A 43,947-nucleotide genomic window follows, 5' to 3' on the forward strand; every position below is an offset into this window, starting at 1 on the left:
GATACCCGACGAGGACCCGAGCCTGGAGCCGACCGTTCACATCCACAGCCACGACGAGCACGTCATCCCCTACGAGATCATGCGCTGGTTCATGGAGCAGATAGCCGAGCAGGTTGAACGCTGCCGCCTCGCGTTCGAGCAGGGAGCACCTGAAGCAGTGGAATGATCACGCAGTGACTGGTGTGATCACGGCGTCGGAGCCTTCCTGGATAGCCCCGTTCAGCGGACTGAGTCCGCGTCAGTTCGGCAAGCTGATCACCGCGTTACGACGCGACGGCGCAGACCCCGTTCGCAAGGGACGGCCATGGAGCCTGCCACTGGATGACCGGGTCCTGCTGGTCGCCGCGTACTGGCGGACGAACCTGACATTGCGGCAGCTCGCCCCGCTCTTCGGCATCTCGAAGTCAGCAGCGGATCGCATCATCGACCACCTCGGGCCCTTGCTGGCTCTGCAACAGCGCAAGCGGTTCCGCAAGGACACGGTGCTGATCGTGGACGGCACCCTGGTCCCCACCCGCGACCATCAGGTCGCCGAGCAGTCGAAGAACTATCGGTACTCGACCAATCACCAGGTCGTCATCGACGCCGACACCCGGCTGGTCGTCGCCGTCGGCCGGCCGCTGCCCGGCAACCGCAACGACTGCAAGGCATGGGAGCTGTCCGGAGCGAAGGCCGCCGTCGGCCGCACAACGGTGATCGCCGACGGCGGCTACCGCGGCACCGGCCTGGTCATCCCGCACCGCCGCGAACGCGGCCAGACCGAACTGCCGGCCCGGAAAGAGGAACACAACGCCTCCCACCGCAAGGTCCGCGCACGCGTCGAGCACACCTTCGCCCGCATGAAGACCTGGAAGATCCTCCGCGACTGCCGCCTCAAAGGCGACGGCGTCCACCACGCCATGCTCGGCATCGCCCGCCTGCACAACCTCACCCTCACCGGGTGACGGAGAAGCAAGCATGTCATCCGGCATGTCAAAGATCATTTACGGGACAGCGCTTAGGCAAGCCCGTTGTCGGGATTGGAGCTGTCGGCTTCCTTCCAGTGTCCTTTGATCATGGAATGCCGGGGACATCGTCTCGATTGCAACAGGGTGGCAGCGGGTTACTCAGGCGCTCCGCGCGTGCACGGCCGCAGCCAGCTGGCGGACGCTCGCGGTGCGGGGGTGGCGTTCGGCAAGCTCGGTGACGATGGCGCGCATGCTGGGGCGGTCCCGGACCTCTGCGGGCGCTTCTCGGTGAGCAGCGAGCAAGGAGACCGCGGTCTCCTCCGGCTTACCCCACTGCCACCAGGCCCGCGCCATGTTGTGGCTATGGTTTGGAGCTGACCGTTGACTGCTGGCAGTGCCAGATGCGACTACCGGCTCTGGGCAGCATCGATGAGGATCTGCGCGATCTCTCGAAGGGGGTCCCAGCGCTCGTCCAGTGGCACGTGTCCAGCTTCCGCGGCGTCAAGCAGAGCATCGATCCTCTCTTCGACGTAGCGCTTGTTCTGCAGCTCTCCCTGCCACGTGTTCACCGATTTGTTCAGCGATGTCCACTGGATGGGGACGGGATTTCGGTCAGGGCCGATGAGGCAGTCCAGGCCGAAGTAGAACTCGACGGAGCAAGCTCGGCCGTTGACGTCGTCCTGACTTGGGCCCGAAGATCCGTGGGTTGGATAGGCGCGCGCGTAGTCCAGATCGGGCAGATTGCGAGCGATGTAGTTCTTGGGAAGAGCCGGGTTGGCCAAGGTCTTCAGTGCAGCCAGTCCAGCCGCGTCGTTGTCGACGAGGGCGATGACACGGTTCATCACACCTGCGGCTGCGAAGCTCCTGAGGTTGGCGACCACCCGGTCCGTCCCGCCGGCTGCCTTGGTTTCCTCGAGGTCCCAGAAGGTGAAGTAGCCAGCGATGTCGGGCCTGACGATACGTAGTGCCCGGCCTAGGACACGGGAGTCGTACTTCCCCTCGGTGATGACGATGATGGGTCCACTGCTCGCCATCTCATCTCGCAGCTGCTGGAGGGCCTCGGTCGAGACCGCCTCGCTTCTCTCAAAGTAGCCAGCCATAAGCAGCTCGCTCATGTCGAGCTGTAGGACCTCTTTAGGATCTTGAGAGCTAAGGATCAGGACAAGGAAAAGCCTCGGATCGACTGCAAGATCATCAAAGAAGAAGTCCAGCTGCGAAACGCAAATTTCTTCCAGCTCGGCCAGCTTTGGGCGATCGTCCCCCTTTTTCCAGTTCCCGAAGGCCTCCGCTCGCTTGAGGTAGGCCGTGATCCCCGTGTCGAGGACCTCGGCGGCAGAGACTCGATGGCAGATCTCCTGCTTGCGCTCTCGCGTGGGACGGCTCAACACCAGAAGCCCGTCCTCGATGTCATCCTCGTTGACGCCTTCGAGATCCTTGATCATCTCTTGGCTGCATCGATCGGGATCGAAGCCCATCAGCTTGAGGCGAGTCAAGATCGTCTGGACTGTGGTCCGGTAACCGAAGAGCTCACGATGGTTGAAGCCCTCGAACTCATCGAGCTCGTCCCACGCTGCCTCACCACGCGCGTTGACCTCGTCGACGCGCCGAGCCCATTCGAGGTGCTGGTACTTGTCTTCCTCACGGAAGACCGTCATGAGCTTGGCGGGCGTCTCGTTCTTCCCGATCCTGATCTGCCTGTCGCCCAACAGGAGGGTCCAGTTGTCCCCCATGCGCCTCTCCGATCGGTGTACTGCGAGATCATTTGGTGCTCATAGTTTCAAACGTTGACCTTTCAAGGTCGTGGTTGCCGAGCTGGGCCGATATGGGTGACCTTGGCAGACGCTTCCAGTGCTCTTGTCGAAGCTGTGCGTTCTCAGAAGCCAGGCAAAAGGGAGTGACCTTTGCCCCAGCCTGCCTGAGCTGCTCGGCCAAGCGAGCATTCTGCGCCTGAAGGTCGGCGTTCCGCAGCGCGAGAAGCTGTATCTGGTTGGCGTACGTAGCGACAGTGTCCTTCAACTCGCGGACTTCAGAGGCGTGTTCTCGGCGAAGCTCACGCTCCGCCTTCTTCAGCCGGGATAACTCTGCCCGCAGTGCCTCCGGTTCCGTGCGGCGGGTCTGCGGCGCTTCCAGGATCTCCTTCACCGCCTGCGCCACCGGCGAGCGGTAGCAGGAGGCGCAGGAGACACCGGCCTCGGTGCACAGATTGACAATCGTGATCTTGCCGTCGGTGAGTTCGGGCAGCCCGTGCATCAGCCGCTCGAACGCATCCCTCAGCCCGCGGTCGATGTCGGTGAGTACTCGGCCGTCCGCCGAAAGCCGGTCGAAGGTGTGCCGGATACGCAGCCGTGTCTCGTCGTTCACGCCGACTCCACACCTTCCTCGGTGTCGTCCGTGGTGATGCTCTGGATGAGTTCGTCGAGTTCGGTGGCGTAGTCGGTCAGGGTGATCACCTGCAGCCGGGGCAGGGCCTGGCGTTGCCTCTTGGGCAGGTCCAGCATCGTCAGGGCCTGGTCCCGTGCGGTGGTGAGCCGGGGCAAGTGCACCGCCGACCGGCGGGTATTGGGACAGTGCAGACACACGTTGTGCAGCGGCAGGGGACGGCCGAGGGCCTTGGCGCGCTTGCCCCCGCATGACGTAGAGGAAGGCCCTGCCCTTGACGCAAAGGATGGAGGCGCTCGGCTCCTTCGTATCCATGACCAGACCCGTCGTCAGGGCGTGCTCGTGAGAGGCCGTCAGGGGTCTGGTTGGAGGCCGATGCGTGTCCCGGCTGGCGCATTGACGGGTCTCATCGGAGTCTTGCTCGGGGCTTCGGCGATCAGCGTCCTTTTCGCGTCCGGCCGGTGGCAGCAAAACGTCTCCTCGGGGACACCACCGGAACCCGCGGATGCCCATGACGAGACGCCGACGTGAACGGGGAACAGGCCGTTGCACGAACACCCGGCCTGTTCCGGTGTCGACCCCGCACCCGGGTCGGCTATGGGCCCAGGGCGGTGGCGGCCTGGTAGAAGCAGTCGTTCAGCACCCCGGGGTGCAGCGTCTTGGTCAGATGCTGCAGCATCGTCCGCAGCCGGGCGGACGACGAGACCACGCCGGGCAGCTCCCCCCATGCACGCCGTAGTCCTTGAAGCGCTGTCCCGGTAGAGGTCTTCGAGGTAGTCCAGCCGGGCGGCCGCTTCGTTGCTGGCCACGTCGGCGGCGAATCCGGACTCCCGATGTCCCTAATGGTGCAGTCGGACATGGTGTCCACAGGGTTTCGTGCTGCCTGGGTGGTGCGGCAATCAGCTCTGCTGGTTGCAGTCCTTGGCCATCAAGGTCTTCGCCTGGTCGCTGTCGGCGGGAATGAGCTGGACCTGGTCGATCGAGTAGGCGAAGGTGTACCCGAGCGTGATCATGCTGTTCGACATCGAGATCGAGCCGGATCCTGGGTCAGTGCCTGTCTGGTCGGAGCCGTTGACGTCGTCCCAGAGCACGCTGGTCCGGCTGTCGTTGATCGTGCCGGTCGAAAGGACCTGGTACTGGCCCTTGTCGGTCTTGCCGCCCTTGACGATCGAGCGGTGCTTGATGTCGTCGAGAGCCTTCGTGGTCAGCTGGCACTGCTGGTCGCCCGCGGTGACGTTGATGTACGTGATCTTGTGGCCGTCGATGGCGGCGATGCCGCCGCGCGCCCCGTCGGTGATGGAGATGTAGTCACCGTCGAAGCTGGAGGCCAGGCTGCTGCTGGGGCTCTGCGAGGAAGCAGCATCGCTGCTCCCGCTGCAGGCGGTGAGCATGAGAGCACCCGCGGCCAGGGCCGCGGCGGACACGGTGATCCTCGTCCGCGTCGCACGTGCGGTCCTGGTGAAGTTCATGGTGTTCTTCCTTCATTCGTTCTGGACAGTCGGTTTGGTTCAGCTCTGCGGAGGTTGGGCTGGCGGCATCGGCGGAATCGTAGGCGTCTGACGCGGCGGCAGCAGGATGAGGATGGCCGCAGCCAGCATCACGACCGACAGCAGAGACAGAAGTACCAGCCCGCCCCCGACGGACACGCCGTCGGTGCCGCTGACGGAGCCCATGGTCCCGAAGCCGTCGATCATGCCGATCAGGCCGGCGACGATGCCCACGACTCCGGCGGTGATGCGGGACCAGTTCGCCTTGCGGATGACTGCCACGACAGAGGCAGCGATGGCCACGAGCATGATGAAGAGCAGGAAGCCGCCCTCGCCGCCGGCCTCGTCGCTGAAGTAGTTGACCGAGAAGCCCATGGCTGAAGCGACCGGCATGAACAGCGAGATGATCGCCAGGAACGCCGCGGCGGGAAGGATGAAGGTGGCCAGCCCCCTCAGCTTGGCCAGTCCCGGACGCGAGGTGCTCCGCTGCATCGAGCGCGCGGCGCTCTGCGCGGCGGGGGCAATGCAGTTTCTGAGGAACTCCTTGGCTCCAGAGTTCTCGACGGCCGGCGCGATCTTGGTGTTGAAGAAGTCCCGGGCACCGTTGACGACCTGCTTGGCTCCGTCGGCCATCTGCTGCATCGACGGATCACGAGGCCTGCGCTCGGGAGTGATCAGTCCGGCATGAACGGCGGCCTGGTACTCGGACATCGTCGGCTCGCGGTGATGCGTCTGCTGGAACCCGGCGGCCCACTGCTCGGCCGTGGCAACGGGCGGAACCTGCGGTCGCGGCGGCACGGCCTGCGATGCTGTTGTATGGCCCTGTGTCGGCTGCTCGGGTAACTGAGGCTGATCCTCAGTCATGATCGCCCCCGCTTTCTCTCGTTCAGTCCTGCGTGTCCAGGTGGTGCCCTCTTCACAGGGACCAGCGTCTCGGCTCCACAGTTCCACACTGCATCCCTGAGACCCGGATCTCGACCACCCCCGGGAGCCGAAGCCGGCCCCTCGAGGACCACCTGACCGACGTCCGAGCTTCCTTCTCGTACATCAGCACTTGTGAAGGCATTCGCAATGCGCATCATCAGTATTGCAGATTGATGTACCAGATGTACCACGTGACGACAGAAAGCCAGTCAAAGCCGCCTATGGATAGGTGACTTTGACTGGCCCGGACTCAGCCCGTCAGGCGTCTTCTCGGAGATTGTCGAGTCGATGCTCAGTCAACGCCAGCGCAACTTCGGACTGGTTGAGCGCGTGCTCGCCGTCCTGGATGCGCCACTGCAGACGCTGCACCGGCGGGGCGTCAGCTTCCTGGACTGCCAGGTCACCAAGCTCGCGCAGCTCCGCATACGCGCCCTGCAGCTGTTCCTCGTGATGTGCCGACCGGACCCTGAGGCGACCGGCCCGCTCTTCCCACCAGCTCACCCGCGACTTGCGGTCGAGCGTGGTCTTCCCCTCGATCCAGGCCCGGAGCTCGGTCTGGTCGACGTCGCTCGGGAGACCTGTGGCAAGGGGTCCTTCGGGTTCCGGCATATCGATGGGAATGTGCGACAGCAGCACCGCGGGGGTCGTGTCGAGCGCGTAGGCGATCGCGACGAGGTCGTCGACGGTCACGGGGCGAGCGCATCGCTCCATCTCCGCAAGGACATCGGCTGAGATCGGGTGATCGAGCATCCGGAGCACATAGGCCAGCTCGTCGACGGTCAGCTCGCGCAGCTGGCGGTAGTGGGTGATGGCGTCGGACACAGCAAGGGACGTGGGAAGGGACGACGGCATGCATCGATCATAGGCGCGCTCGGCGCGGCCCCCAGGTGGGTTGTCACATAGCTCTCGGCCGTCGCCACACAGACCCGCGACGGGTCCCGAGAGAGGTATCACCCGCGCTGACCGGGCTGGGGGCGGGCGCCAGAAGAGGCGCACCTTGGGGAAGAAGTTCAGGTCAGCCTTGTCGTCGCAGCCAGTACTGCGCACGCCCCGTGCAGTGGTGCTCATCGAGTAGGAGCCAACTACCTATTGAGTGGCATTCCGACTCATGTTTCAATAGAGCATCAATAGGCATTCGGTTCACTCTATACAAGGCGGGCAACATGTTCGGGCACGACTCTTCCGCTGATTGCGGCGTGGCGCTCCAGAAGGTGACCTGATGGCGTTGACCGCTGCGGAGATCGCCGACATTCGGCGCTACGCCCAGAAACTGGCCGACCAGGCGCCCCCACTCACCCCCGAGCAGCGGGACCGGCTGAAAGCCCTGCTCCGGCGCAAGCCGACCGAGTCGAAGCCAATCGCCGCCTAGAAGCGGCCCCACCAGGCCGGTGTTCCAGCAGCAGACCGACAGGGGCCAGTCCATCCAGCACATGCCGAAGGCCCGGCTCCTCGCTCGCCAGCGACCGGGCCCTCAACAAAAAAACGGACATCTGCTCTGACGCCGGCGGATGGGGCGGACGCAGATTCCCCACTGCCGAAGCTGGCCTGTCGGCAACCGTGGAATACGCCGCCTGCCTCGACGCCCGTAAGCCCAAGGGCATTTACGCGCAGGTCACCACTCTGCGCGAGTAGCCCGAAAAAGGGCGTGGAGGCGAAGACCTGGCCCACTGTCTCACCCACCTGTGGGCAGACGGCGACTTCGGCACCATCGGTCACAAGCCCGGTCTCGACGACCTCCCCGCGCCGCCCGACGCTGAGGCCGTCGCCAAGGTCGTGACCGAATCTCCGATGCCCGAACCGAGCGGCTGGACCAACTCCGGAGGCGGCTACAATCCCCTGTGGCTGCTCGCGAGGCGCACATCATCGGTGACGACGAAGACCGCGCCCACGTCAAGGAGCTCACCAGCGGCGTACAGGCCATCCTCGCCGCGCATGCCTACCAGTGCTGCTGGTCATGGGACAGCGAAGTCGGAAACCTCGATCGGCTCATGAAGCTGCCTGGCACGGTCAATCGCAAGGAATGCCTTGAGCGGCCCACCAGTATCGGCCCCGGCGACGGCGCTGTGTACGACATCCGCGACCTGGCCGCGCTCGTCGCCCCCCATTACCCGCAACACGCGAGATCCTCGCCCAGGCGACACAGGAGAAGCAAGACCGGAAGAAGAAGCGGCTCGGCCTGACCACGCCCGCGCCCCGTCGAACATGGCCCGCCATGCGGCATCAGCCAGCGGGTGACGGCCCCCTCGACGTCCTTGCCGCCAACCTCCAGTTCGCCGACATCCTCGAACCCCACGGCTTCACCTTCGTCGGCACCAACAGCGAAGGCCGCCAGATGTGGAAAGGCCGACCGCAGGCGGCGACTCCTCAAGCAGCGCCTGCAGCCTGCTCTGTGACGACCACGTGGCCGTGAACTGGTCTGAACGCTCCGATCTTCCCGTCGGTGCCCAGCCGTCCGGGCGGAACCTGACCATCGGCAACCTGTGGGCCCCTGCGAATCAGGGGTCACACAGGGGCGAGCGGTGTCCGCCGTAAGGGTGCGCGTTGAACACGCACCCTTTGCGCGGGCTGCTCCGCCCGCGGGGTCAGCCCATCCCCTGGAGCGGCTCGATCCGTACCGAACGCGGATCGAACGGCGCCCTGCCCGGCCGGCCGGGCAGAAGCGTTACCGTGGCCAGCGTCTCGACCACCGCGCACTGCCGGTCCAGCGTCAGATCCTTCCAGGCCTTGGCGGGATCTTCGGCGGTCACGATGTCAACCAGGATGCGCGCCCGCTGCAGGTGCGCCATCTGCGCCTCGACATTAGCCAGCCGGGCCTTGATCCTGCGGGTAGCGGCCTTGAATTCGGCGGCGTCCGCATCGTCGTCATCCGCGAACTCGTCGGTCAGGGACCTGATTCGGGACCGCAAGGCAACGGCCTTCGCCCGCAGCTCCTCCGTCCTCGGTGCGGTCTCGTCGACGAGGAGATCGACGGCGTCGGGGCGCGACAGGCGCCGGATCACGTACTCCTCGACGGTGAAATCGATCGGTTCCGTACCGCGCGCCAGGTGCTTCGTCTTCCGGCACCGGTACAGCGGCGTCGTGAGCCCCCGCGTGCCTTTTGGGCCGCCCCGCGACCCGGACGTCACGGTCGTCCCGTCGTCGCAGACACCGCACCGGGCGATCCCCGACAGCAGCCACCGCCGGCCCGGTCCCCGGCTCGTCGCCCGCCATGTGGCCTCGTCCACGATGACCGGCCACTTACCCGGGTGCAGCTCGCCACGGTACTGACGCAGCCCTGCGTAGCGCTCGTTCAGGAGTACACCGCGGATGGTGTTGTGTGACCAGGGTTTGCCGTTGCGGTCGAGGATGCCCCGCCCGTTGAGGTCGGCAGCCATGCCGGAGAGGGTCGCTCCGGCGAGCAGCGCGTGAAAGCAGTCCTTGACCTCGGCGGCCTCGCCTTCGACGAGCTCCGCGCCGTCTGCGGTGTAACCGAAGCAGCGCGGCCCGGTCGGCGGCAGGCCGGGAGCGGAGCTGCGCGCCGGACCGGGTGCACCGGGTGACGGTGGCCGAGCGGCTGTCGGCGAGCGTGACGCGCCAACGCGCGCAACCGGGGAGACCTGCAGTGAACCAAGGCGCCACCGAGGCCGACGTCACATTGTCGGCGGAGTGCACCGTGGCGGAGTTCGGGCCCGAGTCCGCCGACCTGCACGCCTACTGTCGCCAGACCAAGGACGCGCCGTTGATCCACGGCGGCCGCATCCTGCTCGTGCGCCGGTGCAGATGCGCGTGTCACCAAGGCAAATAGTCCCCCGCACAGCACTGAGCCGCCGTTACGCGACGGGGGCTCAGCTGCGTTGAGCGGGCATCTCCCGGCCAGGGGACGAGCGGGCCGGTGCGTTGGGCCAACAGCCCGGGACAGGCCGGAAGGCGGCCGCTCAGCGGCTCGACGGGGTCACCTCGCGGCCGTCGGCGTCCACCCACGTGAGCCGGTCCGTGACGTCCTGCGAGGCGCTGGCGGACACCTGCTTGACCCGCACCTGCCCGAGCACGTCAGGCGCCAGCAGCATGCGGGCAATGGAGCGCTGCGCCTCCACGGGCGTGGCATCCCAGCGCTTCTCCACGTCGGGCCCGTAGTCGAACAGGGCGGCCAGCGGCGACGGGCCGGGCGTCAGCTCCGTCTCGCGCTTCTCCAGCTCACGGAGCTCGCCGGTCAGCCTCTCGATCTTGCGACCGATGAGCCGCGCCTCGGCCGGGGTCTCCGGGTCCTCGTCCTCGAACGCCTCCAACTGGCTCCGCTTCAGGATCAGTTCAGCCTGCACGGTAACCAGCTCCGCGCCGCCGTCCTGCGGCGTGACGACTGCGTACACGTCGGGTCGGGCGAGGTACGCGAGCACCACCGTGCGGAGCAGGCAGTCCGTCTTCTCCTTGTTGATGCGGGTGCAGCCCCGGCCATGGCACTGGTAGGCCGGGGGCTGGGGAGTACCGGCCGCCTTGCGGTAGGTGACGGTCATGGGGGCGTCACAGACGTCGCACACCAGCGTGCGGCTGAAGGCGTGCCGGGCGCCGCCGGAGAAGTTGGTGCGCCGGTCGCCGTTCTTCAGGATGTTCTGCACCTCGTGGAACACCTTGACGAACTCCGCGACGCTGACCGGCTTGCCGTCGTAGCTGGCGCCAGGGAAGTCTGCGACGACCGGCCACGACGCGGGCAGTTCCTTGCCCTTGTGGGTGCGCTTGCCGATGTAGGCGACGCGCTGCGCCATGCCGCGCATGGTCCGCGCGCTCAGCGGCTTGCCCTGGCGGCCGACGAGGCCCCGCGCCTTGAAGTCCCGCTCGATGGCGGCCATGGAGTACCCGGCGCGGATGCGGAAGAACAGCTCGATGACGGCCTGCGCCTCGTTGGGCTCGGGCCTCTGCTCGGTGGGGCGCATGACCCGGCGGCCGTTGGCGTCCCGGACGCGCTCGTAGCCACGCTCGTAGCCGAAGGGGCATACGCCGTGCCCCCTGGCTCCGCCGGGGTGGTTGAGGTTGGTCTTCACGCCGCGTGTCACCCTTTTGTGGGTCTTGTAGGACTCGTACTCGGAGTCGACCGCGTCCAGCAGCAGCGTCCGCCGGTCGTTGCCGTTGCGGGGGTCCAGGATGCGCTCGTGGGTCTGCACGTAGAAGCGCACGCCCTTCTCCTCGCACAGGTCGAGCAGCGTCACCCACTCGCCGGTCTTCCGGCTGCCGCGCGAGGACTCCCAAAGCCACAGCAGGTCGGCGCCGAACCGGTCGTTGCGCAGGTCGGCGAGCAGCCGCTCGAAGTCGTCGCGGGCCTTCTTGGCGTAGCGGCTGGCGGAGCCGATGTCCTTGTAGGGCTTGCCGAGGGTGATGCCGAGTTCGGCAGCCGTCTCCGCGTGCTCGGAGTGTTGCTGCTCGGGGCTGCGCTCGGTACCCGACTTGTCGACGCTGACGCGCAGGTACTCGCGGGCGGTGAGCGTCGCTGTGGCTGTGGTCATCGGTCCTCCCCGGGGTCACTTCCTGACCCCTTCCAGAGTAGCGCTAAGAACGGGGTTTTAGCGTGTACGGGGCGATGTGGGCGGCGGCGCTGGTGTCCGCCGCGTTCACCGCGCCGACCGTGCGGGCCGCCCTCAACACCGCGCTGACGGTAATCCCGGCAAGCAGCCGCCTGGCGCGCACCGTACGCCGAGTGCAGTCGCTCCACGAGTCCGGCCTGACGTGGGAGGACACGCTCACCACCATCGCGGAGGAGACGGCCGCGCTCGGCTGGATCCACGTCATCCCGAACGCCGCAGTGCTCACGGCCGGACTCCTTTACGGCGACGGGGACTTCACCCGCACCATCGCCCTGACTGTGCGCGGCGGCCTCGACACCGACTCGAACGGCGCGACCGCGGGCTCCGTCGCGGGCGTGCTGGGCGGAGGCGCCGCGATCCCGCCGCAGTGGAAGGACCCGCTGGAGGACACCGTGCGCAGCGCGGTGTTCGGCTTCGACGGCGTACGGATCAGCGAACTGGCCGAGCGGACGCTGCGGTTGGCGCGGACACAGATGTGAACACCTGGGAGCTCGGCCCGCCCCACCGCGCGCGGCAGCGGGCGGTGGGGCGGCCTCGCTAGGCTTCCTCAATGACCATTCCTGACTACGCCACGTACATCGCCGGTCTCCCCCGCGTCCTCGCCGGTGCCGCCGCGCTGTTCCGTGATGCCGAGGGCCACGTGCTGCTGGTCGAGCCCAACTACCGCGAGGGGTGGGCGCTGCCCGGCGGAACCGTCGAGTCCGACGCCGGGGAGACTCCGCGGCAGGGCGCCCGCCGGGAGACCGCTGAGGAGATCGGCCTGGACCTGGAGGTCGGTCGGCTGCTGGCGGTGGACTGGGTCCCGGGTTCGGCGCGCCCGCCGATCGTGGCGTATCTGTACGACGGCGGCGTCCTGGAGGAGGACCAGTTCAAGTCGATCCGCCTCCAGGAGGAGGAACTGCTGTCCTGGCGCCTCGTCCCTCGCCACGACCTCGCCGAGTACCTGCCGGGCGCGCTGGGGCGGCGCGTACTGGCCGCACTGGATGTCCTGGCGGACGGCTCGGGGACGGCGGAGCTGGAGAACGGCCACCGGGTCGGCTGACACGAACCCGCGTAGCCTCTCCCCGAGCACGCAGGGCTTCAGGACCGGCGCCGCGCGCGTCGCCACTTCAGACGTCGGACGCCCAGGGCGGCCAGGATGGCCGTCATGGCGGCGAGTCCCCAGGACAGCAGAGGGGGCCACTGCCTGAAGTTCGCGATGTCGGGGGCGATGGACGCGCCCCACATGCCGGGCGACGGAAAGCTGACGGTGGCGGTGGCGGTCTCCCGGACCCTGCCGCTGGCCAGAGTCAGCTTCGCTTTCCAGGGGCCGTTGGGCAGTTTGTCATCCAGCGCGACGCTCACAGACCCCGTATCGCCGGGGGCCAGAGTGGTGCCCCGTGCCACGAGGTAGGGACCGGCACTCAGACCCGCCGGCCCCTTGGAGAGCCAGAGCTTGCCGGACATCTCCAATGCGCGTTCACCGGTGTTGCGGACCTGGGCGGTGAGCTGCGGTTTGCCCTCGGGGGAGCGTGCGGGGGTGAGCTTCTCGATCCGGAAGGCCGAGGGCGGTTCCCCACCAGGGCCGACATCCAGATAGAGCCGGGTCCCGACCCGGTTGACCAGCTTGATGTTGCCCTTGCCGGAGCTGGCGGCCTCGGCCCAGATGACCGCGTACCGCTCGCCCCGCGAGGCCCATCGCGGCACCTGGATTCTGAACCGCGCGGTCTCTCTGCTCTCCGGGGGAAGGGTGAGCACGGGGCGGTCGAGCGATGTCCATTCCGACAGTTCGTTCTTGGAGCGGCCGGCGGCGAAGGTGAATTTGCCGTTCTTGATGGAAGCGGCAGCGGCGTAGAGGCTGACGCGCAGGGGATTCGGTGACTTGTTCGCGACTTCCACGCGCCGTTCGATGGTGGCGCCCGGATTGAGGTGATCGACGACGGAGGTGTACGCGCGGGGATCGTCGCGCCGGACGACCGGCGCGTCGAGCAGCCGTAGGCCGAACGTCCCCTTCGGCTCTCCGGGGCCCCCGCTTCCTCCCGGGGCATCCCCCGTCGCGTTGGCATCACTGCTGACCGCGCCCTGGACGAGCGCGGTCAGCAGGAGCAGCAGAAGCAGCGGGGCGGCTCGCCTAGGCACCGGCGACGGAGTGGGTCACGGTCCCGGAGTAGTCGCCGGCCACAACGTTGCCGGGGACATTCACGATGAGATGGGGATCCCATGATGCGGTGTTGATGCCGGCGCCGCCGGTGAGGCCGCAGGCGGTTCGGCTCGTGCTGAGATCCACTGCCGCCCCCGCATTGGCCTGTCCGCCCGTCCACACCGGTGTGGCACCGCCTCCGTCGCCGCCGGTGCCGGTGCACGTACCCGACCAGTAGTCCACGTTGCTGTTCGCGATGGTGCGAGAGGCACCACCACCCGGGGTGGTGAAGGCGGTGGCCGTCACCGTCGCGGTCCATACGGCGGGCTGCACGGCCCGGCCGTCCGTCACTGTGACGGTTCCGATCCCGGCCACAGGAGCGATGTCGGTGCCCGGCGCCCCACTGCCCAGGGGCGCATTGGCCGGGGCCGTGATCCCCAAGACATCCCCGGTCACGGTGAATGTCGTGCCGGTGTCCGCCGCGGACGCCGGAGCGGCGGTCACCACACCGAGGGCCGCCACGGCGACGACCGAGAGCCCGACACGGGACGTGACTCTTCCCAACTGCTTGAACCGTGAATCCATTGCTACTCCCAGAGCTGATCGCCAGTTGAACCCCGCTGATCAACAGGTCCCTTCCACCGTCACCTGACGAGCCATTCCGATTAGCTGACTTTTCACCCGCGCGGAATCCGCCAGTAGTCATCGGCAGTCGCCGGCACACGGCTGGAGTGCCCAGCCGATTCATCCATCACGGTGAACCGACCGCGCCGCATCGGCGAGCCCGGCCAGCGGTCCGCGGGCAGCCGCTTTCACTGGCCGGGAGTCCAGACCGAGCGAAGCCGGGATCCCACGGACGAGGAGCATGGGTGCGATCGCGATCCCTTTCACGGCCCCGACTCTCTTTGCGGATCGGGACCGGAGTAATGCTGTGTGCCGGCTGTCTGACGCTGCCTCCGATGGAATCGGGACGGGCCGCGCGGGCCATGGCGGCCACCGCGACCTTCGTGGTTCCCCGCGCCGTGATGGCCGCCCCCGCGATCACCGCTCCAGGTTCGGCCAACCTCGGGTCTGCGGCGCGCGGACAATCTACGACCGTGCAGCTGGGGCAGGTGAGGGTGACCAGCAGCGGCAACCGGAACTGGTCCGCCACTGTGTCGGCGACCGCTTTCACCACCGGGGGCGGCACCGCCTTCGAGACGATTTCGTCGAGCCGTCTGGCGTACGCATCGGGTCCGCTCGTCTCCAAAACGGGCCCCGGGAACTTTGTTCCCGGGCAGCCGAACACAAATCAGAAACAGCCTCTGGACACCCCTCGCGTGGCGTTCTCCTACAACACGCTTGTGACGACTGCCAGTTCCGTGATCTGGCAGCCGACGTTGACCATGTCGGTGCCTGCCACCGCGGTGGCAGGCACCTATACCGGCACGATGACCCATTCGGTCGCCTAGCCGCCGGACGGCAGGCCCGAGGGTCCTCCGGTCTTATGGGGTCGTCGTGTTGAGCAGGACCGACACGGTGTTCGGCTGGTAATTGCAGGTCACCACATCAGGGCGCGTGTCCTCGTCGAAATCGCCCACCGCCACCGAGAACGGCGTGCTGTCGACGCCGAAATCGGCCCTGGTGCCGAAGGTGCCGTCACCATTGCCCGGCAGCACCGACACATTGTTCCCTGCGGAGTTCGGCGTGATGAGATCGAGAGCCGAATCACCGTCGAGATCCGCTGCCGCGAGCGAGATCGGCGCCACGTCCGTTGCGTAGTCCACCTTGGTGTCAAGGGTGCCGTCACCATTGCCCAAGAGCACCGACACCGTGCTGTCCTCGAGATTGGCGACCGCCAGGTCGACGTTGGCGTCCGTGTCGAAGTCCGCCAGAACTACCCAACTGGGCTGAAGACCCGTTCCGTAGTCGACCTTGGCATCGAACGTGCCGTCACCATTGCCCAACAGCAGCGACACCGTGGCATCGCCGACGTTGGAGACGGCCAGGTCGAGGTTGCCGTCCTCGTCGAAGTCGGACGTGGCGACTCCGTAGGGCCAGGTTCCCGTTCCGTAGTCGACCTTGGGGTCGAACGTGCCGTCACCATTGCCGTCCAGAATCGACACCGTGGCGTCGTCGATGTTGCTGACGGCCAGGTCGACGTTGCCGTCCTCGTCATAGTCGGCAATCGCCACCTTGTACGGAGACGTGCCCGTTGTGTAGTCGACCTTGGGGTCGAACGTGCCGTCACCATTGCCGATCAGGATCGACACCGTGGAGTCACCGGTGTTGGCCGAGACCAGGTCGACGTTGCCGTCCTCGTCGAAGTCACCGACTTCGATTCCGTCCGGGATGTCGCCCACGCCGTAGTCGACCTTGGTGTCGAAAGTGCCGTCGCCGTTGCCGAGCGCGACCGACACGGTGTCGTCGTCGAAGTTGGCCGCGGCAACGTCTTGGTTGCCGTCCTCGTCGAAGTCGGCCACCCGCACGGCGACAGGAGAGTTCCCTACCCCGTACTCGACATGGGTCGCGAACGTCGGTGCGTCCGCCCACGCGATTCCCTGTGTCATGAACAGCGCCATGGCCGCCGCCACGACAGTCACCACATATCTGCGGCTTCTCCGGGCTCTGGCGGTCTGTTGTTTCTGCGACATATTTCCTCCTCGGCGCCTGTATACCGCTTTTCCGCGCGACTACTTGAGGCTTGTCGAGACGGTGGAGTCGACGACTCGGCAGGTCTCAGGTCAGTGCGAGGTTTTCAGCGGCGACCACTGGCGACGTCTTCTGCCTGAATTTCAGGGGCCGTTGAAGGAAAAAGATGCCGCAACCGCAGGGCGGCTCGACAGCCGCGTAGGCATCCCTTGACGGGTCACTGGAAAAACCAGAGGCCGCGTTGAAACCACCCATACGGTCCCGCGCCCTTGACAAACCTTCAATAGGAAAAGGGTGCGGAGGAGGCTGAATTGATGCACAACGATACTTCGCGATGGTAGTGAAATTTCGCTCAGCGCACGCCGGAGCCGACCGCTGGGCCTTCAGAAGAGGGCAGATCCCATTTCGAAGTCCAGTAGCCGTTGCTTGCGGTCCAGGCCGCCGCCGTAGCCGGTGAGGCTGCCGTCGGCGCCCACCACGCGGTGGCAGGGCACGATGATCCCGACCGGGTTCTTGCCGTTGGCGAGGCCCACCGCACGGGATGCCTTGGGGCTGCCGAGGGCGTCGGCGAGTGCGCCGTACGTGCGGGTCTCGCCGTACGGGATCTTCCGGAGCTGTTCCCACACGGAGCGCTGGAACGGCGTTCCGTCCAGCCGCAGGGGAACGGTGAACTCCTTCAACTCGCCCGCGAAATAGGCCCGTAGCTCGTCCATCACCTCACCGAAAGGCGTGTCGTCGGGTTCCCCGAAGGTCTCCTCCGGCGGGCGGTGGCGCTGGTCGGTCATGTAGAGGCCGGACAGGGTGCCGTCCGTGGCGACAAGGGTGAGTGGTCCGTACGGGCTGTCGATGACGTGGTGCTGCTTCAACGGGGCTCCCCGGGAAGGAAGTTGATCGGGTGGTTGTCGGTCGCCCACAGGTACTGGACGGCGTACGCCCGCCAGGGGCGCCAGGCCGCGGCGTGGGCCGTGAGCGCGACGGGCGTGGACGCCAGTCCCAACTCCTGTGCGGCGCGCCGGACACCGAGGTCGGTGGGCAGAAAGGCGTCGGGGTCGCCGAGGGCGCGCATCGCGATGACGTCGACGGTCCACGGCCCGAACCCGGGCAGCGCCAACAGTCGGGCGCGGGTCTCCTCCCAGTCGCTCTCGACGCCCAAGTGGAGGGTCAGGTCGGCGAGTTGGCGTACGAGGGTGGTGAGGGTGGCCCGGCGGGTGGCCGGCATCGCGAGCGCCTCGGGGTCGAGCGCGGCCAGCGCCTCGGTGGAGGGAAAGAGGTGGGTGAGGCCGCCTTCGGGATCGTCGACGGCTTCACCGTGAGCCGTGACCAGGCGTGCCGCGTGGGTACGGGCGGCCGCCGTGGACACCTGCTGACCGAGCACCGCGCGTACGGCGAACTCGGCCTCGTCGACGGTGCGCGGCACCCGGCGGCCCGGTGCCTTGTCGACGAGGGGCGCGAGCAGTGGATCCGTACGCAGCTGGTCGTCGACCGCCACCGGATCCGCGTCCAGGTCGAGCATGCGGCGGCAGCGGCTGATGGCGACGGGCAGATCACGCATGTCGCTGAGGGTGAGCCGGCAGCCGATGTGGTCGGGCTGCGGGGTGAGCGCGACGACGCCGTGGCCGTAGGGCAGGCGCAGGGTGCGCCGGTACGCGCCGTCGTGCCACTCCTCGACGCCGGGTACGGCGGTGGCGACGAGGTGACCGAAGAGGTTGTCGGGGTTGAGCGGGGCCCGGAAGGGCAGACGAAGCGTCAACACCCCAGGCGTATTGGGCGAGTTGGTGCGGTTCTTGGGTACCCGGGCGCGCAGCTCGCTCGGTGAGAGGGCGAAGACCTCGCGGACCGTGTCGTTGAAGGTGCGGATGGAGGAGAAGCCCGCCGCGAAGGCGATCTCGGCCATCGGGACCGGGGTCGTCTCGATGAGGAGGCGCGCGGTCTGGGCGCGCTGGGCACGGGCGAGGGCGAGCGGTCCGGCGCCCAGCTCGGCGAGGAGCTGGCGCTCGATCTGCCGGGTGCTGTAGCCGAGCCGCGTCGCGAGGCCGGGAACGCCCTCGCGGTCCACCACTCCGTCGCCGATCAGCCGCATCGCGCGGGCGACCACGTCGGCGCGCTGGTTCCACTCGGGCGAGCCGGGGCTGGTGTCCGGGCGGCAGCGCTTGCAGGCCCGGAATCCGGCCTGCTGACAGGCGGCCGCGCTCGGGTAGAAGGTCATGTTCTCCGGCTTCGGCGGCACGACGGGGCAGCTGGGCCGGCAGTAGATCCGCGTGGTCAGCACCGCCGTGAAGAACCATCCGTCGAAGCGGGCGTCCTTCGACTGGACGGCGCGTACGCAGCGCTCGGTGTCGGTGTGCATCCCGTTCAGCATGCCCTCCAGCATCAGCCACGGTCATGGCCGTGGCTGGCGAGAATCCGACATGTACCTGGGGCCCTGCCCACTCGGCCTCGTCCCGGACGTGCTCATCCAGGACGTGCTCATCCAGGACGTACTCATCAAGGACTACGCGCGGGCGGCACGTACTGCGTTCTCAGTAGGCGGGATTGTCGGCAGGCGCACGACGACGCCTGGGGCCGTCCTCGGAGAGCCTGGGGAGGTCCCCGAGATCAGATGTGGAGACCTCCTGCCTCATGGCTGTCGGCCGTTCTCCGGACGCGGGGCCGTTCCCGGCCGCGGCGTCGTCCATCATGGTCCCAGCCTCTGACCGGAGTACCTGATGACTCTCAGCCTGGAGCGATACACGGATCGTCATCCCCGTGCCGCCGACTCGGCGGCGGCCTTCGTGCTGTTCATCTTCGCCGTCCTCGGCGCCTCGCTGACCATCCCGGACGTCGAAAGGCCGCATCAGCTGCTGCCCGCCGTGCTGCTCGCGGCGGTCTCCTGCATCGCGCTGCTGAGGCATCGCGACTATCCGCGCACCACCGTCATCATCACCACGGTCTGTGCCATGGCCGCCAGTGGGATGGGCTACATGCTCAACCCCCTCCTGCTGGCACCGGTCATGGCGGCGCTCTACTGGCTGGCCGCTCTCACCGACCGCAGGACCGCACGCGCGTACCTCCTGGTCACCGTCTTCCTGCTGGTGTCCAACGCGGTGATCACCGATCGGCTCGCCTATCCGCTGGTCCTCAAGACGCTCGCCCCCACCATCTGGGTACTGCTGCCGGTCGTGGCCGGCAGCGCGGCCCGACTGCGGATCTCCTACATGGAGGCCGTGCAGGCCCGCGCCGACCACGCCGAACGCACCCGCGAGGAGGAGGCACGCCTGCGGGTCGCCGAGGAGCGCATGCGCATCGCCCGCGAGCTGCACGATGTCGTCGCCCACCACCTGGCTCTGGCCAACGCCCAGGCCGGCACCGCCGCACACCTCTCGCGCACCCACCCCGACCGGGTCCCGCAGATCCTCGACGACCTGTCCGGTACGACGTCCTCGGCGCTGCGCGAGCTCAAGGCCACCGTCGGCCTGATGCGCCAGGCGAACGACCCCGACGCCCCGCTGGAACCGGCCCCCGGACTCGCGCGGCTCCCCGAGCTGACGGACGCGTGCCGGACCGCCGGTCTCGAGGTCACCGTCACCACGGAAGGCATACCGCGGCCCCTGTCGCCAGGAGTGGATCTCACCGCGTTCCGTATCGTGCAGGAGGCCCTCACCAACGTCACCAAGCACGCCGCCGCGAAGGCAGCGAACGTACGGCTCGCCTACTCCCACGACCGCCTGACCGTCACGGTCTGTGACGACGGAACCACCACAGTGCCCGCCACCCCGTCGCCGGGCCGCGGCTTCGGCCTCATCGGCATGCGCGAGCGGGCCCACTCCGTCGGCGGTGACCTCCAGGCCGGCCACCGTCCCCAGGGCGGCTTCGAGGTGACCACGCAGCTGCCGCTGCACACTCACCCCAAGGAACCGGAAGAACAGATCACATGGCCATCCGCATCCTGCTCGCCGACGACCAAGCCCTCCTCAGAGCCACCTTCCGGATCCTCATAGACTCCTCCGACGACATGGAGGTGGTCGCCGAGGCCACCGACGGCAGCGAGGCGGTCGACCTCACCCGGGTCCACCACCCCGACGTCGTCCTCATGGACATCCGTATGCCCGGCACCGACGGCCTGGCCGCGACCGCCACCCTGTGCGCCGACCCGGACCTGTCCGCCACCCGCGTTCTCATCCTGACCACGTTCGAGACCGACAAGTACGTCGCCCAGGCCCTCCGTGCCGGCGCGAGCGGCTTCCTCGGCAAGGACGTCACCGCCGATGCGCTCCTCGACGGCATCCGCACCGTGGCCGCCGGCGAGTCCCTCCTCTCGCCCGTCGCCACGCGGACCCTCATCGGCCGCTTCCTCGCCACCCCGGAAGCCGGCAACCATCTGGCGCCGCCCGAACGTCTCGCCGCTCTCACCGCCCGTGAACGCGAGGTGATGGCCCTGGCCGCCGAGGGGAAGTCGAACAGCGAGATCGCCGACGACCTCGTGCTCAGCCCGCTGACCGTACGGACCCACGTCCAGCGCGCCATGACCAAGCTCGACGTACGCGACCGCGCCCAACTGGTCGTCATCGCCTACCAGTCGGGCCTGGTACGACCGACACCGCCGCCCGCGCAGTGACGGAGCCCGCCGCGATGCGCTACCCGGAGAACTCCCCTGCCGTGGGCCGGCGTGAGGCCGCCATCGCCCGGTCGACGTCGGTCAGGGGTCGCAGCCGGTAGGTGTAGGAGTAGTCGCGGTTGGCGAAGAGCTTGTACTCGTCGTGCGTGTGCGCGCCCCAGCTGTTGTCGCCGCCCACGCCCATCTGCCGGTGGTTCAGCCGCAGGACGACCGCGTCCCGCGGAGTGAGCTGGAAGTCGTGGCGCGTCCCGACCGACAGGTCCTCCGGGGTGAAGTGCGAGGCGTTGACCTCGAGGAGCGGCTCGCCGGAAACAAGCAGCCCCTCGCCGCTCCGGTCGGTCAGGGCGACCCAGCGGACGTCGGTCTTGTTGCCGTTCTCCTGCGGGCGGATGTAGGAGGTCCACTGCCCGGCGACGGTCCCGGAGTAAAGGCCCACATCGGTGCCGTCGTTGCGGTCCCAGTGGTTCTCCTCGGGGCCCCGCCCGTAGTAGTGCAGGCGGTCCAGGCGGCGCGGCAGGAAGAGCAGCGTGCCGACCTCCGGGATGTACGGCAGGCTCGCCGCGCCCGGATGCAGGGTGTTGTCGACCTTGATCTCGCCGTTGCCGAAGACCGTGTACGTGGTGGTGTACGTGGACTCGACGGTGGTCGGCAGCGTGCCGCTGACCTTGATCTCGACGGCTTTGTCGCGCAGCGCGCGCACGCTCACGTCGGTCACCTTGCGGCGGGCGCCGGCGTCGCGCCAGGTCTGGTTGCGGGTGTGCTGGCCGTTGCCGTAGTCGTTGTCGGTCGGCGCCCGCCAGAAGTTCGGCGCGGGTCCGGAGCTGATCAGCCGGGTGCCGCCCGCCTCGTACGAGGTGATGACCCCGCTCGACTTGTCGACGGTGACGGAGAAGCCCTTGCCGGAGAAGCCCTTGCCCGTGACGGTGACCGACGCGTCGCCGTCCTTGTGGCGCAGTGCGGGTACGCGCTCCAGCGGCACGGGCTTGACCACCGGGCTGTCGGCGGCGACGGCGAGTTGCCGCTTCGCCACCTCGAAGCCGGCCTTCGCCCACTTCGTGGGCTCCTTGGTGGTGAACGACAGCTGAAGGAAGTACTCGGTGCCCGGCGCCTGGTCGTCCGGCAGCTTCACGGGAACGGTGATCTCTTTGCTCGACAGCGGCGGAACGTCCAGTTGCGCACGGCTCAGCTTCCCGCGCTGCACCACCTCACCGTCGGCGACGAGGGTCCAACGGCCGTCGAATTCACTGACGTTGGTGAATAGGTACTCGTTGGTGAGGGTGACCCGCCCGGAGGTGACGGTGTCGCCGCCGGAGGCCGGTGCGGCGTTGATGGCCTGGTAGATCTGCTTGACCTCCGCGGCCTTGCCGGTGTGTCCGCGGTCGGCGGTGACGATGCCGTCCGCGACGAAGGCGCCGTCGTTGGGGTGGTCGCCCCAGTCGCCGCCGTACGCGAAGAAGGTGCGCTCCTTCGGCCGCTTCTCGGTGACCTTGACGGTGGCCGCGTCGAACCAGAATCGCACCCCGTCGCCGCCGGGGCCGCGCCCGTCGGATGCGAGCTCGGCCGCGGAGAGGGCGCGGGCGTAGACGCGCGCCCGACGGATCGTGCCGCTGAACTCCCGGGTCGGGTTGTCGGCGTCGGTGGCGAGCGTGAGCGGTGCGGTGTTGCTGCCGGGCCGCCGGGTGGTGGTTCTGGTGGCCTTCACCTCACCGTCGACGTAGAGGGTCAGCGTGCCCGCCTCCGCGTCGAAGACGCCCGCGATGTGGTGCTCCTTGCCGGTCCAGCCGTCCGGCAGCGCCCAGCTCGCGGTGACCCACTGGCCGCCGCCGTGGATGAAGAACTCCAGGTTCTTGTTCGTCTGCTTCAGGGCGTACTGGGTATCGCCCTTGGCGAGGAGGGGCTGGTGGTAGCCGGTCACATGCGGGGTGACCCAGGCCTCCAGCGTCAGGGAGCCGGTGATGTCGAGGCCGGTGTCGCGGGCGAAGGTGGTGCTGCCGGACACGCCCTTCTCGCGGTCGAAGGTCGCGCTGCCGGCCTGGATCTCACCGCGCAGCGCGGCCGGCCCGGCCTCAGTGAACAGCGCACGCGTGAGGGTCGGCCAGCTCAGGGACTGGTCGACGAAGTCCCAGATCCATCCGCCCTGCAGCACGTCGTGCCGCCGCACGACGTCCCAGTACTTCTTGAAGTTGCCGGTCGAGTTCCCCATGGAATGCGAGTACTCGATCATGACGTACGGGCGGGTGTCGCCGGTGTCCTTGGCGCGGGCCTCGACGCGCGCGGGGCTCTCGTACATCTCCGAGCGGATGTCGCTGATCTCCGGGCGGTCGTCGCCCTCGTACTGGATGACGCGGGTCGGGTCGTACGACCGGATCCAGTCGTGCATGGCGACGAACGTGCTGCCGCCGCCGGCCTCGTTGCCGAGCGACCAGATGACGACCGAGGCGTGGTTCTTGTCCCGGTGGACCATGTTCTGGGCGCGGGCCACGCAGGCCTTGCTCCAGTCGGCGTGGTCGCCCGGGTACTCGTCACGGATGCCGTGGGTCTCGAGGTTGGTCTCGTCCACGAGGTACAGGCCGTACTCGTCGGCGAGCTCGTACCACAGCGGGTTGTTGGGGTAGTGCGAGGTGCGGACGCTGTTGATGTTGATCCGCTTGAGGATTTCCATGTCACGGACCATGTCCGCGCGGGTAAGCGCCGTGCCGCGGTCGGGGTGCATCTCGTGGCGGTTCGTGCCCCGGAAGGACACGGGCTTGCCGTTGATGCGCATCAGCCCGTCCTTGAGCGCGAACTCGCGTATTCCGACCCGGTGCGACAGGGTCTCGATCACCTTGCCCGCCGGGTCGCGCAGCCGCAGTACGGCGGTGTAGAGGTAGGGGTGCTCGGCCGACCAGAGCTTCGGCGCGGGCACGGCTTTGGCGGCCCGTACGGAGACGTCCTCGCCGGCCGGAGCGGAGCCGAGGTCGACGGACTGCTGCAGCGGACGGGACCAGACGGCGTGGCCGCGCGCGTCGTAGAGCTGGGTCTCGACGGCGTACTTGCCGGAGTCCCGAGCGGCGTCCCCGTAGCCGCGCACACTCGCGGTCACGGACAGCTCGGCGGCCGTGCAGTCGTCGCTCAGCGGGGTGTCCAGCTTGAAGTCGCGCAGGTGGACGTCCGGCGTGGAGTAGAGGTAGACCGAGCGGAAGATCCCGCTCAGCCGGATCATGTCCTGGTCCTCCAGCCAGTCGCCGTCGGAGTAGCGGTACACCTCCACCGCGATCTGGTTGGTGCCGGGCTTGAGATGCGGGGTGATGTCGTACTCCGCGGGGACGTAGGAGTCCTCGTGGTAGCCCGCCAACTCGCCGTTGATCCACACGTAGTGGGCGGACTTGACGCCTTCGAAGTGCAGGAACGTCCGTCGTCCCGACCAGTTGCGAGGAACCGTGAAGGTGCGCCGGTACTGGCCCACGGGGTTGTAACGCGTCGGGGCGGCCGGCGGCTGCGCTTCCTCGCCCAGGCCGTTGGGGCCCCACCACGGGTAGGTGATGTTGATGTAGATCGGGAAGTCGTAGCCGTGCAGCTGCCAGGCCGAGGGGACGGGGATGGTGTCCCAGGAGGAGTCGTCGACGTCGGTGCGGTAGAAGTCGGTGTCCCGGTCGTCGGGGCGGTCCGCGTAGGCGAACTTCCACTTCCCGTCGAGGCTCTGGCGGTACGGCGAGCGCGTGCGGTCGCCGGCGAGTGCCTGTCTGACGTCCGCGTACGGCATGAGCGTGGTGTGCGGTGGCTCGGTCCCCAGCTGGAAAACGTCGATGTTGCCGTTCCACTCCGGAGATCCGTCCGCCGCCTCGCGCCGGCGGGCCGGGTGCGCCACGGCGGACGACGCGGACAGGGTGAGCGCGCCGAGGACGGCGGCTCCTCCCTCAAGGAGACGACGGCGGCTGACGACCGCCCGCTCGGGGCGGTGGGGCCGATCCGTGGGTGACACGTGTGGGTGGCGGTGCGGGTGCGGCATGACCATGGCCTTCCTCGGTACGACAGTGCGGTGCACGGACTGAGGGAGCGTCAGATCCTGTCGAAGCTGCGGACATACGGAAGTTGGTGTCAGGGCCAGAACGCGACTGCTGATGACTAAGACACCTGGTGAGCCAGAGAAACCCTAGAACCCGAACACATTCGGAGCAATGATCCTGTCGGACTTTGTTTGTTCCTGGTGTGTTCCTGAGGACTGACGACCCGGGGGTGTGAGGGGCCTGTGGTAGCTTGCCGGAGCCAGTCGTACTCGTGTGCGTACCCGTACGTGCACGGATCAGGGAATCCGGTGTGAATCCGGAGCTGACGCGCAGCGGTGAGGGCGACGGGCGAGGCAAACGGCCACTGGACGGCGATCGCGGTCCGGGAAGGCGCTTCGTCCGGGTGACCCCAAGTCCGAAGACCTACTGGCAGCCTCGGGCACCGAGAAAACGGCCGGGGGAACATCGTACGACCGGGCTTCGCGCATGAGCCCTCGACGCCGAAGGAAGCTTCCGTGCCGCTCGCACGCCCCGTCCGTCATACCGCCTTGTTCCTGGCCGGTGCCCTGCTGCTGACCGGCTGCGGCGGCTCCTCCGGCTCCTCCGGCTCGTCGGACAGGAGCCCCGCGAAGAGCAAGTCCGCCGGTTATCCGATCACGTTGGAGAACTGCGGGCGCAAGGTCCGCATCGACGGTCCTCCGCGGCGGGCCGTCTCCCTCAATCAAGGCACGACCGAGATCATGCTCTCCCTCGGGCTGGCCGACCGCATGGCGGGCACGGCCACCTGGACCGACCCGGTGGCGAAGGGACTCGAGAAGGCCAACGCCAAGGTGAAGCGGCTGGCCGAGGACGCGCCCTCCTTCGAGAAGGTGCTGGACACCGAACCCGACTTCGTCGCCGCCTCCTTCGCCTCCACCCTCGGCAAGGGCGGCGTGGCCCCGCGCGAGCAGTTCGACAAGCTCGGCGTGCCCACCTATCTCTCCCCCTCCGACTGCGTCGCCAAGGACAACAGCGGCGACGGCGACGGCGCGCGTACTCGGCCACTGACCATGGACGCCGTCTACGGTGAAGTGCGCGACCTGGCCAGGATCTTCGGCGTCGAGGCTCGCGGCGAGCAGCTCGTGGCCGCTCTGAAGGCCCGGGTGAAGAAGGCCACTTCCGGCCTCGACGCCGACGATGTCACTCTCCTGTACTGGTTCGCCAACTCCCAGTCCCCGTACCTGGCGGGCTGCTGCGGCGCCCCCGGCATCGTCACCCGCCGGATCGGTGCGAGGAACGTCTTCGACGACTCCCACGAGGAATGGCCCCAGGTCAACTGGGAGACCATTGCCGACCGCGACCCCGACGTCCTCGTCATCGGTGACCTGACCCGAAAGCAGCAGACCGCCGAGACCGCAGCCAAGAAGATCGAGTTCCTGGAGTCCGATCCCGTCACTCGGAACATGACCGCGGTGAAGGAGAAACGGTACGTGCTGCTGTCCGGACAGGCCATGAACCCGACGATCCGGACCGTCGAGGGCATCGAGAAGGTGGCGGCGGCGCTGCGCACCCACGAGCTCGCGGAATGAGCGCGGAATGAGCACCGCCCCGCTGACCGTCGCACCGGCCACGGTGCGCGGAGTGTGGCAGGTCCTGGCCTGGGCGGCCGGTCTTGCCGTGCTCTGCGCCTCGGTCGCCGTGGCGATCACCATCGGCCCGGCGGACATCGGCGTCGGTGACGTGTGGTCCGCGGTGGCGGCCCATCTGGGGTGGGGACACAGGGAGTTGACGCCCATCCGGGACGGCATCGTATGGAACCTGCGTCTCCCGCGGACCCTGTTGGCGGCCGTCTGCGGCGCGGGCCTCGCCGTGTGCGGCGCCGTGATGCAGTCGCTGCTGCGCAACCCGCTCGCCGACCCGTTCGTGCTGGGCGTCTCCTCCGGAGCCTCGACCGGGGCGGTGGTGGTCGTCGTACTCGGCGCGGGCGGCGGTGTCCTGTCGGTCTCCGGGGGCGCGTTCCTCGGCGCCGTGGTCTCCTTCGCGCTGGTGCTGCTGCTCAGCCACACCCTCGGCGGCACCACGGACCGGGTGGTGCTCGCCGGCGTCGCCGCCATGCAACTGTTCTCCGCGCTCACCTCCTTCGTCGTGATGACCGCAGCCGACGCGGAGACCACTCGGGGGGTGCTGTTCTGGCTCCTCGGCTCGCTCAGCGGAGCCGACTGGACCGATGCGAGGGTGTGCACGGCCGTGCTGGCGGTGACGCTGCTGGTCTGCGCCGGACACGCCCGCGCGCTCGACGCGTTCGCTTTCGGGCAGGACGCCGCCGCCTCGCTGGGCGTGTACGTGGCCCGCACCCGGCTGCAACTGCTGTGCGCGACCGCCCTGCTGACGGCCGCCCTGGTCAGCTCGGCCGGGGCGATCGGTTTCGTCGGCCTGGTGCTGCCGCACGCCGCCCGCGCGTTGACCGGATCCGGGCATACGCGGCTGCTGCCGGCCACCGCCCTGGCCGGGGCGGTGTTCCTGGTGTGGGTCGACACGCTCGCCCGTACGGTGCTGGACCCGCAGGAGGTACCGGTGGGCGTGGTGACCTCGCTGATCGGCGTACCGGCGTTCGTCGCCGTCCTGTACCGCACCAGGGGCACGCGATGACCGACCTCGACGAGACCACGGGGCTGCGCGCCGAGCGAGTCACCCGCACCGCCGACGGCACGTTGATCCTGGACGGGGTGAGCCTCACACCCCGCCCGGGCACGGTCACCGGTCTGCTCGGCCCCAACGGCTCGGGCAAATCCACGCTGCTGCGTCTCCTCGCCGGCGTGCTCGCCCCGGCCTCAGGTGTCATCACCCTGGATGGCCGCCCCTTGGATCAGGTGGGCCGCAGGGCGGTCGCGCGGCGCATCGCCGTCGTAGAGCAACAGGTCGACACCCAGGTCGCGTTGACCGTCCACGACGTCGTACGTCTCGGCCGGATCCCGCACCGCCGCGCCTGGACACCCACCTCCGCGGTCGACGAGGAAGCCGTCCGCACCGCCCTGGCCCGCACCGGTCTGACCGACAAGGCCCACCGGCCCTGGCACACCCTCTCCGGCGGCGAACGCCAGCGGGTCCAGATCGCCCGTGCCCTCGCCCAGGAGCCACGGGAACTGCTGCTGGACGAACCCACCAACCACCTGGACATCCAGCACCAACTGGCCCTGCTGGCCCTGATCACCGAACTCCGCCTCACCAGCGTCATCGCGCTGCACGACCTCAATCTGGCCGCGATGTACAGCGACCAACTGGTCGTCCTCAAACAGGGCAGGGTGGTGGCCTGCGGCAGCCCGCGTGACGTCCTCACCGCCAGCCTCATCGGCGACGTCTACGGCGTACGGGCTGCCGTCACCCGCGAAGGCCCCGACGACCGCCCCCACATACGGTTCCTGGGCGCACTCCCGCCCGGCTGAAGTGGTGGGCACCGACGGCCCTCGCTCGCAACCCGTCTGCTGCGCCGCGCGGGCGGGCGCAGGACAATGACCGCATGAGTGGCGCGTTCGTGGACGAGGCGGTGCGGGCGGCTCCGGCGCCGCCGCTGCGAGGGCTGGTCGGCTGGTACTCCGGCTACCGCCAGCGCGGCGTCCCGCACGCCCAGCACCGCGGGCTGCCCTCGCCGTGGCTGACGCTGATCCTCACGCTCGACGAACCCCTGAGCATGGCCGCCCACCCCGACCCTGGTGCCGCCCCCGGCGACTACCCCACCCTGCTGGGCGGCCTGCACCTCACGCCCGCACTCATCGACATCCCCGGACGGCAGTCCGGCATCCAGGTCGCGATCAGCCCGCTGGGCGCACGCATCCTGCTGGGACTGCCCGCGGGGGAACTGACCGGGATCGACGTCCACGCCGACGACGTCCTGGGCGCGGGAGTACGCGAGGTCCACGACAGGCTGCACGACGCCACCGACTGGGCCGCCCGCTTCCGCGTCGTCGACAACTGGCTGCTGCGCCGCATGTCCGATCACGAGGGCCTGAGGGCGACCTCCGCCGTCCCGATCGCGCACGCCTGGCAGCGACTGCTGTCCGCCGGCGGCCGCCTGCGCGTCGGCAAACTCGCCGCCGACATCGGCTTCAGCGAGCGGCACCTGCGCAACCGCTTCCGCGAGGAGATCGGACTCACCCCCAAGGCGGCCGCCCGGGTCATCCGCTTCGACCTGGCACGCCGCCGCCTGGCCACCCTCCCCCACTCCCGACTCCGCTCGATCGGGGGGACCCTCACCGGCCTCCCCGACCTCGCGGGCCTGGCCGCCGACCACGGCTACGCGGACCAGTCCCACCTCGACCGCGAGTTCAACGCCCTGGCCTCCTGCACGCCGAGTGCCTGGCTGGCGCAGGAGTTCCGAAACATCCAATCCGGTCACCATCCGCCGGCGTGACCCTGGTGGTGTCAACCGACTGATCCCCGCCGACTCCCGAGAGACCGGAGGCCAGCCCCATGACCAGTACGCCCGACACCGCCAAGCAACCGCCCGCCCCGCAGGTCTGGCCCACCCTGCGGGCCCACGACGCCCGCGCACTGATCCGCTTCCTCGTCGACGCCTTCGGCTTCGAGGAGACCGTGGTCTACGGCGACGGCGACATGGTCGAGCACGCCCAGCTCAGCCGGCCCGAAGGCGGCGGCATCATGCTCGGCTCCGTACGCGAGGGCCAGGAGAACGGCACCGGCCCGACGCCGCCCGGCGCCTTCAGCGCCTACGTCGTCACCGCCGACCCGGACGCCGTCCACGCCCGCGCCAAGGCCGCCGGTGCCGAGATCATCACCGACCTGCACGTCACCGACTACGGCTCCCGCGACTTCGCCGCCCGCGACCCCGAGGGCAACCGGTGGTACTTCGGCACCTATCCCGGCGAGCCGCGCTGACCCGACGCGACCCGGGACGTGGCGCGCCGCCGTGGCGGGGTGCAGGCATACAGGTCGAGGATCGCGGGCCGGGGAGCGATGCCGGGGCCGCCCGCCCGCACCCAGGCAACGATGTCCTCGGTCGCGTCGGGGTCGTTGACCAGGCCGAGCCAGACCGGCCGGGCACCGGCAGCGCGCCCGGCCGCGGAGGGCTGCACGACGATCACATTGGCTTGATCGCACACGTCCAGGCAGGTGGAGACGCGTACGGCCACGGCCTCGCCGAGACGTGCCGTCTGCTCCGCGTGATCCACGCCGGGCACTTTGGGACTGCCGCAGCAGCAGTCCCGGCACACGACGACCCGGCACGGTGCCGAGGCGACCGGCCCGTCCACCGGAGACCCCTTGCCCACCGGGGACCCCTCGCCCGCCGGTTCACCTGCCGCTCCCTCAGCCGACCTCACGTGGCGCCGTCAGCGGAGTTGCGCGGCGAACGCCTCGTACGCCCGCTCGTCGAACAGGACGAACCTGACCTCCTCGACCGCGCTCTGCGCGGCACGCACCGTCTCCACCGCGATACGGGCGGCGTCCTCCATCGGCCACCCGTAGATCCCGGCGGAGACGGCGGGAAACGCCACCGTACGAGCGCCGAGTTCGTCCGCGACCCGCAGCGACTCCCGGTAGCAGGAGGCCAGCAGCTCCGAGCGGTCCTCCTGGTGGCTGAAACGCGGACCGACGGTGTGGATCACCCACTGGGCGTCCAGTTCTCCCGCGGTCGTGGCGACCGCCTGCCCAGTGGGCAGGCCCTTGCCGTAGTCCGAGGCGCGGAGTTTGCGGCAGTCGTCGAGGATGGCGGGGCCGCCGCGCCGGTGGATGGCACCGTCGACACCGCCGCCGCCGAGCAGCGAGGAGTTCGCGGCGTTGACGATGGCGTCGACGCTCTGCCGGGTGATGTCGCCCTGGACGAGTTCGATGGCGGTCATGACTGCCTCAGCCTTCGCCATACGGCCTTGGCCGCGTTGTGCCCCGACATGCCGTGCACACCTGGCCCCGGCGGGGTGGCCGAGGAGCAGATGAACACGGCCGGATGGGGGGTGCTGTACGGGAAGAGGGACAGCTTGGGCCGCAGCATCAGCTGCAGTCCGGAGGCCGCGCCGCAGGCGATGTCACCGCCGACATAGTTGGCGTTGTGGGCGGCGATCTCGGGCGGGCCCGCCGTCGCGCGGGCCAGGACACGGTCCCGGAATCCCGGCGCGAACCGCTCCAGCTGCCGCTCGATCGCGTCGGTGAGGTCTCCGGTCCAGCTGTTCGGCACATGGCCGTAGGCCCAGAAGACCTGCTTCCCGTCCGGCGCCCGGGACGGGTCGACGACGCTGGGCTGCACGGTGATCAGGAACGGTACGTCAGGCGCCCGGCCTTCCCGCGACGCCGCCCGCAGCGCGGCACTGATCTCCGCGCTGCTCGCCCCTACCTGCACGGTCCCGGCGCGGCGCGCCTCCTTCGCCGTCCAGGGCACAGGCCCGTCCAGCGCGTAGTCGATCTTGAAGACGCTCGCTCCGTACCGGTACCCCTCGTAGTACCGCCCGAGGCCGGCGATCCGGCTGAGCGCGGCGGGCGAAGTGTCGAAGACGTACGCGCGCGCGGGCGGCAGGTCGTCGAGGCGCTTGACCTCGTAGTCGGTGTGGACGGCGCCGCCGAGGTCCTTGAGATACGCGGTGAGCGCGTCGGAGATCGACTGGGAGCCGCCGCGTGCGACGGGCCAGCCGCGGGCGTGCGCGGCCAGCGTGAAGACGAGGCCGACGGCGCTGGTGGCGAAGCCGCCCAGCGGGGCGATGACGTGCGCGACCAGCCCGGCGAACAGCGCCTTGGCGCGCTCGTCATGGAATCTGCGGGTCAGCCACGTCGAGGGCGGCAGGCCGACGAGGCCGAAGCGGGCGAGGGTGACCGGGTCGCGGGGCAGCGCGGTGAGCGGCAGGGACATGAAGTCCCGGGCGAGCGTGTCCCACCTGTGGAGGAACGGCTCGACCAGTCTGCGGTACGTCCCGGCGTCACGCGGTCCGAGGGACGCCGCGGTCTCGGCCACGGACCGCGCCAGTACGGCCGCCGAGCCGTCCGGGAAGGGGTGCGCCATGGGCAGGTCGGGGTGCAGCCACTCCAGGCCGTATCGCCCCAGCGGCATCGCGTTGAACGCGGGCGAGTTGACGCCGAGCGCGTGCGCGGCGGAACAGGGGTCGTGCCGGAACCCCGGCAGCGTCAGCTCTTCCGTGCGGGCACCTCCGCCGACGGTGCCGCGCGCCTCGAAGACGGCCACACTGAAGCCCCGGCGGGCCAGCTCCACGGCAGCGGTCAGTCCGTTCGGCCCCGCACCCACCACGACCGCATCGAGCATCGACGGCACCTTCGGACTCCTTTGTCAGCCGATGGCCACTCGGGATCAGGATATGCCGCGCCACCGACGACCCCGCAGCGCGGGTGCCAGGCTCCGCAGCGCGGGTGTCAGGCCCCGCGCGCCAGCAACCCCGCGACCCGGCGGGCCGTGGCGGCGTCGCGGGCCGCGGTGAACGGCAGCGCGTTCTTGCCGGTTATCCGGAACGGTTCGTTCGTGCGGGTCAGATGGGCGCCGCCCGCCTCCTCGACCAGGAGCAGGCCCGCGGCGTGGTCCCAAGCGGCTTCCCAGGAAAAGCCCGTGGCGTCCAACTCACCGCGTGCGACGGCGAGATACTCCAGTCCGGCCGAGCCGCAGGGGCGCGTCCGCACGCCCTCCACGCGCAGACCGAGCAGCGCGCGCTTCTGGTCGTCGGTCGTGAAGTCCGGGTGGGACGTGGCCACTTCGAGGGGGCGGTCGGGGTCGGGTGAACCGGAGCGCAGCCGCAGTCCTTCGAGATGGGCGCCCCCGCCGCGTACCGCCGTGGCGAACAGGTCGAGCGCCGGAGCGTACGTCCAGGAGGCGAACACCTCGCCGCCCAGCGCGAGCGCGACCAGCGTGCAGAAGCGCGAAGTGCCGTGCACGAACTGCCGTGTCCCGTCGACCGGGTCGACGATCCACACCGGCGCCTCGCCCCGAATCGCCTCGTACGACGCCGGGTTGGCGTGCACCGCCTCCTCGCCGACCACGACCGAGCCCGGAAGCAGGGCGATCAGGGCGGTCGTGAGGTATGCCTCGGCCTTGCGGTCGGCGTCCGTCACGAGGTCGTGCGGGCCGGTCTTCTCGTCGACCTCGTGCGCCGCGAGCTGCCGATAACGCGGCATGATCTCCGCGGCGGCCGCCTCGCGGATCACTCCCTCGACATCGGACGCCCTGCGGGCGAGAAACTCTTCGATCATGTCTCCATGACAACACGGGCCACCGACAATCCCTACCCGGGCAGGCTCAGCGTCCCACCGCGTATCCCTGCATGCCCCGGGGATTCGCCGCCGCCGACAGCACCCCCGTCTCCGGGTCCCGCGCGACCGCGCACAGCCGCCCCTCGGACCAGGCTCCGCCGACCAGGACGTCATGGCCCCGGCGGCGCAGCTCCTCGACGACGGCCGGGTCCGTCCGGGACTCGACGGTGACGTTGCCGGGGCGCATGCCGCGCGGGTAGAAGGAGCCGGGGAAGCTGTCGTTGTGCCAGTTCGGGGCGTCGATCGCGCCCTGGAGATCGAGTCCGCCCCGTACCTCGGCGCGCAGGGCGACGGCCAGGAAGAAGTGCAGTTGCCACTGGTCCTGCTGATCGCCGCCGGGCGTGCCGAACGCCATGACCGGCACCCCGTTCCGCAGGGCGAGCGAGGGCGTGAGCGTGGTGCGAGGGCGGCGTCCGGGCGTGAGGGAATTGGGCAGCCCCTCCTCCAGCCAGGCCATCTGGAGCCGGGTGCCGAGCGGGAAACCCAGCTCCGGCACGACCGGGTTGGACTGCAGCCAGCCGCCGCTGGGCGTGGCCGCGACCATGTTGCCCCAGCGGTCGACGATGTCGAGGTGGCAGGTGTCCCCCCGCGTGCCGCCGTCCGCCGAGACGTCCGGCTCACCGGGCACCGGGGACAACGGACTTTTGGACACGGTCGGCTCCCCCGCCCCCGCCACAGTCGGCTCCCCCGCCCCCGCCACCCCGAGCGGATCGAACCTCGCCTCCCCGGCGGCCACCACGCGCGCGTGCCCGCTGAGCCGCGGAGTACGTCCCCCGGGGCTCCCGGGCCGCAGCTCGTAGGAGGCCTTCTCTCCGACGAGGGCTCGCCGCTCGGCGTTGTACTCCTCCGAGAGCAGATCCCCCAGGGGTACGTCGGCCGCGTCCCCGTACCACGCCTCCCGGTCGGCCATCGCGAGTTTGCAGCCCTCGACGAGCAGGTGGACGTACTCGGCGGAGCCGTACCGCGGCAGTTCCGGCGGCAGCAGGGCCAGCTGCTGGAGGAGGACCGGGCCCTGGCTCCAGGGGCCCGCCTTGCACAGCGTCCAGCCCTGCCAGTCGTAGGTCGCGGGAGCCTCGTAGGACGCGGACCAGGAGGCCAGGTCGGCTGCCGTCAGGGTGCCCGCGTGGCGTTCGCCACTGGTGTCCATGGTCGGCCGCCGTGCCTGACGCACCAGTGCCTCGGCGATGAAGCCCGTGCGCCAGATCCGCCGCGCGGCCTCGATCTGCGCGACGCGGTCGCCGCCCGCCAGGGAGGCCTCGCGGATCAGCCGCTGCCAGGTCGCGGCGAGCGCGGGGTTCCGCAGCAGCTCGCCCGGCCGCGGGGACCGTCCGCCCGGCAGATACACGTCGGCCGAGGAGGTCCACTCGGTCTCGAAGAGCGCCCGTACGGTCTCGACGGTCTCGCCGACGCGCTCCACGGGCGCGTGCCCGTCCTCCGCGTATCCGATGGCGTACTTCAGGACGTCCGCCAGGGACTTCGTGCCGTGGTCCCGCAGGAGCAGCATCCACGCGTCGAAGGCGCCGGGCACGGCGGCGGCGAGCGGCCCGGTGCCGGGTACGAGATCCAGACCGAGTCCCCTGTAGTGGGCGACCGTCGCCCCGGCCGGTGCGACGCCCTGCCCGCAGAGCACCCGTACCTGGCTGCCCGCCGGGGCGAGGATGATCGGCACCTCGCCCGCCGGGCCGTTGAGGTGCGGCTCGACGACGTGCAGCACGAAGCCCGCGGCGACGGCGGCGTCGTACGCGTTGCCGCCGTCCTCCAGCACTGCCATCGCCGACTGCGAGGCGAGCCAGTGTGTGGAGGACACCATTCCGAAGGTGCCCTGGAGCGTGGGTCGGGTCGTGAACATGCCGCGTGCCACCTCGCCTGTACCTCGTGGTACCTCGCCGTACGGAGCGATCAAGGGCGATCAACCAGGAGCGATCAACCTCGGTACCGACTATGGCACCCGGGGCGCCGGTGGGGTGCGGGCGGACCCCGAGAACGGGACGTTGCGCAGATAGAACTGCGCCAGGTCGTCCCACAGGATGCGCTCGGCGGCGGGATCGTCCGGCACGGCGAGTTCGAGGTGGCGCAGCAGTGCGTGCCGGTGCAGGTCGAAGACGACCCGTACCTCCTGGCCGTAGGCGGTCGCTGCCTGGAGTGATGCCCGGTGGGCGGCCCAGGCCACCGGCCAGGCCAGCAGGGTGAGCGCCGCGAGCGTGGCGTGCCCGCCACGCAGCAGCACCACCGGCCAGACCGTGCCGAAGGCGGCGGACAGGCCCAGCAGGCTGATCGCGCTGTCGAGCGCGGTCCGGGCGGCCGTGACGCGGTCGGTCGCCTCCGGCGGGAGCAGCGGGCGCAGCCGGGCCCAGACGACCACCGCGTCGATGCCGTAGCGCTCCAGGGGGTAGTACTCGGCGGCGCGCAGCCGGTTGCCGAGCGCCGTGGGCAGACAGCCCTGCTCCAGCCGGGGCGGTGGTGGATAAGCCGTCAGCAGCTGTGCTGCCAGCGTCGAGCCGCCGGTCCGCTCCCCCGCGTCGTGCAGCTCCCTGACCCGGTCCCAGCCCGCGCGGGCCTTGCTCCGCTGCCGCTCGGTACGGCGGCGCGCCAGGCCGCGCAGCAGCGCCGTCTGCGGCCAGTAGCCCTCCAGGAGACGCAACAGGGGCAGGTGGAAGAGCGCGAGGACGTACGCCGCCGCGATCAGGCCCAGCAGGATCCACAGGGCCGCCATGAGCTGCCCGGAGGCGCTGTACTGCTGCCAGGCTCGCAGCGCGTCGCCCGGCGTGTGGTCCGTCGCCGCGAGCGCTGCGAGCCCCGAGCCGCCGGCGGCGACGAGGACCGGGAGCAGGACGGCGATCAGGAACCGGGAGCCCAGGATGCGTTCGGCGCTGCCGAGGCCGACTTCGAGGAGAGTGTTCACCGCACCTTCCGGACCATCAGGTCACCTCTGCTGCAGCGCGGCGGGGACAGCGGATCGTAGTAGTCGACGACCAGTTCCTCCGCGTGTTCGGCGCACGCGAAGAGCAGGACGGTCAGCGGGTACCCGGGCAGGCCGTCGTCCCCGTAGGCGCCGCTGTTGCCGGGCACGGGCATGTGGTTGTCCCGTGTGACGATGTCGTCATCTTCGGGGCGCCTGGGTTCCACGGGCTTGATCGGCTTCACGGGCTCGGTGTCATCGCCCATCGATGTCTCCTTTCCTCAAGTTCCTCAAGAAGTCCCCTCAAGACGTCCGGTTCCTGAGAGGTCCGCCGTACGTCACAGACTTCCCAGCACCGTGAAGGCGCCCCACAGCCCCGGATGCGCGAACCGCGGGTCCGCCATCACCGCGAGCTGTGCGCGTCGCGTCGCCTGGGCCAATCCGACGCCCGGGGCGGCGAGTTCGCCGTACAGGGCTTCGTTGAACGCGAGTGCCGCGTCATCGCGCACGGGCCACAGCGGGGCGACGACTGTCTCCGTGCCGGCCGCCAGGAAGGCCGCGGCGAGCCCTTCTCCCTCGCCGCCGAGACTGCGCCGCTCGGCGCCCGTGCGGCAGCCGCTGAGGTTGACCAGGCGCGGGGCCCTGGGCGCGCAGGCGATCTCGAAGGCGAACAGGGGCCGGTCGGCGAGCAGGATGCGGGCCATGTTCGGCTGCGCGGGTTCGAAGGCCGCGTGGCCGGCGATGTGCAGGACGTCCGCCGTGCCGAGCGCGCCGAGCGTCGCGCCCGCGGTGGCCTGGTCGTCGTACAGCCCGGTCGTGTGGGGGAACGCCGCACGGACGGCCGCGGCCTCCGCGCGCAGCGCCGGGAGTTCGGGAAGCAGCTCGTAGCGGGGCTGCCGGACCGCGGCGACGACGGCCTTCGAGGAGCCGCCGGCGAGCGGCCCGCGCCGTCCGCCGTTCGAGCCGAGCGGTGCCAGGGAGGGCAGGGCGCGGACTTCGGCGCTCACGACCAGGGGCCTGCCCCGGAAGGGAGCGGCGTGGAACGGGAAGTCCTCCAGGACTCCGTGGGCGGTGACATACACGCGGGATGCCGTCTCCAGCAGGTCGGCCACCGGCTCCAGGACGGCCTCGCCGAGCCGGTGCACGCTGTCCGTCCCGGTCCGCCGTACGCATTCGTCGTGCGCGAGAGCGGTCAGTTCCGCCGCCTCGTCGGCGGACAGGTCCAGCGGCAGGTGGCGCACCGTGCCGTCGTGGACGGCGAAGACGATGACCTTGCCGAGGTCGTCCCGGCCGTAGGCCAGGGCGAGTTCGCCGGGTCCCACGGCTCGGGGGATGGTGAAGGCCAGTTCCTCGACGGTGGTGCGGCCTGGGCGCTCGCTCCGTCCCGTCTCGTGGAGAAGGGTGTCCCGGGTCTCCAGCAGGGCGCGCGCCCGGTCGTTGTGGTCGAACAGCTTGGCGTGGTCCCTGGCCACCGCGGCGCCGGTGGCCCTGCGCGCCAGCTCCGACACCTGTGCGTCGATGTTGCGCAGCGCGTCGGCCGCGACGGGTGGGGGTGCGTCGTCCGGGCGCACGGGCCGGCGGGTGGCCATCGCGGCGAGGACGCCGACGGCCAGATCCGGACGGCCGATGTGCAGGGCCGAGCCGACGGCCCTGCCGAAGAGCGTGACGCTGTTCTCCAGGTAGTGGGTACGGCCGGGCAGGGTGACGGTGTCGAGATGGGCGAACCTGGCGTCGATCGCCCGCATGTAGGCGTCGAGCCCTTCCGTGATGCGTTCCTGACGGATCCTCAACTCCGCGGTGGCCGCGAGCAGATCGAAGGAGTTCCCCAGGTGGCCGCCTTCCCGACGCCAGGCGCCCAGCGCGGCTTCCGCCTCGTCGACGAATCCGATGCGGGTGAGGGCACGGACGCGCTGGTCGTGCAGGAACTCGGTGAAGTGGGCGTGGCCCACGGGTAGTTGGCCGCCGGGCTCGCTGGTGAGGCGCTCGCCCACCCGCTGTCCGGCCTCGGCGTGCAGCAGCGCCTGCTCGTACAGCCCGAGGCGGCTCATGAGCGCGGCGAGCCGCGCGTGGGCGGCGCGCAGCCCATGGTCGTCGCCCACGTCCTCGAGGAGCGCGCGGCCGCGTTGGTACGCGGTCATGGCGTCCGGGATCCTGCGGAACCCCACCAGGGCCCGGCCCAGCTCCACATAGCCCCGGCCCTCGTGACGCGGCAGGTTCCTGCCACGGAATCCGTCGAGTGCCGTCAGGATCAGGCGCACATGGCGCCGGGGATTGGCCGCCGCGCGCTGCGGATTTCCGCCCAGGGCGGCGAGGGTCTGCGCCCCGAGCGCCGGGCCGACGCCGTGCCGGGCCATGGGCGTCAGCGCCTCCCAGGCCGCGGCCATCATCATCTCCCAGGTCATGGTCGAATTGGTCCCCAGCCGGCGGATGTAGTCGGTGGGGACCAGGAAGACCTGTTCGACGAGATGGGCGTGCGTCAGCGCGCCGGGTCCCAGGTCGATCATCGAGAACTCGTCGTCGCGTTGGGCGGCGAAGTACTCGTCATAGACGGAGTCCCGCTTCGGCGTGGCGTTCACCAGCCGTCCCCCGGCAGGTCGACGAGTTGGGCGACTTCATCGGCGAGGTCGGCCTGTTCGCCGGCGCCGTACATCCTCAGGATGGCCGACAGGGCCCGCCACAGGTTCACGTCCTCCTCCAGCCACATCACATCGGACAGGGCAAGCTCGCGCAGCGCGGCCCAGTCACCGGCCGCGAAGGCCCGGCCGCGGGCGTCGACCCGTGCCGCCAACTCGGCCTCGGTGGGCTCCTGTTCGTCGACGAGTCGGCGCATCAGCTCGCGCTCCAGGCCCGTGGGGTCGGTCCGCCAGTCCGTCAGGTCCAGCAGTTCGGCCACGCGCCGGATGTGGCCGAGCGCGTACGCCCTGCGGGCCGTGTCGAGCACGGACCGCAGATGATGGCCGGCCGAGTCGCCCATGGGAGAGCGGACGAGAACGGACAGCGCGAGATCGGGGCGCTGCTGCAAGTCGTAGCAGCGGGCGAGGAGTTGCCCGGTGGCGAACTGTCCCGCCTCGCCGAGTTCGAGGGCCCCGGCGGCGACGACCTCGTTGATGAGATGCTCGGGCGGCATCCCCGCCCGCAGTCCGTACAGAGCGGCCGACAGCGCGACCTGGGCCAGATTGCCGCGCATGCCCTCCGCGAACGTGGCGTCGTCCGTGTCGTCGTTCCCCGCGAGACCGAGGTCCACCGCGCGCAGCCAGCGTGTGTACCGCCGCACCTCATGGATCATCAACTGCCGTGCCGCTTCCGGTCCTTCGCGCAGGCTCTCCCGCTCGGCCCGCTCGTGCACCGATTCCGCGTCGGCGTACAGGGTCTCCTCGAAGGGCTCCTCGGGCCCGTCGTCGAGCGCCCTCGCCAGACCCGCCTCAATGGCCAGCGACTCGCGTATGTAGTCCTCGTCGCCGCGTATCGTGAATCCGCCCCGCCCCGACTGCATACCAGCAGGGTAGCCCCGTCGATCACATGGCCGGCGCGGAATGCCACGTGATCGGGCAGCATCGTCGATGTGCTCGGCAGCCCAGGTGATCGGAATCAATCGCACCGTGCCGGCGTTGATCCCGTTGTTCCCCGGGGGACGGAACGGAGGCGGATCGGTGCACGGTGAGTACAAGATCCCCGGCGGCAAGCTCGTCGTCGTGGATCTGGACGTCCAGGACGGAGTCCTGCGCCGCGCGCGCGTGGCGGGCGATTTCTTCCTCGAACCGGACGAGGCACTGGACGCAGTGAACGACGCGTTGAACGGCGCCCCGGCCGCCACCGACGCGACGGGCCTCGCCGCCCGCGTCGAGGCCGCGCTCCCCGAGGGCACCGTCATGTACGGCCTGACCTCGGAGGGCATCGGGATCGCCGTACGCCGCGCCCTCGCGCACGCCACCGACTGGACCGACTACGACTGGCAGCTCGTCCGCGAGGGCCCGCAGCCGCCCGCGCTGCACATGGCCCTCGACGAGGTGCTGACCGCCGAGGTCGCCGCGGGCCGCCGTCCGCCGACTCTGCGGGTGTGGGAGTGGGGCGCTCCCGCCGTGATCATCGGCAGCTTCCAGTCGCTGCGCAACGAGGTCGACGCGGCGGGAGCCAGGCGCCACGGTATCGAGGTCGTGCGCCGTATCTCCGGGGGCGGCGCGATGTTCGTCGAGCCCGGCAACACGATCACGTACTCGCTCTCCGTGCCCCAGGCACTCGTCCAGGGCCTGTCCTTCCAGGACAGCTACGCGTATCTCGACGACTGGGTCCTCGGCGCGCTCGGCGACATGGGGATCAAGGCGTGGTACCAGCCGCTGAACGACATCGCCACGGAGGCGGGCAAGGTGGCGGGAGCCGCGCAGAAGCGGGTGGTCGGACCGGAGGGACGGCCCGGTGCGGTCCTGCACCACGTGACCATGTCCTACGACATCGACGCGGCCAAGATGCTCGAAGTGCTGCGCATCGGCCAGGAGAAGCTGTCCGACAAGGGCACCAGGAGCGCGAACAAGCGAGTGGATCCGCTGCGCCGGCAGACGGGGCTGCCGCGCGGGGCCGTCATCGAGCGGATGATCGGGTCGTTCCGGGGCCGGTACGGGCTCACGGACGGCAAGGTGACCGCGCGGGAGCTCGCGCGCGCGGAGGAGTTGGCGCGGACGAAGTTCAGCTCTCCGGAGTGGACGGCCCGGGTGCCTTAGGGCCTGTCCGGCGGATCAGGGCCTAGTCCTCCTGGGGCGCCCACGCCGTCGTGCCGAGGATGTTCTCGGGGCCGATGTCGAGGTAGTCCTCGGCGCGTACGGTCGCGAAGTCACGTCCCTTCTGGGGCGCGACGCGCAGATAGATGCCCTTCTCCACGTGCATCCGCCAGTACAGGCCGGCATGCGCGGTCTCGCCCGGAGCGAGGGTCACCGCCTTGGGTCCGGGGGCGTCCGGGGCCATGGGCACCTCGTCCGTGCCCTCGACGGTCCGTACTCCCGTGAGGGGGGCGCCCGTCTTGTCGAGCACCTGGACGGAGGGGAAGCCGTTCACCTTGTACGGCCGGTCACCGCAGTTGGTCATGGTGAGGCTCATGGCTCGCAGTCCCATGGCGGCATCGACCAGGCCGGTGCCGAAGCGCACACCGGACGGCGGGCACTCGCCCTCCTGTTGGACCAGCACGGTCGGCGAGGCCTCAGGGGTCGGGGTCGCGGGGTGCGGCGTGGTCCGTATCGGCGACGGTGGGGGCTTGGGGTCGGGGTCACGCTCGCGCTCCAGCTCGGCGGAGAGTCCGCAGCCGCTCGCGCACAGCGCCAGCACGCAGGCGAGGGCGGCGTACCGGGATGGCCTCCGGGCCGATCTCTGGGCCGACCTGCGGCGTATCGCGATCACCGGCCGATCATCGCACGCGGCTTCGGCGGAAGGGTTCACTCCGCGTGACCGCGCGCCCGGTCACGCGCCGCCACCAGGCCCGACTCGTACGCGAAAACGACCAGTTGGGCCCGGTCGCGGGCACCGAGCTTCGTCATGGCGCGACTGATGTGCGTCTTGGCCGTGAACGGGCTGATGACCATGTGGGCGGCGATCTCCTCGTTGGTGAGGCCGCGGGCGGCCAGCGCGGTGACCTCTCGCTCCCGCCGGGTCAGACTCTCCAGGCCGGGGGGCGTAGCCCGGTCCGGTGGCCGGGCGACGAATTCGCCGATCAGTGTGCGGGTGACGGACGGGGACAGCAGCGCCTCGCCACCGGCCACGACGTGGATGGCCTGGAGCAGATCGGCGGGCTCGGTGTCCTTGAGCAGGAACCCGCTGGCACCGGCGCGCAGTGCTTCGAAGACGTACTCGTCCAGGCCGTAGTTGGTGAGGATGACGACGCGTACGCCGGACAGTGCGGGGTCGGCGGCGATGCGGCGTGTGGTCTCGATGCCCGTCATCACCGGCATTTGGACGTCGACGAGGGCGATGTCCGGAACTCGCGCGCGCACCAGTTCGAGGCCCTGTCGGCCGTCCGCGGCCTCCCCCACGACCTCTATGCCGTCCTCGGCGTCCAGGAGGGCGCGGAACCCCGCGCGCATCAGCGCCTGGTCGTCGACCAGGGCCACGGTGACGGGACCACTCGGACCGCTGGGGCCGCTGGGACCACTCGGGCCGCTGGGACCGCTCGGCCCGCTGGGACCGCTCGGCCCGCTCGACCCGCTCGGCCCGCTCATGCCGCTTCCAGCGGCAGTCGGGCCCGCACCGAGAAACCGCCCTCCGCACGCGGGGCGGCGTGCAGCGTGCCGCCGAGCGCCGTGACGCGCTCCCGCATGCCGGTGAGCCCGATGCCCTCGGCGGGCGGGCGCGAGGGGTCGGCGGTTCCGTCGTCTTCGACCCGTATCGTCAAGTCACCCTCCCCGTAGTCCAGTTGGACCGTGACCTTGGCGGGCCCGGCGTGCCGGGCGGCGTTCGTGAGGGCCTCCTGGACGATGCGGTACGCGGCGCGGTCCACGGTCGCCGCCAGGGGGCGCTCATGCCCGGCCACGGTCAGGTCGACGGCGAGGCCCCCCGCGCGGGCGCGCTCCACGAGCACGGCCGGAGTGCCGGTGGGCTCGTCCGTGCGCAACACGTCGAGCGTGGCACGCAGTTCACGCATCGCCTCACCGCCGGCCTCCTGGATGGCGAGCAGCGCGGGCGGCACCTCCTCGCCCCGCTTGCGGGCGAGGTGGACGGCGACGCCCGCCTGGAGCTTGACGATCGAGATGCTGTGCGTGAGCGAGTCGTGCAACTCGCGGGCGATACGCAGACGTTCCTCGCCCGCCCGGCGCAGCGCCGCCTCCTCGCGGGTGCGCTCCGCCTCCAGTGCGCGCTGCTCGGTCTGGCGCAGGTAAGCCTGCCAGTTCTTGTCGGCCACGCCCGTGACCACGGCGCACAGGAACCAGCCGGCGAGCAGTGCGGTCTCCCGGGCCGCGTCCCCGGACGCCCCTCCCGCCGCCAGGTATCCGCCGAGGAAGACCGCTCCCGCTGCCGCCGCCACGGCCCGGTGGCCGGTCCGCCCCGCGGTGTGGACCGCGGCGACCACGGGCAGGGCGGCGGTGGCGGCAGGGCCGGCGTGCCACACATACGCGAGCAGGCAGACCGTGGTGACCGCGAGGACGCCGCGCGGCGCCGAGCGGTGGGCGGCGAGCGCCAGCGAACCGACCGCGATCAGCGCGTGGTCGAGCGGGCTCGCGCTCTCGCCGATCGCCGCCGCGAGCATGCCGACGGCGCCGACCACAGCGGCAAGTGCCGCGTCGGCCAGCCGGATTCGCCACCCGTGATCCCCGTGCATGTCCGCACCTTAGACCGCGGCACCGACCGTGACGTCCGTCGTGCGGACGGCTCTGCCGCTACTCCCGTCGTAGTAGTCCGCGTCCCGGCCGGACCGGTCGTCGTAGCGGCGATTGCCTTCGGGTGTACGACGCCCGCGGGCACCTTCCGGCGCCAAGGTTGCCGACATCACGAACCATCCGTCCGGCACTCGGAGGCCACCATGCCCACCCCCTTCCGCCACACGACCCCACCCCCGCCCCAGTCCGCGACGGGCCGCACCGCCGAGGTCTACGCCCAGCTCGCCGAAGACTTCGGCATCGAGCGGGCGGCCACCTTCGTGGTGCTGTCCTCCGCGCCCGAACTCCTCGCCCCCGCCTGGGCATTGATGCGCGAGTCGCTCATCGCGGGCGACGGCAGCCGGACCGGCAAGGAACTGGCGGCCCTCGGAGTCTCGGCGGCCAACCGCTGTCCCTTCTGCGTGGACGCGCACACCATGCTGCTCCACGCCACCGGGGACCACGCCCTCGCGGAGACCGTCGCGCGCGGCGAGACCCCCGCCGACGAGGGGCACGCGCGCGTGCTGGCGTGGGGCAAGGCGACGCGCACCCCCGGCGCCCCGGAGCTGACGCCCCTCCCCTTCCCGCGCGAGCACGCCCCCGCGTACGTCGGCACCGCCCTGTCCTTCCACTTCATCAACCGCATCGTGTCGGCGCTCCTCACCGAGAACCTGCTCCCCGGCAACGTCCAGCGATTCCGGGCGGTCCGGAGCCTGGGGGGCCGTGCGCTGTCCCGGACCGTGCGCCGCCGCGCCGTCCCCGGAGCGAGCCTTGCCCTCCTCGACGGCCCCGGCTGCGGCCCCGGCCCGCAGTGGGCCGCCGGCACGCCGGTGGGCCCGGCCTATGCGGCGCTGCGGGCC

43 protein-coding genes, 1 pseudogene and 1 riboswitch are annotated in these 43,947 nt (G+C 69.8%); of the genes and pseudogenes, 16 read left to right on the forward strand and 28 right to left on the reverse strand.

Annotated features, from left to right (window positions below; genetic code table 11):
• Positions 1-173: 173 nt before the first annotated feature.
• Positions 174-944: a transposase gene (locus tag FE633_RS17675; RefSeq protein WP_138046128.1), complete on the forward strand. Its 771-nt coding sequence runs from the start codon at positions 174-176 to the stop codon at positions 942-944.
• Positions 945-1,106: 162 nt separating this feature from the next.
• On the opposite strand, the gene FE633_RS17680 is transcribed toward FE633_RS17675, so the two are convergent.
• From FE633_RS17680 to FE633_RS17715, 7 genes are all read right to left on the reverse strand, one after another.
• Complete coding sequence (locus FE633_RS17680; protein ID WP_138046129.1) at positions 1,107-1,301, reverse strand: hypothetical protein; 195 nt, start codon at positions 1,299-1,301, stop codon at positions 1,107-1,109.
• 53 nt (positions 1,302-1,354) lie between these two features.
• Positions 1,355-2,677, reverse strand: coding sequence for a HEPN/Toprim-associated domain-containing protein (locus tag FE633_RS17685; RefSeq protein WP_138046130.1), 1,323 nt, complete (start codon positions 2,675-2,677; stop codon positions 1,355-1,357).
• 28 nt (positions 2,678-2,705) lie between these two features.
• The gene (locus FE633_RS47785; RefSeq protein ID WP_212747234.1) at positions 2,706-3,308 is read right to left on the reverse strand and encodes a coiled-coil domain-containing protein; all 603 of its coding nucleotides are present in this window, start codon (positions 3,306-3,308) and stop codon (positions 2,706-2,708) included.
• On the reverse strand, positions 3,305-3,490 hold the full coding sequence (locus FE633_RS17695; RefSeq protein ID WP_138046131.1) for a hypothetical protein: 186 nt from the start codon (positions 3,488-3,490) through the stop codon (positions 3,305-3,307). Before FE633_RS17695 ends, FE633_RS47785 begins: the two co-directional genes overlap by 4 nt.
• A gap of 735 nt (positions 3,491-4,225) precedes the next feature.
• Entirely contained in the window at positions 4,226-4,795 is a 570-nt protein-coding gene (locus FE633_RS17705) for a hypothetical protein (RefSeq protein WP_138046132.1), read from the reverse strand.
• 39 nt (positions 4,796-4,834) lie between these two features.
• Positions 4,835-5,677 carry a hypothetical protein gene (locus tag FE633_RS17710; RefSeq protein WP_138046133.1) on the reverse strand — a complete coding sequence of 281 codons (843 nt, stop codon included), beginning with the start codon at positions 5,675-5,677 and terminating at the stop codon, positions 4,835-4,837.
• A gap of 318 nt (positions 5,678-5,995) precedes the next feature.
• Positions 5,996-6,559 carry a DNA-binding protein gene (locus tag FE633_RS17715; protein ID WP_138046134.1) on the reverse strand — a complete coding sequence of 188 codons (564 nt, stop codon included), beginning with the start codon at positions 6,557-6,559 and terminating at the stop codon, positions 5,996-5,998.
• A 397-nt stretch (positions 6,560-6,956) separates the two neighbouring features.
• Between FE633_RS17715 and FE633_RS47305 the strand changes: the two genes are divergently transcribed.
• The 3 genes from FE633_RS47305 to FE633_RS17725 all read left to right on the forward strand — a co-directional run bounded on the left by FE633_RS47305 (position 6,957) and on the right by FE633_RS17725 (position 8,147).
• Complete coding sequence (locus FE633_RS47305; RefSeq protein ID WP_171060002.1) at positions 6,957-7,106, forward strand: hypothetical protein; 150 nt, start codon at positions 6,957-6,959, stop codon at positions 7,104-7,106.
• Positions 7,107-7,575: 469 nt separating this feature from the next.
• The gene (locus FE633_RS17720; protein WP_138046135.1) at positions 7,576-7,917 is read left to right on the forward strand and encodes a hypothetical protein; all 342 of its coding nucleotides are present in this window, start codon (positions 7,576-7,578) and stop codon (positions 7,915-7,917) included.
• 32 nt (positions 7,918-7,949) lie between these two features.
• Positions 7,950-8,147: a hypothetical protein gene (locus FE633_RS17725; RefSeq protein WP_138046136.1), complete on the forward strand. Its 198-nt coding sequence runs from the start codon at positions 7,950-7,952 to the stop codon at positions 8,145-8,147.
• A gap of 172 nt (positions 8,148-8,319) precedes the next feature.
• Here the strand turns inward: FE633_RS17725 and FE633_RS17730 are convergent, their stop codons facing one another.
• Positions 8,320-9,339: a recombinase family protein gene (locus tag FE633_RS17730; RefSeq protein WP_138046137.1), complete on the reverse strand. Its 1,020-nt coding sequence runs from the start codon at positions 9,337-9,339 to the stop codon at positions 8,320-8,322.
• Positions 9,340-9,651: 312 nt separating this feature from the next.
• Positions 9,652-11,211 carry a recombinase family protein gene (locus FE633_RS17740; protein ID WP_138046138.1) on the reverse strand — a complete coding sequence of 520 codons (1,560 nt, stop codon included), beginning with the start codon at positions 11,209-11,211 and terminating at the stop codon, positions 9,652-9,654.
• A gap of 53 nt (positions 11,212-11,264) precedes the next feature.
• On the opposite strand from FE633_RS17740, the pseudogene FE633_RS17745 reads away from it, so the two are divergent.
• Both FE633_RS17745 and FE633_RS17750 read left to right on the forward strand, forming a co-directional pair.
• A pseudogene (locus FE633_RS17745) lies at positions 11,265-11,768 on the forward strand (ADP-ribosylglycohydrolase family protein); the annotation flags it as partial.
• A 71-nt stretch (positions 11,769-11,839) separates the two neighbouring features.
• Positions 11,840-12,331, forward strand: a complete 492-nt coding sequence (locus FE633_RS17750) for an NUDIX domain-containing protein (protein ID WP_138046139.1) — start codon at positions 11,840-11,842, stop codon at positions 12,329-12,331.
• Between the two features lie 38 nt (positions 12,332-12,369).
• On the opposite strand, the gene FE633_RS17755 is transcribed toward FE633_RS17750, so the two are convergent.
• On the reverse strand, positions 12,370-13,407 hold the full coding sequence (locus FE633_RS17755) for a peptidase (RefSeq protein ID WP_212747235.1): 1,038 nt from the start codon (positions 13,405-13,407) through the stop codon (positions 12,370-12,372).
• Positions 13,400-13,993, reverse strand: coding sequence for a hypothetical protein (locus FE633_RS17760; protein WP_138046140.1), 594 nt, complete (start codon positions 13,991-13,993; stop codon positions 13,400-13,402). The genes FE633_RS17755 and FE633_RS17760 overlap by 8 nt, the downstream gene beginning before the upstream one ends.
• Positions 13,994-14,367: 374 nt before the next feature.
• On the opposite strand from FE633_RS17760, the gene FE633_RS17765 reads away from it, so the two are divergent.
• Complete coding sequence (locus FE633_RS17765) at positions 14,368-14,859, forward strand: hypothetical protein (RefSeq protein WP_138046141.1); 492 nt, start codon at positions 14,368-14,370, stop codon at positions 14,857-14,859.
• Positions 14,860-14,892: 33 nt separating this feature from the next.
• Here the strand turns inward: FE633_RS17765 and FE633_RS17770 are convergent, their stop codons facing one another.
• From FE633_RS17770 to FE633_RS17780, 3 genes are all read right to left on the reverse strand, one after another.
• On the reverse strand, positions 14,893-15,981 hold the full coding sequence (locus tag FE633_RS17770; RefSeq protein ID WP_171060003.1) for an FG-GAP repeat domain-containing protein: 1,089 nt from the start codon (positions 15,979-15,981) through the stop codon (positions 14,893-14,895).
• Between the two features lie 441 nt (positions 15,982-16,422).
• Entirely contained in the window at positions 16,423-16,905 is a 483-nt protein-coding gene (locus FE633_RS17775; RefSeq protein WP_138046143.1) for a methylated-DNA--[protein]-cysteine S-methyltransferase, read from the reverse strand.
• Complete coding sequence (locus tag FE633_RS17780) at positions 16,902-18,386, reverse strand: AlkA N-terminal domain-containing protein (protein ID WP_138046144.1); 1,485 nt, start codon at positions 18,384-18,386, stop codon at positions 16,902-16,904. The genes FE633_RS17775 and FE633_RS17780 overlap by 4 nt, the downstream gene beginning before the upstream one ends.
• 358 nt (positions 18,387-18,744) lie before the next feature.
• Between FE633_RS17780 and FE633_RS17785 the strand changes: the two genes are divergently transcribed.
• Together FE633_RS17785 and FE633_RS17790 are read left to right on the forward strand one after the other, a co-directional pair.
• Positions 18,745-20,016, forward strand: coding sequence for a sensor histidine kinase (locus tag FE633_RS17785; protein WP_138046145.1), 1,272 nt, complete (start codon positions 18,745-18,747; stop codon positions 20,014-20,016).
• The gene (locus tag FE633_RS17790) at positions 19,950-20,633 is read left to right on the forward strand and encodes a response regulator transcription factor (RefSeq protein WP_138046146.1); all 684 of its coding nucleotides are present in this window, start codon (positions 19,950-19,952) and stop codon (positions 20,631-20,633) included. The genes FE633_RS17785 and FE633_RS17790 overlap by 67 nt, the downstream gene beginning before the upstream one ends.
• Before the next feature lie 19 nt (positions 20,634-20,652).
• On the opposite strand, the gene FE633_RS17795 is transcribed toward FE633_RS17790, so the two are convergent.
• On the reverse strand, positions 20,653-24,621 hold the full coding sequence (locus FE633_RS17795; protein WP_138046147.1) for a glycoside hydrolase family 2 TIM barrel-domain containing protein: 3,969 nt from the start codon (positions 24,619-24,621) through the stop codon (positions 20,653-20,655).
• A 241-nt stretch (positions 24,622-24,862) separates the two neighbouring features.
• Positions 24,863-25,064: riboswitch (cobalamin riboswitch) on the forward strand.
• Between the two features lie 70 nt (positions 25,065-25,134).
• Between FE633_RS17795 and FE633_RS17800 the strand changes: the two genes are divergently transcribed.
• The 5 genes from FE633_RS17800 to FE633_RS17820 all read left to right on the forward strand — a co-directional run bounded on the left by FE633_RS17800 (position 25,135) and on the right by FE633_RS17820 (position 29,491).
• A complete protein-coding gene (locus FE633_RS17800; protein WP_138046148.1) occupies positions 25,135-26,187 on the forward strand; it encodes an ABC transporter substrate-binding protein in 1,053 nt (350 codons plus the stop codon).
• Between the two features lie 7 nt (positions 26,188-26,194).
• Positions 26,195-27,247, forward strand: a complete 1,053-nt coding sequence (locus FE633_RS17805) for a FecCD family ABC transporter permease (protein WP_138046149.1) — start codon at positions 26,195-26,197, stop codon at positions 27,245-27,247.
• Positions 27,244-28,041 (forward strand): ABC transporter ATP-binding protein, encoded by a 798-nt coding sequence (locus FE633_RS17810; protein WP_138046150.1) that lies wholly within the window; start codon positions 27,244-27,246, stop codon positions 28,039-28,041. The genes FE633_RS17805 and FE633_RS17810 overlap by 4 nt, the downstream gene beginning before the upstream one ends.
• A 74-nt stretch (positions 28,042-28,115) precedes the next feature.
• Positions 28,116-29,006 carry an AraC family transcriptional regulator gene (locus FE633_RS17815; RefSeq protein WP_138046151.1) on the forward strand — a complete coding sequence of 297 codons (891 nt, stop codon included), beginning with the start codon at positions 28,116-28,118 and terminating at the stop codon, positions 29,004-29,006.
• A 59-nt stretch (positions 29,007-29,065) separates the two neighbouring features.
• The gene (locus FE633_RS17820) at positions 29,066-29,491 is read left to right on the forward strand and encodes a VOC family protein (protein ID WP_138046152.1); all 426 of its coding nucleotides are present in this window, start codon (positions 29,066-29,068) and stop codon (positions 29,489-29,491) included.
• On the opposite strand, the gene FE633_RS17825 is transcribed toward FE633_RS17820, so the two are convergent.
• From FE633_RS17825 to FE633_RS17865, 9 genes are all read right to left on the reverse strand, one after another.
• Positions 29,470-29,883 carry a (2Fe-2S) ferredoxin domain-containing protein gene (locus tag FE633_RS17825; protein ID WP_171060004.1) on the reverse strand — a complete coding sequence of 138 codons (414 nt, stop codon included), beginning with the start codon at positions 29,881-29,883 and terminating at the stop codon, positions 29,470-29,472. The genes FE633_RS17820 and FE633_RS17825 overlap by 22 nt on opposite strands.
• Before the next feature lie 60 nt (positions 29,884-29,943).
• Complete coding sequence (locus tag FE633_RS17830; RefSeq protein WP_138046154.1) at positions 29,944-30,453, reverse strand: O-acetyl-ADP-ribose deacetylase; 510 nt, start codon at positions 30,451-30,453, stop codon at positions 29,944-29,946.
• Positions 30,450-31,859 (reverse strand): phytoene desaturase family protein, encoded by a 1,410-nt coding sequence (locus FE633_RS17835; protein WP_138046155.1) that lies wholly within the window; start codon positions 31,857-31,859, stop codon positions 30,450-30,452. The genes FE633_RS17830 and FE633_RS17835 overlap by 4 nt, the downstream gene beginning before the upstream one ends.
• A 107-nt stretch (positions 31,860-31,966) precedes the next feature.
• On the reverse strand, positions 31,967-32,794 hold the full coding sequence (locus FE633_RS17840) for an inositol monophosphatase family protein (RefSeq protein WP_138046156.1): 828 nt from the start codon (positions 32,792-32,794) through the stop codon (positions 31,967-31,969).
• A 46-nt stretch (positions 32,795-32,840) separates the two neighbouring features.
• Positions 32,841-34,703, reverse strand: coding sequence for a gamma-glutamyltransferase family protein (locus FE633_RS17845; protein WP_138046157.1), 1,863 nt, complete (start codon positions 34,701-34,703; stop codon positions 32,841-32,843).
• 90 nt (positions 34,704-34,793) lie between these two features.
• Entirely contained in the window at positions 34,794-35,756 is a 963-nt protein-coding gene (locus FE633_RS17850; RefSeq protein WP_138046158.1) for a hypothetical protein, read from the reverse strand.
• The gene (locus FE633_RS17855; RefSeq protein WP_138046159.1) at positions 35,753-36,019 is read right to left on the reverse strand and encodes a hypothetical protein; all 267 of its coding nucleotides are present in this window, start codon (positions 36,017-36,019) and stop codon (positions 35,753-35,755) included. Before FE633_RS17855 ends, FE633_RS17850 begins: the two co-directional genes overlap by 4 nt.
• 72 nt (positions 36,020-36,091) lie before the next feature.
• Positions 36,092-38,329: a CHAT domain-containing protein gene (locus FE633_RS17860; RefSeq protein ID WP_138046160.1), complete on the reverse strand. Its 2,238-nt coding sequence runs from the start codon at positions 38,327-38,329 to the stop codon at positions 36,092-36,094.
• Positions 38,326-39,246 carry a hypothetical protein gene (locus FE633_RS17865; RefSeq protein ID WP_138046161.1) on the reverse strand — a complete coding sequence of 307 codons (921 nt, stop codon included), beginning with the start codon at positions 39,244-39,246 and terminating at the stop codon, positions 38,326-38,328. The genes FE633_RS17860 and FE633_RS17865 overlap by 4 nt, the downstream gene beginning before the upstream one ends.
• 157 nt (positions 39,247-39,403) lie before the next feature.
• On the opposite strand from FE633_RS17865, the gene lplAB reads away from it, so the two are divergent.
• A complete protein-coding gene (gene lplAB, locus FE633_RS17870) occupies positions 39,404-40,468 on the forward strand; it encodes a lipoate-protein ligase LplAB (RefSeq protein WP_171060005.1) in 1,065 nt (354 codons plus the stop codon).
• A gap of 22 nt (positions 40,469-40,490) precedes the next feature.
• Here the strand turns inward: lplAB and FE633_RS17875 are convergent, their stop codons facing one another.
• Genes FE633_RS17875 through FE633_RS47310 form a run of 4 tightly spaced genes read right to left on the reverse strand, consistent with a single transcriptional unit; the run spans position 40,491 to position 43,218 of the window.
• Complete coding sequence (locus FE633_RS17875) at positions 40,491-41,138, reverse strand: DUF4232 domain-containing protein (RefSeq protein ID WP_171060006.1); 648 nt, start codon at positions 41,136-41,138, stop codon at positions 40,491-40,493.
• Positions 41,139-41,173: 35 nt separating this feature from the next.
• Positions 41,174-41,953: a response regulator gene (locus tag FE633_RS17880; RefSeq protein WP_171060007.1), complete on the reverse strand. Its 780-nt coding sequence runs from the start codon at positions 41,951-41,953 to the stop codon at positions 41,174-41,176.
• Positions 41,950-43,050 carry a sensor histidine kinase gene (locus FE633_RS17890; protein WP_138046165.1) on the reverse strand — a complete coding sequence of 367 codons (1,101 nt, stop codon included), beginning with the start codon at positions 43,048-43,050 and terminating at the stop codon, positions 41,950-41,952. The genes FE633_RS17880 and FE633_RS17890 overlap by 4 nt, the downstream gene beginning before the upstream one ends.
• Positions 43,051-43,059: 9 nt before the next feature.
• Positions 43,060-43,218, reverse strand: coding sequence for a hypothetical protein (locus FE633_RS47310; protein WP_171060008.1), 159 nt, complete (start codon positions 43,216-43,218; stop codon positions 43,060-43,062).
• 33 nt (positions 43,219-43,251) lie between these two features.
• On the opposite strand from FE633_RS47310, the gene FE633_RS17895 reads away from it, so the two are divergent.
• Positions 43,252-43,947, forward strand: a 696-nt coding sequence (locus FE633_RS17895) for a carboxymuconolactone decarboxylase family protein (RefSeq protein WP_138046166.1), incomplete at its 3' end; no start/stop codon positions are given.

The organism is Streptomyces montanus (genome assembly GCF_005786655.1).
In the GTDB taxonomy this organism is placed as follows: Bacteria; Actinomycetota; Actinomycetes; order Streptomycetales; family Streptomycetaceae; genus Streptomyces; species Streptomyces sporangiiformans.

What these genes read in the sequence shown, in the direction of transcription:
- FE633_RS17680 (WP_138046129.1), bottom strand. Translation starts at nt 1,301, where the DNA reads ATGGCGCGGGCCTGGTGGCAGTGGGGTAAGCCGGAGGAGACCGCGGTC.
- FE633_RS17685 (WP_138046130.1), bottom strand. Translation starts at nt 2,677, where the DNA reads ATGGGGGACAACTGGACCCTCCTGTTGGGCGACAGGCAGATCAGGATC.
- FE633_RS17705 (WP_138046132.1), bottom strand. Translation starts at nt 4,795, where the DNA reads ATGAACTTCACCAGGACCGCACGTGCGACGCGGACGAGGATCACCGTG.
- FE633_RS17710 (WP_138046133.1), bottom strand. Translation starts at nt 5,677, where the DNA reads ATGACTGAGGATCAGCCTCAGTTACCCGAGCAGCCGACACAGGGCCAT.
- FE633_RS47305 (WP_171060002.1), top strand. Translation starts at nt 6,957, where the DNA reads ATGGCGTTGACCGCTGCGGAGATCGCCGACATTCGGCGCTACGCCCAG.
- FE633_RS17725 (WP_138046136.1), top strand. Translation starts at nt 7,950, where the DNA reads ATGCGGCATCAGCCAGCGGGTGACGGCCCCCTCGACGTCCTTGCCGCC.
- FE633_RS17740 (WP_138046138.1), bottom strand. Translation starts at nt 11,211, where the DNA reads ATGACCACAGCCACAGCGACGCTCACCGCCCGCGAGTACCTGCGCGTC.
- FE633_RS17750 (WP_138046139.1), top strand. Translation starts at nt 11,840, where the DNA reads ATGACCATTCCTGACTACGCCACGTACATCGCCGGTCTCCCCCGCGTC.
- FE633_RS17760 (WP_138046140.1), bottom strand. Translation starts at nt 13,993, where the DNA reads ATGGATTCACGGTTCAAGCAGTTGGGAAGAGTCACGTCCCGTGTCGGG.
- FE633_RS17765 (WP_138046141.1), top strand. Translation starts at nt 14,368, where the DNA reads ATGGAATCGGGACGGGCCGCGCGGGCCATGGCGGCCACCGCGACCTTC.
- FE633_RS17780 (WP_138046144.1), bottom strand. Translation starts at nt 18,386, where the DNA reads ATGCACACCGACACCGAGCGCTGCGTACGCGCCGTCCAGTCGAAGGAC.
- FE633_RS17785 (WP_138046145.1), top strand. Translation starts at nt 18,745, where the DNA reads ATGACTCTCAGCCTGGAGCGATACACGGATCGTCATCCCCGTGCCGCC.
- FE633_RS17790 (WP_138046146.1), top strand. Translation starts at nt 19,950, where the DNA reads ATGGCCATCCGCATCCTGCTCGCCGACGACCAAGCCCTCCTCAGAGCC.
- FE633_RS17795 (WP_138046147.1), bottom strand. Translation starts at nt 24,621, where the DNA reads ATGCCGCACCCGCACCGCCACCCACACGTGTCACCCACGGATCGGCCC.
- FE633_RS17805 (WP_138046149.1), top strand. Translation starts at nt 26,195, where the DNA reads ATGAGCACCGCCCCGCTGACCGTCGCACCGGCCACGGTGCGCGGAGTG.
- FE633_RS17810 (WP_138046150.1), top strand. Translation starts at nt 27,244, where the DNA reads ATGACCGACCTCGACGAGACCACGGGGCTGCGCGCCGAGCGAGTCACC.
- FE633_RS17815 (WP_138046151.1), top strand. Translation starts at nt 28,116, where the DNA reads ATGAGTGGCGCGTTCGTGGACGAGGCGGTGCGGGCGGCTCCGGCGCCG.
- FE633_RS17820 (WP_138046152.1), top strand. Translation starts at nt 29,066, where the DNA reads ATGACCAGTACGCCCGACACCGCCAAGCAACCGCCCGCCCCGCAGGTC.
- FE633_RS17830 (WP_138046154.1), bottom strand. Translation starts at nt 30,453, where the DNA reads ATGACCGCCATCGAACTCGTCCAGGGCGACATCACCCGGCAGAGCGTC.
- FE633_RS17835 (WP_138046155.1), bottom strand. Translation starts at nt 31,859, where the DNA reads ATGCTCGATGCGGTCGTGGTGGGTGCGGGGCCGAACGGACTGACCGCT.
- FE633_RS17840 (WP_138046156.1), bottom strand. Translation starts at nt 32,794, where the DNA reads ATGATCGAAGAGTTTCTCGCCCGCAGGGCGTCCGATGTCGAGGGAGTG.
- FE633_RS17845 (WP_138046157.1), bottom strand. Translation starts at nt 34,703, where the DNA reads ATGTTCACGACCCGACCCACGCTCCAGGGCACCTTCGGAATGGTGTCC.
- FE633_RS17855 (WP_138046159.1), bottom strand. Translation starts at nt 36,019, where the DNA reads ATGGGCGATGACACCGAGCCCGTGAAGCCGATCAAGCCCGTGGAACCC.
- FE633_RS17865 (WP_138046161.1), bottom strand. Translation starts at nt 39,246, where the DNA reads ATGCAGTCGGGGCGGGGCGGATTCACGATACGCGGCGACGAGGACTAC.
- FE633_RS17880 (WP_171060007.1), bottom strand. Translation starts at nt 41,953, where the DNA reads ATGAGCGGGCCGAGCGGGTCGAGCGGGCCGAGCGGTCCCAGCGGGCCG.
- FE633_RS17890 (WP_138046165.1), bottom strand. Translation starts at nt 43,050, where the DNA reads ATGCACGGGGATCACGGGTGGCGAATCCGGCTGGCCGACGCGGCACTT.
- FE633_RS47310 (WP_171060008.1), bottom strand. Translation starts at nt 43,218, where the DNA reads ATGTCGGCAACCTTGGCGCCGGAAGGTGCCCGCGGGCGTCGTACACCC.